The sequence below is a fragment of the Candidatus Thiothrix sulfatifontis genome (assembly GCA_022828425.1).
GTDB lineage: Bacteria > Pseudomonadota > Gammaproteobacteria > Thiotrichales > Thiotrichaceae > Thiothrix > Thiothrix sulfatifontis.
This window is the reverse complement of record CP094685.1, coordinates 1,660,885-1,718,555: the sequence shown is the minus strand read 5'-3', so window position 1 is coordinate 1,718,555 and position 57,671 is coordinate 1,660,885. Positions and strand designations below refer to the sequence as shown.

General features: G+C 51.7%; 50 protein-coding genes (2 of these 50 only partly in view). 10 read left to right on the top strand and 40 right to left on the bottom strand.

Annotated elements, in window-relative coordinates; all coding sequences use genetic code 11:
* From L3K52_08905 to dsrA, 11 genes are all read right to left on the bottom strand, one after another.
* Positions 1 to 360 carry the 5' portion of a 4Fe-4S dicluster domain-containing protein gene (locus L3K52_08905; GenBank protein ID UOG93824.1) on the bottom strand. The gene continues 393 nt to the left of window position 1, outside the view, so only the first 360 of its 753 coding nucleotides appear in the window; it begins with the start codon at positions 358 to 360; the stop codon falls past the left edge of the window.
* Entirely contained in the window at positions 357 to 878 is a 522-nt protein-coding gene (locus L3K52_08900; GenBank protein ID UOG93823.1) for a hypothetical protein, read from the bottom strand. Before L3K52_08900 ends, L3K52_08905 begins: the two co-directional genes overlap by 4 nt.
* A 39-nt stretch (positions 879 to 917) precedes the next feature.
* Positions 918 to 2,879 carry an NAD(P)-binding protein gene (locus L3K52_08895; protein ID UOG93822.1) on the bottom strand — a complete coding sequence of 654 codons (1,962 nt, stop codon included), beginning with the start codon at positions 2,877 to 2,879 and terminating at the stop codon, positions 918 to 920.
* A 61-nt stretch (positions 2,880 to 2,940) separates the two neighbouring features.
* Positions 2,941 to 4,497 (bottom strand): (Fe-S)-binding protein, encoded by a 1,557-nt coding sequence (locus L3K52_08890; protein UOG93821.1) that lies wholly within the window; start codon positions 4,495 to 4,497, stop codon positions 2,941 to 2,943.
* Positions 4,498 to 4,509: 12 nt separating this feature from the next.
* On the bottom strand, positions 4,510 to 5,277 hold the full coding sequence (locus L3K52_08885; protein ID UOG93820.1) for a respiratory nitrate reductase subunit gamma: 768 nt from the start codon (positions 5,275 to 5,277) through the stop codon (positions 4,510 to 4,512).
* 104 nt (positions 5,278 to 5,381) lie between these two features.
* Positions 5,382 to 5,717 (bottom strand): TusE/DsrC/DsvC family sulfur relay protein, encoded by a 336-nt coding sequence (locus tag L3K52_08880; GenBank protein ID UOG93819.1) that lies wholly within the window; start codon positions 5,715 to 5,717, stop codon positions 5,382 to 5,384.
* Between the two features lie 30 nt (positions 5,718 to 5,747).
* Positions 5,748 to 6,053, bottom strand: a complete 306-nt coding sequence (gene tusB / locus L3K52_08875) for a sulfurtransferase complex subunit TusB (GenBank protein ID UOG93818.1) — start codon at positions 6,051 to 6,053, stop codon at positions 5,748 to 5,750.
* Between the two features lie 14 nt (positions 6,054 to 6,067).
* Complete coding sequence (gene tusC, locus L3K52_08870) at positions 6,068 to 6,472, bottom strand: sulfurtransferase complex subunit TusC (GenBank protein UOG93817.1); 405 nt, start codon at positions 6,470 to 6,472, stop codon at positions 6,068 to 6,070.
* A gap of 13 nt (positions 6,473 to 6,485) precedes the next feature.
* Entirely contained in the window at positions 6,486 to 6,878 is a 393-nt protein-coding gene (tusD, locus tag L3K52_08865; protein ID UOG93816.1) for a sulfurtransferase complex subunit TusD, read from the bottom strand.
* 27 nt (positions 6,879 to 6,905) lie between these two features.
* Positions 6,906 to 7,982 carry a dissimilatory-type sulfite reductase subunit beta gene (dsrB, locus tag L3K52_08860; protein ID UOG93815.1) on the bottom strand — a complete coding sequence of 359 codons (1,077 nt, stop codon included), beginning with the start codon at positions 7,980 to 7,982 and terminating at the stop codon, positions 6,906 to 6,908.
* 83 nt (positions 7,983 to 8,065) lie between these two features.
* A complete protein-coding gene (dsrA, locus tag L3K52_08855) occupies positions 8,066 to 9,367 on the bottom strand; it encodes a dissimilatory-type sulfite reductase subunit alpha (GenBank protein UOG93814.1) in 1,302 nt (433 codons plus the stop codon).
* Positions 9,368 to 9,687: 320 nt separating this feature from the next.
* Between dsrA and L3K52_08850 the strand changes: the two genes are divergently transcribed.
* The 5 genes from L3K52_08850 (at position 9,688) to L3K52_08830 (ending at position 12,199) form a co-directional block, all read left to right on the top strand.
* Positions 9,688 to 10,593 (top strand): TauD/TfdA family dioxygenase, encoded by a 906-nt coding sequence (locus L3K52_08850; GenBank protein ID UOG93813.1) that lies wholly within the window; start codon positions 9,688 to 9,690, stop codon positions 10,591 to 10,593.
* A complete protein-coding gene (locus L3K52_08845; protein UOG93812.1) occupies positions 10,581 to 10,778 on the top strand; it encodes a hypothetical protein in 198 nt (65 codons plus the stop codon). The genes L3K52_08850 and L3K52_08845 overlap by 13 nt, the downstream gene beginning before the upstream one ends.
* A gap of 5 nt (positions 10,779 to 10,783) precedes the next feature.
* Entirely contained in the window at positions 10,784 to 11,473 is a 690-nt protein-coding gene (gene cas6, locus L3K52_08840; protein UOG93811.1) for a type I-MYXAN CRISPR-associated protein Cas6/Cmx6, read from the top strand.
* A gap of 102 nt (positions 11,474 to 11,575) precedes the next feature.
* Positions 11,576 to 11,920, top strand: a complete 345-nt coding sequence (locus tag L3K52_08835) for a TusE/DsrC/DsvC family sulfur relay protein (GenBank protein UOG93810.1) — start codon at positions 11,576 to 11,578, stop codon at positions 11,918 to 11,920.
* A gap of 87 nt (positions 11,921 to 12,007) precedes the next feature.
* Complete coding sequence (locus L3K52_08830) at positions 12,008 to 12,199, top strand: hypothetical protein (GenBank protein ID UOG93809.1); 192 nt, start codon at positions 12,008 to 12,010, stop codon at positions 12,197 to 12,199.
* 47 nt (positions 12,200 to 12,246) lie between these two features.
* Here L3K52_08830 and L3K52_08825 read toward each other — a convergent pair whose 3' ends face one another.
* Both L3K52_08825 and L3K52_08820 read right to left on the bottom strand, forming a co-directional pair.
* Positions 12,247 to 13,131, bottom strand: a complete 885-nt coding sequence (locus tag L3K52_08825; GenBank protein UOG93808.1) for a hypothetical protein — start codon at positions 13,129 to 13,131, stop codon at positions 12,247 to 12,249.
* Positions 13,132 to 13,254: 123 nt separating this feature from the next.
* Complete coding sequence (locus L3K52_08820) at positions 13,255 to 13,923, bottom strand: Fe2+-dependent dioxygenase (protein UOG93807.1); 669 nt, start codon at positions 13,921 to 13,923, stop codon at positions 13,255 to 13,257.
* A gap of 66 nt (positions 13,924 to 13,989) precedes the next feature.
* Between L3K52_08820 and L3K52_08815 the strand changes: the two genes are divergently transcribed.
* On the top strand, positions 13,990 to 14,307 hold the full coding sequence (locus L3K52_08815; GenBank protein UOG93806.1) for a hypothetical protein: 318 nt from the start codon (positions 13,990 to 13,992) through the stop codon (positions 14,305 to 14,307).
* A gap of 4 nt (positions 14,308 to 14,311) precedes the next feature.
* On the opposite strand, the gene L3K52_08810 is transcribed toward L3K52_08815, so the two are convergent.
* Entirely contained in the window at positions 14,312 to 14,890 is a 579-nt protein-coding gene (locus tag L3K52_08810) for a 2OG-Fe(II) oxygenase (GenBank protein UOG93805.1), read from the bottom strand.
* Between the two features lie 172 nt (positions 14,891 to 15,062).
* Between L3K52_08810 and L3K52_08805 the strand changes: the two genes are divergently transcribed.
* Both L3K52_08805 and L3K52_08800 read left to right on the top strand, forming a co-directional pair.
* Positions 15,063 to 16,193, top strand: a complete 1,131-nt coding sequence (locus L3K52_08805; protein UOG93804.1) for a molecular chaperone DnaJ — start codon at positions 15,063 to 15,065, stop codon at positions 16,191 to 16,193.
* 16 nt (positions 16,194 to 16,209) lie between these two features.
* On the top strand, positions 16,210 to 16,533 hold the full coding sequence (locus L3K52_08800) for a low molecular weight protein tyrosine phosphatase family protein (GenBank protein UOG93803.1): 324 nt from the start codon (positions 16,210 to 16,212) through the stop codon (positions 16,531 to 16,533).
* A 103-nt stretch (positions 16,534 to 16,636) separates the two neighbouring features.
* Here L3K52_08800 and L3K52_08795 read toward each other — a convergent pair whose 3' ends face one another.
* Positions 16,637 to 17,020 carry a hypothetical protein gene (locus L3K52_08795; GenBank protein ID UOG93802.1) on the bottom strand — a complete coding sequence of 128 codons (384 nt, stop codon included), beginning with the start codon at positions 17,018 to 17,020 and terminating at the stop codon, positions 16,637 to 16,639.
* On the bottom strand, positions 16,981 to 18,831 hold the full coding sequence (locus tag L3K52_08790; protein UOG93801.1) for a site-specific DNA-methyltransferase: 1,851 nt from the start codon (positions 18,829 to 18,831) through the stop codon (positions 16,981 to 16,983). Before L3K52_08790 ends, L3K52_08795 begins: the two co-directional genes overlap by 40 nt.
* A gap of 125 nt (positions 18,832 to 18,956) precedes the next feature.
* Between L3K52_08790 and L3K52_08785 the strand changes: the two genes are divergently transcribed.
* Positions 18,957 to 19,145, top strand: a complete 189-nt coding sequence (locus tag L3K52_08785; protein UOG93800.1) for a type II toxin-antitoxin system VapB family antitoxin — start codon at positions 18,957 to 18,959, stop codon at positions 19,143 to 19,145.
* Here the strand turns inward: L3K52_08785 and L3K52_08780 are convergent.
* Genes L3K52_08780 through L3K52_08770 form a run of 3 tightly spaced genes read right to left on the bottom strand, consistent with a single transcriptional unit; the run spans position 19,118 to position 20,997 of the window.
* The gene (locus tag L3K52_08780) at positions 19,118 to 19,585 is read right to left on the bottom strand and encodes a DUF3368 domain-containing protein (GenBank protein UOG93799.1); all 468 of its coding nucleotides are present in this window, start codon (positions 19,583 to 19,585) and stop codon (positions 19,118 to 19,120) included. The two genes, L3K52_08785 and L3K52_08780, sit on opposite strands and share 28 nt — an antisense overlap.
* A complete protein-coding gene (locus L3K52_08775; protein UOG93798.1) occupies positions 19,573 to 19,908 on the bottom strand; it encodes a UPF0175 family protein in 336 nt (111 codons plus the stop codon). Before L3K52_08775 ends, L3K52_08780 begins: the two co-directional genes overlap by 13 nt.
* A 39-nt stretch (positions 19,909 to 19,947) precedes the next feature.
* Positions 19,948 to 20,997, bottom strand: coding sequence for a hypothetical protein (locus tag L3K52_08770; GenBank protein UOG93797.1), 1,050 nt, complete (start codon positions 20,995 to 20,997; stop codon positions 19,948 to 19,950).
* 114 nt (positions 20,998 to 21,111) lie between these two features.
* On the opposite strand from L3K52_08770, the gene L3K52_08765 reads away from it, so the two are divergent.
* The gene (locus L3K52_08765) at positions 21,112 to 21,684 is read left to right on the top strand and encodes a hypothetical protein (GenBank protein UOG93796.1); all 573 of its coding nucleotides are present in this window, start codon (positions 21,112 to 21,114) and stop codon (positions 21,682 to 21,684) included.
* Here the strand turns inward: L3K52_08765 and L3K52_08760 are convergent, their stop codons facing one another.
* The 21 genes from L3K52_08760 to dnaX all read right to left on the bottom strand — a co-directional run.
* Positions 21,685 to 22,590, bottom strand: a complete 906-nt coding sequence (locus L3K52_08760; GenBank protein UOG93795.1) for an alpha/beta hydrolase — start codon at positions 22,588 to 22,590, stop codon at positions 21,685 to 21,687.
* Between the two features lie 27 nt (positions 22,591 to 22,617).
* Positions 22,618 to 23,787 carry a UbiH/UbiF/VisC/COQ6 family ubiquinone biosynthesis hydroxylase gene (locus tag L3K52_08755; protein UOG93794.1) on the bottom strand — a complete coding sequence of 390 codons (1,170 nt, stop codon included), beginning with the start codon at positions 23,785 to 23,787 and terminating at the stop codon, positions 22,618 to 22,620.
* An 84-nt stretch (positions 23,788 to 23,871) separates the two neighbouring features.
* Positions 23,872 to 24,183, bottom strand: a complete 312-nt coding sequence (locus tag L3K52_08750; protein UOG93793.1) for an RDD family protein — start codon at positions 24,181 to 24,183, stop codon at positions 23,872 to 23,874.
* A gap of 98 nt (positions 24,184 to 24,281) precedes the next feature.
* The gene (gene truA / locus L3K52_08745; protein ID UOG93792.1) at positions 24,282 to 25,064 is read right to left on the bottom strand and encodes a tRNA pseudouridine(38-40) synthase TruA; all 783 of its coding nucleotides are present in this window, start codon (positions 25,062 to 25,064) and stop codon (positions 24,282 to 24,284) included.
* 74 nt (positions 25,065 to 25,138) lie between these two features.
* Complete coding sequence (locus tag L3K52_08740) at positions 25,139 to 28,156, bottom strand: hypothetical protein (GenBank protein ID UOG93791.1); 3,018 nt, start codon at positions 28,154 to 28,156, stop codon at positions 25,139 to 25,141.
* Positions 28,157 to 28,414: 258 nt separating this feature from the next.
* A complete protein-coding gene (locus L3K52_08735; GenBank protein UOG93790.1) occupies positions 28,415 to 29,437 on the bottom strand; it encodes an aspartate-semialdehyde dehydrogenase in 1,023 nt (340 codons plus the stop codon).
* Positions 29,438 to 29,439: 2 nt separating this feature from the next.
* A complete protein-coding gene (gene leuB, locus L3K52_08730) occupies positions 29,440 to 30,519 on the bottom strand; it encodes a 3-isopropylmalate dehydrogenase (GenBank protein ID UOG93789.1) in 1,080 nt (359 codons plus the stop codon).
* Positions 30,520 to 30,542: 23 nt separating this feature from the next.
* Positions 30,543 to 31,178, bottom strand: a complete 636-nt coding sequence (gene leuD, locus L3K52_08725; protein UOG93788.1) for a 3-isopropylmalate dehydratase small subunit — start codon at positions 31,176 to 31,178, stop codon at positions 30,543 to 30,545.
* The gene (gene leuC, locus L3K52_08720; GenBank protein ID UOG93787.1) at positions 31,178 to 32,581 is read right to left on the bottom strand and encodes a 3-isopropylmalate dehydratase large subunit; all 1,404 of its coding nucleotides are present in this window, start codon (positions 32,579 to 32,581) and stop codon (positions 31,178 to 31,180) included. The genes leuD and leuC overlap by 1 nt, the downstream gene beginning before the upstream one ends.
* Before the next feature lie 140 nt (positions 32,582 to 32,721).
* The gene (locus L3K52_08715) at positions 32,722 to 42,777 is read right to left on the bottom strand and encodes an IPTL-CTERM sorting domain-containing protein (protein UOG93786.1); all 10,056 of its coding nucleotides are present in this window, start codon (positions 42,775 to 42,777) and stop codon (positions 32,722 to 32,724) included.
* Between the two features lie 96 nt (positions 42,778 to 42,873).
* Entirely contained in the window at positions 42,874 to 44,379 is a 1,506-nt protein-coding gene (locus tag L3K52_08710; protein ID UOG93785.1) for a DUF11 domain-containing protein, read from the bottom strand.
* Positions 44,380 to 44,414: 35 nt separating this feature from the next.
* A complete protein-coding gene (locus L3K52_08705) occupies positions 44,415 to 47,924 on the bottom strand; it encodes a carboxypeptidase regulatory-like domain-containing protein (protein UOG93784.1) in 3,510 nt (1,169 codons plus the stop codon).
* A 194-nt stretch (positions 47,925 to 48,118) separates the two neighbouring features.
* Positions 48,119 to 50,521 (bottom strand): hypothetical protein, encoded by a 2,403-nt coding sequence (locus L3K52_08700; GenBank protein UOG93986.1) that lies wholly within the window; start codon positions 50,519 to 50,521, stop codon positions 48,119 to 48,121.
* A gap of 104 nt (positions 50,522 to 50,625) precedes the next feature.
* A complete protein-coding gene (locus L3K52_08695; GenBank protein ID UOG93783.1) occupies positions 50,626 to 52,233 on the bottom strand; it encodes a DUF11 domain-containing protein in 1,608 nt (535 codons plus the stop codon).
* A gap of 92 nt (positions 52,234 to 52,325) precedes the next feature.
* Positions 52,326 to 53,258: an SMP-30/gluconolactonase/LRE family protein gene (locus L3K52_08690; GenBank protein ID UOG93782.1), complete on the bottom strand. Its 933-nt coding sequence runs from the start codon at positions 53,256 to 53,258 to the stop codon at positions 52,326 to 52,328.
* The gene (locus L3K52_08685) at positions 53,248 to 53,547 is read right to left on the bottom strand and encodes a helix-turn-helix domain-containing protein (GenBank protein ID UOG93781.1); all 300 of its coding nucleotides are present in this window, start codon (positions 53,545 to 53,547) and stop codon (positions 53,248 to 53,250) included. Before L3K52_08685 ends, L3K52_08690 begins: the two co-directional genes overlap by 11 nt.
* A 199-nt stretch (positions 53,548 to 53,746) precedes the next feature.
* The gene (locus L3K52_08680) at positions 53,747 to 55,525 is read right to left on the bottom strand and encodes a hypothetical protein (protein ID UOG93780.1); all 1,779 of its coding nucleotides are present in this window, start codon (positions 55,523 to 55,525) and stop codon (positions 53,747 to 53,749) included.
* A gap of 49 nt (positions 55,526 to 55,574) precedes the next feature.
* Entirely contained in the window at positions 55,575 to 55,919 is a 345-nt protein-coding gene (locus tag L3K52_08675; GenBank protein UOG93779.1) for a histidine triad nucleotide-binding protein, read from the bottom strand.
* Positions 55,919 to 56,515, bottom strand: a complete 597-nt coding sequence (gene recR / locus L3K52_08670) for a recombination mediator RecR (protein ID UOG93778.1) — start codon at positions 56,513 to 56,515, stop codon at positions 55,919 to 55,921. Before recR ends, L3K52_08675 begins: the two co-directional genes overlap by 1 nt.
* Before the next feature lie 2 nt (positions 56,516 to 56,517).
* Positions 56,518 to 56,844, bottom strand: a complete 327-nt coding sequence (locus tag L3K52_08665; GenBank protein ID UOG93985.1) for a YbaB/EbfC family nucleoid-associated protein — start codon at positions 56,842 to 56,844, stop codon at positions 56,518 to 56,520.
* 48 nt (positions 56,845 to 56,892) lie between these two features.
* Positions 56,893 to 57,671, bottom strand: the 3' portion of a protein-coding gene (dnaX, locus tag L3K52_08660) for a DNA polymerase III subunit gamma/tau (GenBank protein UOG93777.1). 757 nt of this gene lie beyond the right edge of the window; 779 of the gene's 1,536 nt are visible here — the last part of the coding sequence; its start codon lies beyond the right edge, outside the window; it ends in the stop codon at positions 56,893 to 56,895.

Below are 57,671 nucleotides of genomic sequence, written 5' to 3'. Positions count from 1 at the left end.
ACAGTGCTGACACATCACTGGCAAACTAAAACTGTTCTGAGTCAATTTGTCCGTGACTTTCACGACCCGAGACCAATGCGCTTTCTGCGCGTCGGCAGAATGCATTTCGTCGCCCCAGCCGTGTTCTTGTTTACATGCGGCCACCATCGCTGCGCCGCCATCGGTAAGTTTGGTTACATCAATCAACATGCCCCAACGTTTAGCGTTGGTGACAGGCTGATCAGCGGGTTTCGCAGCAATTTCACCAGCAGCGCTCGCAGTTTGTAGCACAAAACCAGAGCCAATCACACCAACGGCTGCAACACCGCCCAAACTCATTATGAAATTGCGCCGGTATTCATACACACGGTTCTGGTTCATTTAGCAGCTCCTTGTTGCGGTTGTGCCACCATTTTAATCTCAGCCACCGTTGGCGCCGCTGCTGCCGTCACACCTTGAGTGAAATGATGACCGGCAGCACTACCAACAGTATGCTGATAATTCGGATCTTGATCAATTTGCGGGCGATCAGCATGACATTGGAAGCAATCAATTTTCTGGCCAACAGCCACATGGCATGTGGTACAAAAATGTTCCTTGTCACCATAATGCAGAGGAGTACCGTCTTGCTTAGTCGTGGAAACGTGGCAATTAATGCATTCTTTCAGACTATGCTGTGTAGTACGAATACCTTCAATCACGGTCGCATCACGCTTGTGCATGAGCAGATCCATATGTTTGGTACGGATAACATTTTCTGGTTCAACACACTGCTCGGACTTCGCCTTCGCCGTGGCAAGGTTGAGGTCAGCCTCCATAGGCGCTTTACCACAACCTGCCAACAGCGTAGCAAAAGCCAACGTTGCTGCCAGAAATACGCTTGATAACTTGCTAGTCATGCTAATTCCTGTCGAGCCATGCACTCATGGAAAAGGTGATTATTCACCCAAACCCATTTCAATATACCCAGTTGGGCAGACGTCTGCGCAAATATGGCAACCAATACATTTGGAATAATCGGTGGCAACATAACGGCCCAGTGTCGCTTGTTTCTTAGGCACGCGATAGACGGCAGTTTGCGGGCAATAAATGACGCAGTTGTCGCACTCGAAACACATACCGCAGCTCATGCAACGTTTAGCTTCACTAACCGCATCAGCTTCTGCTAGTGGATTCATGCGTTCCGCAAAATGTCCCAACACTTCTTCAGCCGTTGGTACATCTTCAGTGCGCAGATTACGTGCTACGCTGTTGAAATGACCCAAAAATAAATCTTTAGAAGGCACGATTACATTTTTAGAACGGTCGTCGTAATTGTGAACGGCATATTGCGCACCATCTGTACCACGCATATCTTCCGCACGACTGGTTTCGTAACTCAACGGGTCTAAACCAGCTTCATGTAGCTTTTCCATCAAGTCAAAGTGATGTTTATCAACTTTTGGACGCTTTTTAAACTCTTCAGCACGCAAATACTGGTTGATCGTTTCAGATGCAATTGATGCTTGGCCAATGGCAGTGGTCAACAAATGCGGACGTACTGCATCACCAGCAGCAAAATGCCCCGGTTTGCCCGGTACCTGATACAGTGCATCGGCATTGATTTGATTACGCCCATTATTGAGACCTTCAATACCGTCCAATTTACCGAATTGACCGATAGCCGCAACAATAAGATCTGCTTCAATAATGGTTTCTTTGCCGCCCTCTTTCGCTTGCGGCATATTACCTTTCATAACGCACTCAACCACTTTCAAGCCGATCGCACGCCCATCCGCTCCAAAAACAATCTCAGTTGGCATCACTTCTGTCAGGATGTTAACACCCTCTTTCAGAGCATCCTGTACTTCATGCTCCGCAGCAGTCATTTGATCGAGAGGAAACAAAGTAGTCAAAGTAACAGCAGCAGGTGCTTTTGCGCCTACGTCACCATGAATTACTTTGCCAGTCGCGGCATCTTCAGCGTTTTCAGCGTAGTTAGCCAAAGTACCAATACGACGAGAAACAGAAACAACATCGATGGAGGTATCACCACCGCCGACACACACTACGCGGGGTGCAGTGTATTTCATCGTGCCTTTGTTGTACGCTTCAAGGTAGTCGACAGCAGATATGCAGTTTGGTGTTTCGGCAAATTTGTCAACAAACAAACCGCGACCACTCCAGCAACCAACTGTCCACAAAATTGCGTCAAAATCGCCTTCCAACTGTTCGACAGTGACGTCTTTACCAACAGTGGTGTTGCACTTAATCGTGATTTCACCCATATCGATGATACGTTGCATCTCTGCGCTCAATTTGTCACGTGGCACGCGGTAGCCCGGAATACCGTAGCGCATCATGCCGCCCAGTTCAGGGTGCTGTTCAAAAACAGTGGATGCATGACCCATACGACGCAATTGGTAAGCAGCCGCCATACCAGCGGGGCCGCCCCCGACGATCGCAATTTTCTTACCACTCAATTCTGCGGGTGCTTCAAATTTGAAGCCAGCCGCGATTGCACTGTCACCTATGTATTGTTCGACAGCGTTAATACCAACGAAATCATCAACATCGTTACGGTTACAACCCGTTTGACAAGGTGCTGGACAAACGCGACCCATCATTGATGGAAATGGGTTAGCGTTGGTAGAGCGGCGGAAAGCGTATTCCTGCATGGTCATACCAACGGGTGGCTTTTCAATACCACGCACAATTTGCAACCAACCACGAATATCTTCGCCAGATGGACAGCTACCTTGGCAAGGTGGCGTTTTATGAATGTAGGTAGGGCATTTGTGGCTAGTATCGGCGACAAAAATGCTGTCGTGCATACTGCCCCACTCATTATCACCGTCTTTATAACGGCGGTATGTAAGACCATTACCTTTAAGTTTGCTATCGTGAGCTGCGGTTGCCATGCCTATCTCCTGTTGATTTCAATCCACTCGCGGCGATGCCGCGAGGAAATAAATGCTTTAATTAGTCTTCGTCGCCGTCTTCATCGTCGGGACGTGCCTGCACAGATACTTGCCGTTGCAGGACAAGCGCGTTGCTCACCAATTGGTGAACGCTAACAATTTGATCCATCGTAAAACCGTAGTACGGTAATACCTTGGTGAACTGCGATTTACAAATAGCGCAAATTGCTGCCATGTGTGTGACACCGTTATGCGTGGTCACGTGCTTAAGGGCTTCCGCACGCGGCTGGATACCTTTGACACGAATCTCCATCAAGTCGTCTGTCAACAAACCGCCACCACCACCACAACAGAAAGTTGCGTCGTTAATGGTATCAGCGGGCATGTCCACAAAGTTATTACACACCGCACGAATGACATTGCGGGGAATGTCAAACTGACCACCGGGGTAATCACCCATACGACTGCCGCGTGCAACGTTACACGAATCGTGGAAAGTTAATACTTTGTCGTCATTCTCTGTCTTATCAATTTGCAAGTTGCCAGCTTGGATATGGCTCCAAGTAAATTCCAAAATGTGTTGTGGAACAGGGTAGCGTTGATCCAAGAAATCAAATGGTCCCGCCAAAGTATTCAGGAAACTGTATGCCACACGCCATGCGTGCCCACATTCGCCAAACACAATGCGCTTTACCTTGTGCTTGATAGCAGCTTCGCGAACTCGCAAAGAAACCCGACGCATGGTCTCGTAAGAACCGATGAACATGCCAAAGTTACCAGCTTCTGAAGCGATGGTACTCATCGTCCATGTCACGCCGGTTTCATGGAACACTTTCGCGTAACCAATCAAACCATCGATATGCGGCTCAGCGAAGAAGTCCGCTGAGGGTGTTACCAGCAATACTTCCGCACCGTCTTCATCGAGTGGGAAACGGACTTTAATACCCGTATCCATTTCAACGTCTTCTTCCAAACCTTCTACTGTGTCGAAGAGCGCCGGACCGGGCAGACCGAGGTTGTTACCGATCTTAAAAACTTTACCGATGATTTCGTTACAATACTTTTGACCGTAGCCAACGTGATCAAGAATCTCACGAGCAGCCATTGAAATTTCAGCCGTATCAATACCGTAAGGACAAAATACAGAACAGCGACGACACTGTGAGCATTGATGGTAATAATTGTACCAATCAGCCAATACCTCTTCAGTCAAATCAGTTGCACCGACCAACTTGGGGAAGTATTTGCCCGCAAATGTGAAGTAACGACGGTAAACCTTACGCAACAAATCTTGACGCGCCACCGGCATATTTTTCGCATCAGACGTGCCGATAAAATAATGGCATTTATCAGTACATGCACCGCATTTAACGCAAATATCCAAAAACACTTGCAACGAGCGATAGCGACTTTTCAAATCAGCCATTTTATCAAGGGCGCGTTCTTTCCAATTAGGAACTAACGAACCTGCCGCATCAAAATCAGCCGGAAAGTTTAATGCTGATTGGAAATCTGGCTTAGCAATGAAAGGCCCCTTGCTCTCCATTACGCCTTCGCGTACAGCAGGAACTTCGCAATAGCCTTCACCTGTCAATTTTGGAACTTCGTAATCAGCCATGGTATTTACCTCTTATTTCTTCAGCTCGCCTAGGTAATTTTTACCCTGACGCTCCAATTCTAATGCCCAGCCGGATACATGACGTTTCTCACGTGGATTGTCCACTTGATTACGGGTCGGGCTAAAAAATATGCCCGGTGCGTGTAACAGTTTGCTGATCGGAAAAATAATCATCAATAACGCAACCAATAACAAGTGCACTAACACAATTGGATCAGCTGGCAAACCTGCCTCTCCAAAGAAACCAAAAGTTAACATGCCACCAAAAAATACTTTAACCTGAGTAACATCTGCGTGAGCCACAAAACTCATCATCAAACCACTAGCGCCGATCGCAATCAACAAAGCTAACATTAGATGGTCAGAAGGCGCTGAAATGTAACGCACCCGATCCACTAAGAAACGACGCGCCCACAAACCGGCTAAACCCAATACCATGGTAATACCTGCGTAGCGACCAAATGGCTGCATAAACACCAGAAATTCATTCATATCCACAAAATAGCGACTGTGACGAACCAGCACTAACCATAATGAAATGTGGAACAGAAACGCAAACAACCACAAAATTTTATTTGCACGAAACAAACTTTGAAAAAATACCACTTCACGGAACATGCGCCATACAACACCGCTCTGCGTAATCGGTGCAGGTGTGGTTGGAATTTTCAATGGGGCCGGGGTATTCCAATATTGACGAACTTTTGCAGCCACACCGCCAATTAAAATTAACGTTGCGACCCAAAACAACAGTCCGTAAAAAATACTTACGAAAGTCACTGCGTACTCCTGAAGTCATTAGTCTCTCTTCTGAAAACCTGTCAACAACAGGGCTTAAGAAGAGGCTCCGGCGAACCGGAGCAACTCTTATAGCGGTTAAGCTATTACACGCAACCAGTAGGTTTAGGCAGACCGCCGTACTTACACGCTTGCTTGCCAGGACCGTATGGGAACAGGCTGTACAGGTACTTGGAGTTACCTTTGTCAGCGCCCAAACGCTTGCCTACTGCTTTAGTCAGAACGCGAACCGCTGGAGCGATTTGGTATTCTTCATAGTATTCACGCAGGAAATTCAGGATTTCCCAATGTTCAGAAGTCAGGGTTACGTCTTCGCCTTTAGCCAGAATTTCTGCAACTTCTGGAGTCCAGTCGGACAAGTTTTCCAAGTAGCCTTCTTCGTCCAGCGGAATATCTTTACCGCCAACGTTAATTGATGCCATGAGATGGCCTCCTATCAAAAATGTTAAAACTTACAGCCAGCTTTGGGTAGTGTCGTTATTTGCTGTCAGGTCTACAAAACCCGCGTAATCAACGCTCACAATCCCATCTATTGCTTTGCCTTCCAAACCACGTGCGGCTAAATCAGCACCTAGCACGTACACAGTTTTATCAGACATAGCAGCTTTCACCTTATCAGCAAAGCTTGACCCGTCGACTGCACCAACCACGGCATCTTCGATCATCAGAATCGAATCGCCTGCCTTGGCATGAGCCAAGCAGCTTGCAAAAGCCACACGTTCAAACGGGGACTTGTTGACAATATGTAACATAGACATGTTCAAATCCTCCGTTAGAAGCTCAAAATTACTTCTTGCTCTGCCATCATTGCAGCCATTTCCTCACGGTTGACCAGAATAATAGAGGGCTTTTCAGCATAATCGTCATCAGCGTCTTCGTAAGTGAGCTCCATCAGGTCATCAACCGTCAGGCCTCGTTCTGTCAAAGACTCAGTAGAGACGTATAACTTAGTAATGTCGTAGTCACCCAAAGCACGGAAAGTCGGAGAAAAATTCTTCATGCCGGTTTCCCTGCTGTTTTGACCTTTAGTAATCTGGTAAACACCGTCGTCGATGAATGCCAAACTAACATTTTGCTCAAACGCTGCGGAAATCAGTACGACTTCCAAGGCTTCCAGTGCGTAGACCGTGCCGTAAGGAGCTTTGCGGTTTACAAACAAAAAATTCTTTGTAGACATCTTTATCAGCTCCTTAATCGCCAAACACGACTAAACGATCAGACTGGGTACCGCCTTCAACCAACTGACCCAAGCCCGAAATACGGAAACCGGGGGCAATGTTGTTAGCATCCAAACCTTGACGCTTCGCTTCATCGGCATCCATCAAACCGCGACGTTGAGCCGCTGCAATACAGATAACCAAGTCCAAACCATGCTTTTCAGCCAATTCTGACCAAGATTTCTGGATCAGGCGGTCGTCAGCCGGTGGGACGCTCAGACGTGTACCGTTGTTTACGCCGTCATGGTAGAAGAACACACGAAAAATCTTGTGTCCCTTCTCCAATGCAGCACGGGCGAACTGAAGTGCAGTATCAGCAGACTGGTGCTGATAAGGGCCTTCGTTGACCAGAATTGTGTATTTCATTCCGTTCTATTCCTCGTGCCGCTTCGATCAGAAACGGATATGCGTTGAAGAGTTCAGGTTGGCACGCGCACCACGCCAGTTGTCGATGTGGTACTTCGTGAATGGCAGACCCGTCACTTCAAAGAAACGCGGCCAGCCGATACGCTCAACCCACTCGTTGATACGCTCCCAATCTTTCGCACCTGCTTTGTAGCACTCCAGAATCTTTTTAACGATTGCGGTCGCTTCAGGCCAACGTGGTGGGTTGTTCGGGATACCCGCTGCCACCAAACGTTGGAAAGTAGGCTTGCCACGTGCGTTGGAGTGATTACCACCGATCCAAACAGCTAACTGAGTCGCTTCGTGGTCATTGATTTGCATTGGCGGGCATGGTGGGTAACAAGCACCACAACAAATACACTTCTTCTCATCAACTTCCAAGGAAGGCTTGCCGTCAACCATCGCCGGACGAATCGCCGCAACCGGGCAACGCGCTACAACAGAAGGACGCTCACACACATTACCAACCAACGCGTGGTTGATTTTAGGTGGTTTAGTGTGTTGCACGTTAATTGCGATGTCACCTTGACCGCCGCAATTAATCTGGCAACAAGACGTCGTGATGTGTACGCGGTTCGGCATGTTCCATGCTTTGAACTCAGGCAGTAACTCATCCATCATCGCTTTCACAACACCGGAAGCATCAGTTCCCGGAATGTCGCAATGCAACCAACCTTGAGTGTGGGACAGTGAAGTAACCGAGTTACGTGTACCACCAACAGGGAAACCAGCGTCTTCTAATGCTTTCACCAACGGCTCTACTTTATCGCCGTCAGCCAATTGGAATTCGATATTGGAGCGAATGGTAAAATGAACATAACCTTCGCCGTAAGTATCACCAATATCCATCAGCTTGCGCAGGGTAAATACGTCAAGAATACGTTGAGTACCCGCACGAACAGTCCAAACCTTCTCACCTGTTTTGGATACATGAACCAAAACGCCTGGGCGTGGGTCTTCGTGATATGCCCACAGGCCGAAATTACGGCGCATAACTGGGTGCATGTACTGGAAACCGTCCGGGCATCCAGATTCAATAGGATCGCGCATTTCTGGTGCGGCCATGTGAAGCCTCCGTCAAACTCAAATTTATCAATAATCTGGGCAACAAGGCAGGGTTAAACACTGCCCTGTTGCAAAGTGCCGTCTTAGGCAGCAGCAGCCATTTTCTCTTCGCGCTTGCGGTTGAACCAAGCTTCAGCAGCTTCGTCCCAACCGTCAGTACGCACGTAAGAAACGTTACGTGGTTGCTTGATCATGTTTGGATCTGGGTCGATACCGATACCTTCGAGGAAATTCACCAGACCGATACGCTCAATCATTTCGCCGCAACGCTCGTGTTCCAGACCATTTTCAGCCCAGAAGTCAATGATGGAAGCAGCCAGTTCAACGATGCGCTCGTAATCTTCTTCGGTATCAAGCTTCATGAAAGGAATGACTACTGTTCCCATCAAGTCGCCAATTTTCAGAGTACGCTTACCGCCGATCAGAATGGTTACACCCTTATCATCACCAACTTGCAGTGCTTTTGGCATAACGTTCAAGCAATGCATACAACGTACACAATTGCTGTTATCCACAGTGAGGGTATCATCGTCATTCAGCTTCAGTGCTTGTGTTGGGCAGCGGCTGATAACGTTGTCAAACATGTATTGACGACCCGCAGAACGATCACCTTCTTTGCCAATTTCTTTGGCTTTCTTCATGATCATTTCTTTAACGGCTTCTTGGTCGACTTTCATGTCATCGCGCCAAGTACCAATTACCGCAAAGTCGGAACGCTCAATCGCGTTTTGGCAATCGTTCGGGCAGCCGGAAACTTTGAACTTGAACTTGTAAGGCAGTGCTGGGCGATGCACGTCATCCGTGAAGTTATTCATCAGACGGCGATGAATCGCGTGTTCGTTACAGTTGGACATTTCGCAACGTGCCGCACCCACGCAAGACATACCAGTACGCACGCAAGGACCTGCACCGCCCAAATCCCAACCGTATTCGTTGATTTCATCAAAGAAATGTTGGAAATTAACGCTGTTCGCGCCGATGAACATGATATTGCCGGTTTGACCGTGGAAAGTCTGCAAACCAGAACCCCACTTCTCCCAGCTATCCGCCAATTGGCGTAACATGTCGGTGGTGTAGTAGTTGCCAGCCGGTGGCTGTACACGCAAGGTGTGGAATTCTTTGGATTCCGGGAACATATGACCGACTTCAGAGAAGCGCGGGATAATGCCGCCGCCGTAACCGAAAACAGAAATGGTACCGCCTTTCCAGTAGCCCATTTTGGTTTCGTAAGAATGTTCCAACTGCCCCATCAGGCCGTTGATAGTGTTGCGGATGCGCTCATCTGGATGCTCATCACGCAGTTTCTTGAAACCGCTGATAAAGCTAGGCCATGGGCCTTCTTCCAGTACATCCAGCATCGGCGTTGGATAATTATTCGTTGCCATACCTGCCTCCTCAGTAAACGATTGCAATGGCGCTTTCTCTTAACCAGCTCTACAACTCAAATGGTCAAGTGAAAGATCAAATCAAAAACGGGTCACGTAACGGTGTTCGCGCTATTTGCGAGTGGGCTAAGTGTATGCGTCATGCCTGCATCATAGAATCTCACCCATGGGGTGTTAGCTGATTCCATGCTGTATCCCTAAGGGGATAGGCACCTCACATAATCAAAAATAGTCCAGCACCGGAGGTACAATAGCATATTCAGATTTTTTAATATTGCAAATAGCTATACGAACTATCCGTCTTTGCCGAGGTCTGCAACATGCACAACTCTCCTTTCAATATCAAGGCGTTAACGCACTATCAAGCATGGCGCGATAAAAAATTAGCGGCTTACCCATTGCGGCCGGAAGCGTTGATGACGACGATTGAAGACCCTGAAAACCCTAGCGAGACCGAAATAGCGCAACTTCAACAGATTTGCCGTGAGCACAATCTCGCGCTGTACCATTTTGTGCAAGGCGACGGGCGCAGCAAGCGTCACGTCCACCGTTTAGGGCAAAAAGTGGGCTTGTTGCGGCTGGATAGCAATTTGTGCGCGGATGAAGATAGCCTCACGTCACTGCACGTTACCGCACACGCGGGGCAACACGATTACATTCCCTACACCAATAAACCACTGAGCTGGCATACCGATGGTTACTACAACTTGCCCGAAGCACAAATTCACGGCATGTTGCTGCATTGTGTCCAACCTGCACTCGAAGGCGGTGAAAGCTGGTTGCTGGATCATGAAATTGCCTACATTTTATTGCGCGATGCTAACCCTGATTACATTCACGCCTTGATGCACCCGAATGCCTTCACGATTCCTGCCAATGTATTGAACGGGGAAAGCATTCGCCCCGAACAATCCGGCCCCGTGTTTAGCGTCACCGCTGCGGGGCATTTGCACATGCGCTATTCTGCCCGCCAGCGCAATGTGATCTGGCGCGATGACCCGATGACACGCGAAGCCGCCGATTTCCTATTGAATTTATGGCAACAGGACTCACCTTACAAAATAAGGTACACATTGCAGGCGGGCGAAGGCTTGTTGTGCAACAACGTGTTGCACTGCCGCACCGCATTTAAAGACAGCGACGACCCGACACAAACCCGCTTGCTATACCGTGGGCGTTATTTTAATCGGGTCGCAGAACCCAAGGAGACCCTATGCTCAGTTTAAGCCAAATTTTGATGGTAGACGGCGACAAGATCAGCAACTTCGAGGAACTAAAGCAAATCGTGCAGCAACGCGCGTTGGAAACCGGCTCGATCTTTTTCCAGATTGATATTGAGCCACCCGGCTACAAAGACCGTCCTGACGATTGGTACGACCAGTTGGAAATCACTTTTTCGTCGGCGAGGTGAGCGATATGTTTTGGCAGGAAGACGAGGATAAAACCCTCCCCTATCAAGCACCCGATGACGTGCTGGACGTGAGTTTCGCCATTGCGTGCAAGCAATTGCCGTTGGATCATGCGTGGGATCTGGCACAAGCCGTTCAGCAAGCCCTGCCGTGGTTTGCCGATGAAATCGTCGCGGGAGTTCACCCGATTCACGTTGCCGAAAGTGGCAATGGCTGGGAACGCCCGGATGATGCCGCCAACCAATTCCTGCTACCGTCGCGGCGCACGCGAATGTTTTTACGCATTCCCAAATCACGCATCTTCGCAACGCAGGCACTGTCCGGCACAACGCTGGATGTGAACGGCTACGCGATCGACTTACGGGATATGAAAGAAAAGCCGTTCGTACACACCTCGGTCATTTTTGCGCGGTATGTGTTATCGGATGAGGCGGAAGACGAAAATAGCTTTTTGCAGCGCATGGCGACAGAAGTGAAACGGGTTGCTGATTTCAAAGTAAAAAAGATGTTATGCGGCAAAAGTCATACATTACGCACGCCAGATAAGGTATTGCATACTCGGCATTTAATGATCGCTGACTTGGATAGCGCCCCCTCAATCCGCTTGCAACAATACGGTCTGGGTGAAGGACGCAAACTGGGTTGCGGGCTGTTTATGCCGCACAAAGGCATCAAAACCCTAAAACCAACGGAATAGTAATGCACCTTTTACCCTATCCCTTTTGAGGAATAGGAGATGCACCGCTTTTTCGTATAATTTTGCGGTCAAGAATTTCATCGAATGCATGAGGAACAAAACATGGCTTACGAAGTAAATGGTACAACCATCGAAACCACCGAAGCAGGCTATTTGGTAGACCTGAACGATTGGAACGAAGAAGTTGCCAAAGTAATTGCTGCTGAAGAAGGCATTGGCGAGTTGACTGAACGTCACTGGGATGTTCTGAATTACCTGCGTGACCAATACATTAATAATGGCGGTACACAGCCAATGGAACGCATTATTCAAAAGGCGATGGCTGAGCAATGGGGCGATAAAAAATTAACCAGTAAAGACATGTACACCCTGTTTCCACGCGCCCCTAGCAAGCAAGGTTTGAAAGTGGCAGGTCTGCCAGCAACTAACCGCAAAGGCGGCTATTGATTATTACCCGAAAGGGGGTATTCCCCCTTTTAGGTGAATCCGTTTATCCTGTTGTCAGGAATTGATTAATTTAGAGAGGCATCGGACATGAGCACTAAGCAAGAGCTGATCAGCGAAATGATTGAAATGCAGGCAAAATTCACGGCTTACGAACAGTCGGGCGCATTCAGTGCTGAAGAATACTACGTTGGTGAGTGGAAATCTTACCGTGAGCGTTATCAAGAATTGGCTAACGAAGTCCGTGAAATGGCTTCTAAAGAAGCAAATTTCTGGAAGTAAGCTGTTACAGCTTTTGACATGTAAAAGCCGCTACTCAGCGGCTTTTTTTATTGAGTGCACTCAAGACATCCGGGCTTGCCTACCGAACGCACCTTGCGTACTTGAGCCCATACGCCAAAATTTGATTCGTGACGCACCTCTAAAATACTGACGAGATCACCTTTTTGAAAGCCTCCCATTGTACGGCTGCCATAAGGTTGATCGTAGATGCCGTGGATTTTTTGAGTGCGATATTGTTCGCCCACAATAGGTAAACCACTGTTGGATGCCAGATGTAAACGCTGACCATGCCAGCCTTGTTCACGCAACTCTCCTATGTAAACCCACACAACGATGCCTACCGGCAGCGGTTTGCCGCGTTGTATCTCCTCAGGCATTGCCACAGGTTCTGCCACTGCCGCATTGTGTTGAACTTGTGTCACAAACAGAGGGTTATTATTGCTCGATACCTGCTCATTGAAAACATTGTCGCGGTTAGCTTGCGCAACGCGCTCAGCGTCACTGAGTTTGGCAACCTTAACGGTCTTAACCACCTGCTTCGGTTTCAATACTGCTTTGCGCTTTGCTACAACCGAACGCGGCACTGATGCCGTGGAAAAATCTTGCCCCACCCGTGAAGAAGCGGCGATAGTTGAACGATTCAATACAACAGGAGCAGGCATTATCGAAGCAGATGCAATCACGGGCGGCGGCGGCAAAGGGATACGACGGGTGCGCAGCACACGCTGAGTCTTAACGTCTTGCAAAGTGCTGGCTAAAACAGAGGGAGCAGGTGGCAGCATTTCAGTTGCTTCCAATGCATTAAGGCGCTGATAGAAATAACCCAAACCTGCCAAAGTGCTGGCTTGCACAGCAGCGATTGGCCCCCATATCACCAGATGTTTAGCGTGACTTCTCCACCACGGCACTCTTTTAATCACTAATTGCCCCATGCAAAACTCCTTGTAAACGCATCTACTTTACTTCCCCTTTTTCCGCTAAAAAAACCAGGAGGCAAACTGCGTCCCGGATAAAGAATGAAATTTTCCTGCTTAGCGGTAGGGTAGCGTCAGCCGTTACACTTCGCTCCACATCCGTAGCAAATTAATATGCACGGTGCTAATGCTGGCGGCCTCATCGGACTGAGGCAACTTTGCAATCACGCTTGCGCGAGCTTTGGCTAATTGATAGAGCAACTCACGTTGCTGCGGGTCTTTCACCAAACTTTGCGCCCACGTCACCGCCACTAAGCGGATGCCTTTGGTCACTTCCGCGACTTTGTGCCAACTGCCAGAATCATACACCACCGCATCACCGGCTTCCCCGCGTATTTTTTCTTCCCCATAAGCGGTACGGATGACGATCTCACCACCCTCGTAATCGTCGTTGAGAAAGACGGTGGTGGACACATCGGTACGGTAACGCCCCGACATGGGCCCCATGACCGGATCATCCACGTGAAAACCATACGTCATTCCCGGCAAATAACGTGCATAAAACGCCGTCGCCACCCGTAACGGCATTACCGCCGCCTGATATTCCGCGTGTTGTACCAACGGCGACATCACCATCGCATTCAAACGCCGGTGCAACGGGCTATTCGGGGAAAGCTCTTGGTTGTATTTCACTTTTGCCGCCTCCATCCCCGCCGAAAAGCGCCCATCCACGAATTCACCCGTGGCAAGCAACTCCTGCACTTCTTTCACACGTTGCGCATCAAGGACATTTTTAATCAGTAGGAGCATGGCATTTCCTTTCAAAGCTAGAATCGGGTAATCTGCCCGCAAGACAGAAGCATAGGTTAAAGAGTGATGCAATTACGGATACAAATCAACGACACCACCCGCGATATTGACGTGCCGGATTTTATGTTGGCGGAAGGCGAAGATTTTTTCGCGCAGATGGATCAGGACATGAGTAAAGGCTACCAAATGAGCCGCAAGTGGGTAGATAAGCCGGATCAAGAACAGCGCTGCCAGATCGTAGCCGATAAAATTCTTACCGCTCTTTCCAACGGCAACCAAAAAAGCGGCACACTCATGGCGGCTTACATCCTCAAACGGATGCCGCAAATACGCGAAGTTCACATGAATACCGAAGGTGACATGCAAGGGCATGAATTGCTCTAAAGTTTCACGCGAAAATGACCCAAGTCGTCGCAATGTATTTTGCCCCCGATTTCATCAACCCGGCACGGTGCTCGTGTGTCCAGAATGGCGGAAACAATACCAATTTGCCTTTTTCCGGCTGCACGCTCAGTTGCTGAAACAAGAAATCGGTCGCGCCACCTGCCGCCACCGGCACATCGTTTAAATACCACAAAGCCACCAATTGGCGCATTGCGAATTGGTGGCTGCCACCGTCAATGTGCCAATGGTAATACTCGCCCGGCTGATAACGTTGTAAATTGTAGCCCATGTCCTTAAACGAGCCTTGGAAATACGGAAAAGTCTCGCGAAATTCACGTAACGCCAATGCCAGAGAACGGTGCAAATTATTATCCACATCTTTCCAATGCGGTTTATCGTCGCCACTAACGAAAATATCAGTGGTTTTTTTCACACTTTGGTTACTGCCCATGTCTTGACCGATGCGTCCGGCGTATTGGTCGGCTAGATTCTGCTCAAAACGTGCTACCATGTTGTCGCACAAAAACCCCGGCAACGCATCGCGCTTTTCAAAAACAAACGAATTCGGCGCTAATTCACGCATCACACAACCCACGCATACATTTAGAAATCATTTTTAAATTTTACGCGACTCCGCCTATACCTGCCATATTCACCACAGTGCGGACGCAAAATCTCCGCATTGGTCAGTTTTTTGCTGGAACAAAGCCACCCCTAATGCCACACTTACCGCAAAACCTTGTCAGGAAGACCTCATGCCCATGAAGAAAGTTGTCCACATTAAAACCGCGCCCACTCAAGCGTCGCTATCGCCCGCGCAAAAGAAATTCAACACCCTGATTAAAAAAATTGACGCGCAGAAACAACTACTCGCGGAATGGCAAGAAACCTTCGAGCGCTGCCGCACCGATGCCATCGACAAGCTAGAACCATTAAAACAAACCATGCGTGAACAACAAACCGCAATGGCACACCTGCTGGATCAGCAATTTACGGCGAATAAGTTCAATAAACTGCAACAAGAAAAACTCACGCACTTGATTACAGAGCTCTGCGAAGCATTGCTCAGAGAGGCCGACAGTGCTGAGCTGAAAGCCATGTACAATAAGTACACTGCCAGTGACTACGATACCGAAGCAGCGGAAGAACAAGCGCAGGCAAACGCCTTCATGAAATCCATGCTCGAAAACGAGTTTGGTGTTGAGTTAGACCCTGACGAATTCGACCCCAATAATCCACAAGCCACCGCAGAACGCCTATTTGAAAAAGTCAAACAACGCGAAGCCGAAGCCGCTGCTACTGAGCAACCTCAGCGCAAAAAGTCCGCCAAACAATTAGCCAAAGAAGCGCAGGAAGCAGAAGAAGCCGCCAATGTCAGCAAATCCATTCAAGCTGTTTACCGCCAACTCACCAGTGCTCTGCACCCCGACCGCGAACAAGACCCGGTAGAACGCGAGCGCAAAACCGAACTCATGCAGGAAGTCACGGTCGCTTACGCGGGTAAAGATTTGCTGAAACTGCTGGAACTCCAACTTGCGGTTGAGCAAATCGACCAAAGCAAACTCAGCAGCCTAAGTGCCGAGCGCCTCAAGCATTACAACAAAGTCCTCAGTGACCAACTGGCTGAATTACAAGAAGAAGTCATGCTGAAAGAAGACCAAATCCGCATGATGCTGCACCTGCCACCGTTTGAACCCCTGTCACCCAAGCGTTTGGTGATGATGATTAAAGAAGATGTCCGAACGTTGCAGACGGAAATCAAGCGTATTCAGCAAGATTTGCGGCTACTTAAAGACGTGAAAAACCTAAAGTCATGGCTGAAAGGTTTCCGGCTGCCACAGCCAGAATTTGACCCCTTTTTTGATGGATTTCCGCCGTTTCGTTAATCATGAGTAACCTGCAATGATCCGCGCCCTCTTCATCTGTACCCAAAACCGCTTGCGCAGCCCGACTGCTGAACAGGTTTTTTCTAGCTGGGCAAATGTGGAAACGGATTCTGCGGGGCTGGGCAATGATGCCGACGTGCGCTTATCTGTCGAACAAATCGAATGGGCAACACTGATTTTCGTGATGGAAAAAGCCCACCGCAACAAGCTATCGAAGCAGTTTAAGGCTCACCTGAATGGCAAGCGGGTTATTTGTTTGGATATTCCTGATGATTACGACTATATGCAGCCGGAATTGGTCAGGCTGCTGGAAGCGAAAGTGGGTGCGTTTCTCAGATAAATGACTGCTAACATTTCAATCTCCCTCAAACTTGAGAAATCAGTACCTTTCCATCATTTCAAAATCCAGAACCTGCCCTAAAATATTCTTCTCCCGCTTGCTGTCATATACCTGCCAGCTTTTTGAACGTTTCAATATCGCGGTCTTTAGGAGTAGCGGTACAAAGGATAGTGGCATCCGGTTTCAGGTGATCATTATAAAAAGCAAAGGCTTGGGTTTGTGACTTAAACCCATGATGGGCTTCATCAATCACACAACCGATAAAATAACCATCCGCACGGACGGCTTGCAGCAATTCATCCAATCCCAATTGGGTTTCGGTGGTTGTCCGACTTTTGCGACTTTCCTTGTTGGAAACCGCAACGCTACCCCATGTGCCAACAAAGGCATCCCCAGAACGCAAGTTTTCGATAAAACGCTCATTAGCAAGGGCTTTGAGACGCAAATTCAGAAACTCGGTACGGATAACGCTGCTGGTTTGCGCCACGACCCCGGAAAAAGGCGCAAACCCTGCCCCTTGGCAAACCGCTCAATCAAATAATCCGGGATTTGCTCAACCGTCACATACTCAAAAGGGATGCGCTGCATCACGCCGTTGCGTTGCCATGTGTAAAGTGTGGTGGGTTTAGTATCACCTTGCAATAAGGTATTGGCTTGCTCAATGATGTCCGGCGTGGATTGCTGCAAGTACAACATTCGGTGTTGATCTGTTTCGACGCAATGGATTGTTTTATCCGCATCAAAAGGTTCAACCGCATCAAACGTGAGCAATTGCAGGGCAAACCAAATTTGGTCATGCCGAATGTCGGTTTGGAGGTGACTTTGCGCAATCTTGACCGCCTGTAAATACGCAAACGAACCACCTAACCCAGTCACGTTTTGTTTACCGACGCTGTAACCTTCAATCACGCGGCGCAACCGTTGGGCACACACATCCCGACACACATTTTTCTCTGGCTCTTTATCCGTTTTTTCCGTGCTGGAAACCAAAATGAACTGTCTGTTACCATTGTCTATGTGGTTTTGTTCTAAAACCGCTTGCGCGGTTGTGCCAGAGCCAGCAAAAAAATCTAATACAATGTCAGAGCCATTGTTGGATGTGCATTGTTCAATTAGCAATCGAATAAGACTTGGCGGCTTGGGATAAGAAAATACATTTTTACCCATGATAGAGCGCAAAGCTCTAGCACCCTCATCGGCCCCTCCAACGGATATTTCATCTTCAATAATCTCCGAGTTTGGCAGAATAAAGCTATTAAATGGTGTGCGGCTGTCACCGAATTCACTGGCATATTTTTTACGTTGCGGCTTACCAATGCCAATTTTCTTCCCAACCCAAAAATCCAAGTCAGGCATATCCTCAAATAGGAATGATGTCCCGTTGGTACTGGATGGAACACGTTTTTCTCGTATGGCCGCAATAAGCTCATTTTTGTTATCAAACGCCATCCAACCGCGACAGGGGAAAGTAATTTCACCTGCTTTAATTGCCGCATGAGTACGCTCAAGACTCCAGCGCCAAACTTGATCAGGGTTTGCCGGATACCACACATCATTCGCGGCATCGTGGATAGGGTAGTAAAGATTAGGGCGCTCAACGAATGTTTTGTTGCACTCCATTGGGAACATGCGCCATGCACCGTCAGGGTCTTTGTCGGGGTTTTTATAGGCTGCAAAAGTACGATCTAATCCATTCATGCTGAATTTTGGATTAGCGTAAACCAATACGTATTCTTGATTGATAGAAACACCAGCGCCTTTAATATCGTTTGAACCCGCTCGGCTGCGCCAAACCAACGACCCAACCCGCATTCCTTCCGTGAAAACTTGGCGCATCAACATGTCGAGCAAAGCTTGGTTATCGTCGTTAATCGAAACAAGGATAACGCCATCATCACGCAGCAAATCCTTAACAAGAGTCAGTCGTACAAACAAATATTCTAACCACACAGAATGCCGATAAATGTCGTCCTGATCCACGAAGCGGTCATTATAAATAAAATCTTTGTTACCCGTATTGTACGGTGGATCGATGTAAATGCACTTAACGCGCCCCTGAAACGTCATGCGCAAGTAGCGCAACGCATCAAAGTTATCGCCCTCAATCAGCAAGTTGCGGTAAGGCGTTTGCCCACACGACCATTCTGGGAGCAAATCCATCAGCACAAAATCGTCGTTTAGCGCATTTTCGACTTCCAATTCGTTATGTTCCCACACCAAACCCAATTTGCGGGTACGGTCACGCTTTTCCAACAAGGCAATCAGTTGTTCTTTGCTCAGGTGGTCGTATTTGCTCATGCGAATTCATTATCTTGTGTAAGTCAGGACAGCTAGAGTGTACCAAAGTCTGATACATGCGTGTTAAGCAAGCTGTTCACGCATCAAATAAGGCATAGGCTAATGCTGATAGAAGGAAGACTGCTATGCGTACCACGCTAAATCTTGATGATGACTTGCTCCGCCAAGCCTCTGAACTGACAGGAATCACCGAAACAACCGCCCTGCTACGTGAAAGCAAGCGAATCGCCAGCAGAGCTGGCTCCTACAAAGATTGGGAATCTATTTCATGCACGTTCCTAACCTCTCACCTACTGATTTTCTCCAATAATTGACGCGACAAGTAATAGCCATTTGCCGCCATCGCATCTAACAGCACGGCTGCATCACTTATCAAATGCCGCTGCTCTGCTATCCATAACACTTTCACCGTACCGACAAATGCCAACTTGCGTTGCAAAGCTTCGCGTCGTGCCAGCCGATCATCCATAATAAGCAAGGCACTAGGGTTGGTGATAGCAAGCTGCATAGCTTCTTGCTCCCCTTCACCGAGACTCACCGGAAAATCCTGTGGCGGGGGTACTGTCATCACTTGCAGCCATCCTTGTTGCAAAGCGGTAGCAATTTGTTGAGCAGCGTCGTCGCTGTGCGCTTGAGATTCCTGCCAAACCGCCTGCGGTATCCACACCGTTTTAAACAGTTGTTGCAGAATCGTTAGCTGATGAATGCCCGCAAATGCCAATAACGGGCTGGTATCGCTAATTATGACAGCCATGCAGACAAATCTTGGGTTTCGTGGGCGGTAGTTTCATCAGGTCGAGCAATCTCAATCCCCAGACTTCCCAAATGCTTGATGAAAGCACCCATGTTTAAGCCGCTGATCCGAGTTGCTTTGCCTAATGACATCAAACCATCACGAAACAAACTGGCAGCGAGTGCCGGGCGCAAACCGGTCGTAGTGTCACTGAGAGTTTTATCCAGATGTATCAACAGTGCGTCAGGCTCATCCCCTTTTAACACCAACACGGGGGCTTCACGGGCATGGCGTAATGCCAGTGAAGGATTTTTTTTGAGTTCACGGACATTGGTAGCGTACATAGCGGCATTCCTAAAGTATTTGACCCAGTGTAGTCCACGCTATGAGTCCACGCAAGATACCATCGCCTCAATCTCCGCCAACGCCGCCACACCCTTAGCCTGAAACACCGCCAACGCCTCACGCCCAACCGTTGCCCAATGCTCGCGCCCCCACTTGGCATACGCCGCAATCTGCTCCGCATCGCCCGTCTCATGCCAATGCTGATACGCCGCCACTAACTGCGGCGCGAGTTTCTTACGCATCGCCGACAAATTGCCGAAGTAGAAATGGATGGAAGCCGCATTCCCCCGCGCCAGCAATTCCGGCAAAGTATGCAAACAATCCGCCAACAAATCGCGCACCGCCCGCAACATAATGTCAGCGTGCGACGGCGGCAGCGCAAACAACATCGTTTGCCATTCCGCATCACCCAATGCTTGCCCCGCTTTCACTTCGCCGATTTCGTGCGCAATCACCGTTTGGATTTCAGCCGCCGCCATCGCATCCAACGCCGTTTCCACATCCGCATCGAAATCGTAGTGCGCCAGCGCCCGCCCCATTGGGTTATCCAAACCGCTCCAACGCCATTCATCGACCTTTTCCCACAACATGCGGCGCAAGGATTCCCGGCGGATAAAAACGTGCTTGCCTTGATTCATCGCAGGTGGCGCTTCCACATCCCGCGCCAGTTCGCGCCCCGCTACCAACAAGGTGTAATCGTCTTGCTCGATCACTTGCTCCAATTCCGCCAAGAAAAACAGCGGGCGGCAACGCCGACCATAACCTGCGCTGTAGACCAAGCCCGCACTATTCAACGCAGCATTGATTGTTTCATTGGCAAACGGATCGTGTTCGCCGCTGCCATTCAGCGATAACGGCGCGTAATCTTGCTCATCCAACGCATCCCATACCGCTTCACGCTGGGTAAGCCATTCGCCCACGTCATCGCTAATCACCACATCGCTGAGACGAATGCCTTTTTCCCAGCGGTAAAATTCGCGCATTTTCAACAGGTACACGCACAAGGTATAATCACCCGCGTGGCGTGCGTCGGCAATGTGGCAATTGCGTTGGATGGTTTGAATCAAATCATGATGCTGTGTGTGCATAAACCTACCTCGTTCGTTTTACCCGATAATAGCAAGATTCACCCCACCATTCGCATTCCCGCATCCGCTACCCTTATAATGCTCCACTGTTTTAGCTTTGAGAGAGGAATCCCTGTGCGCATACGTCTGAAAACCAAGTGGAATAAGCAGGAACGTGAAGTTTCGCTGGAAGATACCGTCAGTGTGCTGGCGTTTAATACCTGGAAAATCGGGATGCAAACCCTGGTAGAAATCGAAAACGAGAATTTCCAGACCGACACCCAAATGCAGCGCGTGATGATCATGGAAGAAATTATGGCCTTCATGATTCACGTCCTCGACCGCATCGCCCACGACATCTTAAATGACGAAGACCGTGCTGCCCTGATCACGATGTTCGCGCTGAAAATTGCCGATCATGTGCAAGACAACGCCCGCGACTTCGGCGGCCCCGGCGATTACCGCAACCCGTTCATCAACAAATTAAACCAGCGCATGGAAGATTACGCCGCTACGACGTGGGGAAAAGTCGGGCAAGAACCCGGCTTTTCGATGAGCCTAGCGTTCGGCAACTTCATCGCCGAAGCCGTAGGGCCACGTGACCGCAAGTGGGTGCTGGACTATATCCAGCGCACCCTGATGCCCGAAATGCTCGGCACCTACAAAAAAGTCCTCACCCGCTTGGGGATGTTGGAAAGCCACAAATAACTACTTCCAATCAACGAAAGTAGCAACCTTGTCTGCCAACTCATCGGCGTACAAATCCATAAAGAAATGGTCGGCGCCGTCGACCGTTTCCACGGTCAGATTATCCTGCTTAACGCTTTCCAGCTTAGCAGGTAAATCTGCCACCACTTCATCCGCCGAACCCATCACAATCAGCATCGGCTTTTTGATTTTGGGTAACAGGCTGGGGGTATTCTTGCGCTCGTCATCTTTGTAGTAAGACACCACGCTATCCGCCGCTGCTTTGGCGTTTTCGCAATACACGAAACCGGGCAGCGCCATCATGTCTGCGCCCTTACCGTCGCCCGCCAGTTTAGTCGCTTCAGTCATAATGTCAGCCAAGGGCTTTTTGTAGCGCTCCTCGTACTCTTTGCTGCTTTTATCCGCATCAGCCGTGGCAGGCGCAACCGCAATCACTTTTTCCAGCAAGTCGGAATCTTTTTCAGACGCATACCACGCCACCTGGTTGCCACCGCGTGAATGCCCTAACACCGCAACCTTGCTTGCGCCCTGCGCTTTCAGCCAATTCATCCAGGTATCGAGTTCCGCCACCGCATCTTCATGCTTGTGCTTGTGTTCGATGGTGCAATCCAACATTTCGGAGGGACGTTTATCCAGCGCATAACTCAAGTTGACGTTCAGGGTGTTGTAACCTTTTTCTTGCAGCAAATCGCTCAGGGACTGCATGATTTCCATTTTATTGTGTGCCAGTGTGCCATGCAGCAGCATAATCACGCCGTCTTTCGCGGTTTTGCCTTCTGCCAAGGTCAGGTCAGCACGCAATTCAAGATCACCTTGCTTAACGGTCACTTCATCCGCTTGCAACGTTGCCACCGCAGCCAACAACGAAAAGGCTACCGTACTGGTAACGCGAGTCAGTAATTTCATGTCATCCTCCAAGGTTATGTAGTATTTTCAAATGCCCATGGCACGTTTTGCCATTTCGTATTTTAGAAAGCCCATGCGATTCACGACAGTCAACCCTGAATTTCGCAGGATTTTCCAAGGGGTCAAGGTATTGCCAAACAGCAGCCGGAAACCTTCCATCGCTTTTTGCGTCAGGATATTGTCACCGCGCCGCGCCCGTTCGTAAGCCCGCAAAACCTTGGGGCTGCCGCAATCGCCCGTAGCGTGACGAATTTGCGCCACCAATTCCAGCGCATCTTTGATGCCCAAATTCACGCCCTGCCCCGCTAATGGATGAATTGTGTGCGCCGCATCGCCCACCAACACTACCCGTTCTTGGCTGTAACAATCCGCATGACGCCCCCGCAACGACACCGCCGCGCGTTCGCCCACGGCAGTCACTTCACCCAAACGGTAATCCAGCGCTTGGCTTAATTCACGGCAAAAATCACTGTCTGACAAGCGCAACATCGCATCCGCCTGATCCGCCGGTAATGTCCACACAATCGAACAAAAACCTTCCGCCAAGGGTAGGAATGCGACCGGGCCACTCGGCATAAAACGTTGCCAAGCGGTAAATTGATGCGGCAAGTCGGTTTGCGCCACACACACCAAACCTTTTTGCCCGTAGTCTTGGGTGGAGATGCCAATGCCCGCCAGTTCGCGAACTTTGGATTGCGCCCCATCCGCCCCCACCAGCAATGGCGCTTGCAAGATTTGACCGCTCTGCAAGGTGGCGGTCACGCGTTGCTCATCCACCACCAGCGTTGCGAGCTTATCGGGGCAATACCAATCCACGCTCTCCAAGGTTTGCAGCGTATCCAGCAACGCCAGTTGGATCACCCGATTTTCCACGATATGCCCAAGATCGGGTTCGCCCAGATCTGCCGCATCGAAACGAATTTCGCCGGTTCCGGTAGCATCCCACACGCACATGACTTCGTAAGGAAACGCACGGCGGGCAGCAATACCCTCCCATGCACCTGCATCAAGCAACGCCCGCTGCGATGCACGGCTCAGCGCCGAGACACGCAAATCATAAGGGTCTTCGGGGGAAAATACGGTGGGAGAATGCGCTTCAAGTACGGCAACACGCTTGCCCGCCTTGCCCAATAAACAGGCCAGTATTGCACCGACCATACCGCCACCCGCAATGATGACATCGTATTGCACCTGCATCGCCTTCATCCTTCTAAGTTTATTCAACCACAAGACTACAGCAAAGCAGGGGCAGGAAATACAGATTCAGGGCAAATTGGCGGGTTATTCCACCAACCAAGGCCACAGCAATAATTTGCCGGGGGTAGCTCCCACTAATCCCCAAAACCCAAGGAAATACGTCAACGGTACGACGACCAATGCGCCGTGCAAAGCACTGCTATCATAAGAAGCGTGATACAACAGCCAGGTTTGCCCAAACACAAATAACAATACAAACATCAGTAAGATGCTGATCAACAGCAAATCAAACGCCAATGCCAACACGCGCATTCCCCAGTGTTGATAACCGGGTTGGCGCACATGCGACATGAAGTAACCTTTGGCAGGTGGGGTAAGTTGATGGCTAATTTTCATAAATGACACTCCTTGTCACCTCGCAATACTACAACCATTAAGTATAGCGGTTGCATTTCAACCTGCTGACGAAAATGCTAATCCATTGATCAATTTATTTAAAAGATGAAACGGGGCAAGCAATAATCCGAGGCTAAGCCAAAGCGTTCAGGATAATCCACATGCACAAAATATAAGCCAGACGCAGGTGCTGTCATCCCCGCCAAAGCACGATTGCGTTGCGCCAGTAATTCCGCCATCCACGCTACCGGGCGCTCTCCCGCCCCCACCATCAGCAAGGAACCCGCGATATTGCGTACCATGTGATGCAAAAACGCATTTGCCACCAAATCGAGGTAAATGAACTCACCGTCACGCTGCACACTGATTTCCAGCATCTCACGCATGGGGTGGTTCGCTTGACAACCCGCCGCGCGGAAACTGGAAAAATCCTGTTCCCCCAACAACGCTTGCGCCGCTTCATGCATCAGTTCAGCATCCAACGCGCCATGCTGCCAACACACCCGTTGCTGCAACAGCGCAGGACGCGCCTGCCGATTGAGAATAATGTAACGGTAACGCCGCGAACGTGCCGAAAACCGCGCGTGAAAATCATCCGCGACCGGCTGAATCCAACGCATCGCCACCCCATCCGGCAAATGCGCATTCGTGCCAAACACCCAACCGCGCAAAGGGCGCTGCGCGTTGGTTTCAAAGTGAATGATTTGCCCAATGCCGTGGACACCCGAATCAGTACGCCCCGCACACACCACCGCAATCGGTTCCGCCGCTACCGTAGACAGCGCTTTTTCAACATTGCCTTGTACTGTCGGCCCGTGGCTCAAGCGCTGCCAGCCGAAAAAAGGGCTTCCATCGTATTCAATACAGGCTGCAAATTTCATGACACTCATCTCAAGGCAGTAAAAACACAAAAGGCCGGATTAACCGGCCTTTATAACGTGAATGTGAGGATTCCTCAACCCGTCTGGTGCAGCAAGACTTCGGCTTCGCGGCGTTGATCGTCGTTGCCTTCGACCATGACTTCTTCCAAGGTACTGCGAGCGCCTTCAATGTCGCCCATATCCAGATAAGCGCGGGCAAGATCCAGCTTGGTGCTGATATGCGCTTCGTGCAGGTCGATTTCCTCATCCGGGAAGTCGAGGAATGACAGCGCATCATCAATATCGCCTAACCAATCCTTGTCTTCGTCGCTGATGGGCGCGTAGAAAGTGTCTTTCGGCAAAATGCGCCCGATGCCGGTTTCATTGTCCAGATGCAGGTTCAAATGCGTGGCGCTCGACGCCGCTACGGTTGGCGTTTCAGTCACAGCCGCTGCGGGCGGTGTTGCCAGCGTCGTGTTGCTGTCAAACTCATCAAGATCAAAATCCAACAGATCGTCTAAATCATCATCTGATTGAATTGCGTGCGGCTGAGGCTTAACCGTTGGCGAAGTAGCTTCTGTATCCAAGTCGAAATCCAGATCGAAGTTATCATCTAAATCTTCCAACTCAAAATCGTCTTGTTCAGGCAGTGCATCCTGAACTTCATGCGTCACATTGTCGGTTACATCCGGCAATTCAAGGGCAGGTAAAGGCTGCACTGGCGTCTCGGTATCGCCATCGTCAGTGTCGTGCAACAGCTTATCAAGATCAATGTCATCGAAATCCAGTTCGCCCAAATCCAGATCGCTAAAGTCATCTTCCGGCAATTCAGGTGGCGCGGCATGATCCAACGCTTGGGGCAGCTCTACCGCTGGAAGGTTAATCGCCTCATCCGATTTTGCTAACGCCACGCCAGCCGTTGCCGCCGCAACCCCGCCTAATGCCGTCGCTACGGTTGCCGCCACCGAAGGCATATCAGCCGCATGACCATTGCCCTGATACAAACGGTTGTCCGGGCTAATCTTGCGCCCCCATTCGGCAACCGATTGCCACAAGGCATCCCGACCAGCACCTTGCATCAGTGCGAACTGTTGCGCGTGATTGTCAAAGGAATCGCGATTATTCGCCACGAAATAGCATTCCAACAACTTGTGGCGGTATTCCAACTTTTCAGGGAAACGCTCAATGCATTTTTTCAGCTCACTTTCGGCTTGTTGGTACAGGCCGTAAGCAATGTAAACATTCGCTTCGGTCAGGCAATCGTCTTCGCCTTGCTCAGCGGACGCGGAGGAAGCCACCGCACCGTGCATTTCATCATCGCCCATGTCCAACCCAAACGGGTCGTGCGCATGTTGTGTGCTGACATTGCCCATTTTGGTGTTGGAACTTTTCTCAGCGCGTTCCAGTTCACGTTCCAGCGAACCGAGAGTTAATGCTTCGTTTTCCACCGGCGGGTCGAAATCATCATCCAAATTAGCCACGCGATTATTCGTTTGATTCGCATTATCCGGTTTACGCCGACGCCCTAACAACCAGAGTAATAACAACAAGGCAAGCGAGCCTGCACCAATTTTTAACGCCAGCGGCGAAGTCAACAAACTCAATAAATCACTGCTGTCACTGGTTTGATCTGCAAACACCGGCGCGACTTTGGGCGCCGGTTTCGGCACTGGTGTGACCGGGACAACGGCAGGTTTCAACGGTACCGGATTTGCATTGCCATTCGCTGGCGGTGTTGGGCGCGTCTCGGTTGCAGGCGGCGTGGCGGTATTAACCACAGGAGGCACCGCTGCCGGTGGTTCAGTTCTCAATACCGTGTTGTTGTCTTGACCGGCAGCATTCGCCATGTGTGTCTGAATGTCTTTGCCTTGGTCTGGCGTCATCGCAACGGGTTGCCCTTCGGTCGGCGCAACGGTATCGGTGATAGGCGCGACTTGCACACCATTCGCTGATAATTGTTTTTGCAAATCCGCAAGCTGTGTATCACGCAATGCCAGCAAGCGATTTTTCTTGCTCAGCATGGATTCAAGGTCAGTTACCCGCGATTTGAGTTCATTGTTCTCATTTTGGCGAGCTGCCAATGATTCGTTTGCCAATGACAATTGCTTTTCGATTTCTGCCAGTTTAGCGCTGCCCGCCGCTACCGCCGCGTTATTGGCTGCCGTTTGCCCGGCTTTTGCGCCCAATACTTCCAAACGCGCTTTATCGGTGGCGTTATTGGCTGGCTTATTGGAGGTTTCAGCAGGCGCTGCTTTTTGGTCTGGCTGCTTTGCGGTGGGTTTAGCCGAAGCTTGTTGCGGCAAGGTATTGCCTGCCAGCGATTTTCTCAATTCGCGCCATTCGGCGTTTTGTTGGCGAATCTGGCGACGCGCTTCCGCTTGCGACACGGCTTTAATATCACCATTGCTGGGGGCCTTCATGACGGCACCGGCGCGGAGGTTGTTGATGTTTTTATCAACAAATGCCCCCGGATTGGCACGGAATAAAGCCATCATCATCTGGTCATTGCTTACCCCAGAACGCTGGAGACGCGAAGCAACCCGGAATAATGTGTCACCCGATTTAACCCGGTAAGTACGGTTTCGCGCTGGAGCCGCTGCCTGTTGCTGCGGCGCGGCTTGACTAACGCTGGGCGCAGGCGCTTGACGATTCACCGTGCCCGCTGCTTTAGGCTCTGCTCGCACCGCCGCTTCACCTGCCAGGGTATTACCCGGCTGCATCACTACGGGTGGATCCAGTGCAATCGTGTACTCTTTAAGCAACTGGCCTTGTGGCCAACTGACTTCCAACAGGAAATTAACGAAGGGTTCCTGAATCGGCGCATCGGATGACACCAGAATGACCGGCTTACCGCCTTGCACCGTCGGCGTAAAACGCAAACTGCCCAGAAAGTCAGGACGCGCGACACCCACCCGGTTGAATACTTCAGGTGGGGCTAAACGAACTTGAATTTGACTGGCATCTGCCGGGGCAGCAGACAATAAGTCAATTTTTGCGCGTAGCGGCTGATTCATGTGAGAGTTGGATTCAATGTCTCCAAGCCCCAAAGCGCTGGAAGCCGCAGGATAAGCTCCGGCGATGAATATAGCTAAGCTCAAGGCTTGTTTATTCACTGCAATTCCCCTTCAATTGATTCTTTATCTGTATAAGAATATGGCATCCCTGATTCATCGCCCGCATAACCTTTTTTGGCCTTTAATTATTGTAGATGAATAGCGATTCTGGTTGTTGTTGCTTAACGCTGAAACTTTATATTAGTACATTATGCTCAGCAATGTTGCCCCGATACAAGCCTTTAGGAAGATGCTAACATCAAACCGTATCTGCCAGTCATTGTGGGCAACAGTGAATTAATTCCCGCTTAACCACACCTATATATAATCGCGTACTAATATTTCGGCAATTTGCACACTATTTAACGCAGCACCTTTACGGACATTATCAGCAACCACCCACAAATCTAAACCAGACGTGCACGAAATGTCTTCACGGATACGGCTAACATAAACCACATCGCTATTAACGGCCTCGGTGACAGGGGTTGGATACCCACCATCTTGACGTTCATCCAACACTTCAACGCCAGCCGCTTGACTGAGCAACGCGGTTGCTTCAGCCGCCGTCAGCTTGCGCTGCGTTTCAATATGAATAGCCGCTGCATGACCAAAAAACACGGGTACACGCACCGCTGTTGGATTCACCCCAAGCTCCGGCAAATCCATGATTTTACGGGTTTCCTGCACCATCTTCATTTCTTCCCAGGTATAGCCGTTTTCCTGAAACGCGCCAATATGTGGAAAGAGATTGAAGGCAATTTGTTTGGCATACAGCTCCGGTTCGACCGGACGGGCATTGAGTAATTGCGCGGTTTGATGCGCCAACTCATTAATACCCGCGCGCCCCGTGCCAGAAACAGCCTGATACGTCGCCACGTTAATGCGGGTAATTTCCGCAGCATCATGCAAGGGTTTTAACGCCACCAGCATTTGGCTCACCATACTGCCGGGGTTCGCAATAATCCCACGTTGCTTATACCCCGCAAGCGCGGCTGGATTCACCTCTGGTACGACCAACGGTATATCCGCATCAAAGCGAAAATAGGCGCTGTCATCAATAACAATGCAACCAGCAGCCACCGCTTTTGGCACATAATCTGCCGCCACCGTTTCAGTGCTGGCAAATAAAACCAATTGCACGCTGGAAAAATCGAAATCTTCGACCGATTCAATATCCAGCGTTTTATTGCCGAAATCGACGTATTGTTCGCCATCGGTGGCAAATTCCAGCGCGTATATTTTGCCAATTGGAAATTTACGTTTTGCCAGCAAGTCCAGTATGGCTTCACCAACCAGACTGCCGGTTCCGACAACTGCTACATTATAAGTCTTAGCCATGATTACCCTTGTAAAGCCGCAACAACCACGTCACCCATTGCCGCCGTGCCAATGTTTTGGCAACCCTCGGTATAAATGTCGCCGGTGCGCACGCCTGATGCCAGCACTGTTTTCACTGCCCGCTCAATGCGCTCAGCCAGTTCTGGACGATTGAGGCTGTAACGCAGCAACATTGCCACGGACAGAATGGTTGCCAACGGATTGGCGATGCCTTTGCCTGCGATATCGGGTGCAGAACCGTGGATCGGTTCGTACAAGCCGCACGCAGAAGAATTCAGGGAAGCAGACGGCAACATGCCGATAGAGCCGGTCAGCATTGCCGCCGCGTCTGACAGCACGTCACCGAACAGGTTGCTGGTCACAATTACGTCAAACTGCTTGGGCGCACGTACCAATTGCATCGCCGCGTTATCGACGTACATGTGGCTGAGTTCAACTTCGGGGTATTCCTTGCCAACCTTTTCGACGATTTCGCGCCACAGTTCGCAGACTTCCAGGACGTTGGCTTTGTCAACGGAACACAGGCGTTTGTTACGTTTCATCGCGGTTTCAAAGCCGACGCGGGCAATGCGCTCGATTTCGGATTCGGTGTAAGTGGCGGAGTTGAAGCCTTGGCGTTCACCGTTTTCCAACACCCGAATGCCGCGTGGTTGACCGAAGTAGATGCCGCCGGTCAGTTCGCGCACGATCATAATATCCAGACCTGCCACCACTTCCGGTTTCAGGGTGGACGCGGATGCGAGTTCTTCGTACAGAATTGCAGGGCGCAGGTTGGCAAACAAACCTAAGTCAGCACGAATTGCCAGCAAACCGCGTTCAGGGCGCAATGGGCGATCCAATGCGTCGTATTGGGGGCCGCCGACTGCACCGAGCAAAATCGCATCGGCTTTTTGTGCCAATGCACGGGTGGAATCGGGGTACGGTTGCCCTTCTTTATCATAAGCGATACCGCCGATATTGGCGTATTCCAACTCTACCGACAGATTGCCTTCAGCGGTGAAAACGTTGAGGACTTTAACCGCTTCTGCCACGATTTCCGGGCCAATGCCGTCACCGGGCAATACTAAAATTTTGTGTATCATAACCATCTAACCCAAATCAAATCTTAAAATAACCAAGGCGCGACTTGCTTACGCTTTGCCTCATACGCCCGAATATCATCAGCGTGTTGCAGCGTCAGCCCAATATCATCCAACCCGTTCAGCAGGCAATACTTGCGGAACTCGTCAATGCTGAACGCGAACGCTGCCCCGCTTGGCGTGACCACTTGCTGCGCTTCCAGATTCACAGTGAGCTGATAGCCTTCGCTGGCTTGCGCCTCAACGAACAACTGATCAATCACCTCAGCAGGCAAGGTCAACGGCAACAAGCCATTCTTGAAACTGTTGTTGAAGAAAATATCCGCGTAACTCGGCGCAATCACCGCCCGAATGCCGTAATCGGTCAACGCCCATACCGCGTGTTCCCGCGACGAACCACAGCCGAAGTTTTCACGCGCCAACAGCACGGAAGCACCCGCATAACGCGGCGCATTCAGCACAAAATCGGGATTTGGGGTGCGTTTGCTGTGATCCATGCCCGGTTCGCCCGGCTCAAGGTAACGCCAGTCGTCAAACAGCGTGGGGCCAAAGCCAGTGCGCTGGATGGATTTCAAATATTGCTTGGGAATAATCGCATCGGTATCGACGTTGGAACGATCCAACGGGATAACCAAGCCAGTGTGTACAGTAAATTTTTCCATTAGAGCGTCCTCACATCCGCGAAATGACCTGTCACTGCCGCCGCCGCTGCCATTGCGGGGCTGACCAGATGGGTACGTCCGCCCTGCCCTTGCCGCCCTTCAAAATTGCGGTTGGAGGTGGAAGCGCAGCGTTCGCCCGGTTCGAGGCGATCGGCATTCATCGCAAGGCACATGGAACAGCCCGGCGCACGCCATTCAAACCCTGCTTCGATGAAGATTTTGTCCAAGCCTTCGCTTTCCGCCTGCTGTTTGACCAAGCCAGAGCCGGGAACAACCATTGCCAGTTTCACATTCGCAGCGACTTTGCGGCCTTTGGCGACTTCCGCCGCAGCGCGTAAATCTTCAATGCGCGAATTGGTGCATGAGCCGATGAATACTTTGTCGATTTGCACGTCAGTAATCGGCATATTCGCTTCCAAGCCCATGTATTTGAGCGCGGCGCGGATGCCACTGGCTTTGACGGGATCGGTTTCGTTGGCGGGATCAGGCGTTTTGCCATCGACTGGCAATACCATTTCGGGGGATGTTCCCCATGTGACTTGCGGCTGGATGCTGGCTGCATCCAGACGAATCACGCGATCAAATACTGCGTCCGCATCGGAATGCAGGTCTTGCCATGCGGCAACGGCAGCTTCCCAATCTTCAGCTTTCGGGGAATACGGGCGACCTTTGACGTAATTGATGGTGGTGTCATCGACCGCAATCATGCCAGCGCGTGCGCCGCCTTCGATAGCCATATTGCACACGGTCATGCGCCCTTCCATCGACAAATCGCGGATGGCTTCGCCGCCGAATTCGATGGCGTAACCTGTGCCGCCCGCCGTGCCGATTTCACCGATGATAGCCAGCACGATGTCTTTGGCGGTCACGCCTGCACCGACTTTGCCATCCACGCTGATCAGCATGTTTTTCATCTTTTTCTGGATGAGGCATTGGGTTGCCATAACGTGTTCGACTTCGGATGTGCCGATGCCGTGCGCCAATGCGCCGAATGCGCCGTGGGTGGAGGTGTGCGAATCGCCGCAAACCACGGTCATGCCGGGCAAGGTTGCGCCTTGCTCAGGGCCGATAACGTGGACAATGCCACGGCGGATGTCGCCAATCGCGAATTCGGTAATGCCAAAAGCGCGGCAATTCGCGTCCAGCGTTTCGACTTGCAAACGCGCAACGGGGTCAGTGATCCCTTTGTCCAGATCAATCGTGGGTGTATTGTGGTCGGGTACAGCAACCATCGAAGCAATGCGCCAGGGTTGGCGGTTAGCCAGACGCAGCCCTTCAAAGGCTTGCGGTGAGGTGACTTCGTGAACCAAGTGACGGTCGATGTAGAGTAAGCCCGTGCCGTCGGCTTCTTGCCGCACCACGTGCGCATCCCAGACCTTATCGTAGAGCGTTTTGCCTGCCATAAATCCCCAAAACTGCCGTTGGAAAAGGGCAACATACTACACTTTTTTGCTATGCATCATCCACAAAAAAAGGCCAGCACGCGGCTGACCTTTTGGTTGGTGATGTTCCCTTCGACTGCGCTCAGGGAACGAGGGGGGTCTTAATCTTCGCGACGGCGGCGGAAGAAAGCTGCCGTTGCCAGCAACATGCTCATGATCGCCACACCCCATTGGCTCAGGGTCGGCACGGCCACGGACAAGTTGGCAACCAAACCAAAACCGATGGTGGTGTTGGTCATACCGCCATCCTCAGGTTCTGCACCAGGTGTGAGCCTGATCACGCCACTGGAAATACTGCCATCCGACGCCGGAATGCCATTGCTATCCGTTGGATTATCGTCATTCGGATCAGCATTAGGAACCGTAGCCGTATAGCCCGCTGGCGGGATAACTTTCACGATGTAATCGCCTTCACGCAAATTGCCGAAGAAGTACTTACCGTCACCGTCCGTGGTTTGCGGTTGCAGCACATCACCGAAAATATTGCTCACGGGCTTGCCATCGACAGTGAGCAAGGTGACAGTCGCCCCCGGAATACCCGGTTCACCGCCGTCTTGTTTGCCATCATTATTCAGGTCGAGCCACAAACGGCTGCCTAAATTCAGCGGGCGGAACAAACCGCAGTCGACACTGACATTGCTGAAGCTATTACCGTCTGACGTTACACTCGGCATCAAGCTAAACGTTGGGGTCTGGAAGCGTCCGTCCACCGCTTTGCAATTGCTATCGGTGTTGGATGGATCAGCATCCGGGTCAACACCACCTTTGGTAGCGCTGTAACCAGAATTGGCAGCCGGACTCATGACCACAATGTAATTACCCGGTTTCAAGTTTTGGAACAGGTAATTGCCATTGTCATCCGTCAGCACCGCAGCAACGGGTTTGCCGTCGATGTCCGTCGCGGGCGTAATGCCATCGGCTTCCAGCAAACTGACGCTCACGCCACGGATACCCGGTTCTGCATTATCTTGCTGACCGTTGGCATTGTTATCCAACCAAACCTTGTCACCTAAGGACATACCGCTGTAGAAACCACAGTCGATCGTCATATTGCCATTGGCATCATCGCCATCGGCATCGGGTTCCGCACCCGCTGTCAATTTGAATGGATGCGTTTCAATGGTCGTATTGATTGGATTAACACGGCAGTTGCTGTCCATGTCATTGGCGTCGTCATCCGCATCAATCCCGCCGATGGTAGGAGAGAAGCCTGCGGGCGGCTCAACCGTCACGATGTACTCACCTTCTGGCAAATTGTCGAACAGGTAAAGGCCATCCGCACCCGTGGTATGTGGCGCAACGGTATTGCCATCCAGATCCGCCACGGCACGCCCCGAAGCATCGGTCAGGGTCACAACCGCATTTTCCAAGAAGCCTTCATTTGCTTCTCGCACGCCGTTAGCGTTGCTATCCACCCAGATTTGATTACCCACGGCTACGGGCGTACCCGGTGTCACCGTTTGTACCGGCACGACAGCGAAGTCAACCGTGAGGTTGGAACGGTTATCGTCCGTCTTCATACCATCATTGCCAGCAATGCCGCTGGCGGTTGGTTGCTCGCCCTTGGGTTCCTTGTCATCCAACACAATCAGGTTAGAACACAAGCCGTCAGACGCAGTGCTGTCACCGTTGTCGTTGTTGTCACCGTTGGCGTTTGCATCGGCTTCTTTCTCGGCAGTGCTGGCGGTGAAACCATCCAGCGCCGCGCCGTCATTGAAGTTGCTACCCGCCACACAGACCTTGTACTCACCGGCTTCCAACTCGCTGAACAGGTAGAAACCTTTGTCGGTTTGGGTGCTGCGAATCAGTGCACCAGCGGCATCCCGCAATTCGACTTGTACCCCGCTTGGCAAGGTTTCGCCTTGATCGAATTGACCATTGTTGGCAGCACTGCCTTCACCGTTATCGACCCACACCGTATTACCGATACTGTGCAGCGGCTTTTTAGGCAAGTAGAAACCGCAATCCACCGTCATATTGCCGTCAGTGCTGTCACCGTCTGCTGCTACATCCGGCTCATTGCCCGCTGTCAATGTAAACAGGCTGGTTTTGCCGGTATCCACTGAACAGTTGCTGTCGGTGTTGGACGCATCGTTATCCACTTTTGCGCCGCCCTGTGTCGGCAAATAGGCGCTGCCTTGTGGCGCAGTCACGCGGATGCTGTATTCACCTTCAGGCAAATTGCCGAACACGTATTTGCCGTCTGCCGCCGTCACAATCGGCGCAACCGCTGTGCCATCCAGCACCACGGGATTGCCGTCTTTGTTCATCAAGGTAACGGTCGCGCCCGCCAAACCAATGTCGTCTTTATCCTGCTGACCGTTTTCGTTGGCATCAATCCAGATAAAGTCACCGACGGAAACCGTGTTCGGTTTGACCGGGGCGCGTTCCACAAAGTCATTGCGATCATCGGTTTCACCCGCGATCACCGTTACTGGAATGCGGTCATCGGTGGTGTCGGTATTGGTGGCATCGTCTTCCGGTGAGGTGGTGTCGCCGTCAGTGACCGAGTTGTAATCGGCGGGCTGGGTTTGCACCACCAGATAATCGCCAGCGTCGAGATTCGCAAACAGGTATTCGCCGTTGGCATTGGTCAAGGTGGTAACAGGCTTGCCGTCGGTATCCAAAACTGGTGTGCCATCGGGTTTCAACAGCGACAGGGTGATACCCGCCAGCGGTGTTTCGCCACTGCTATCGCCGGTCGTATCCACAGAAACGGTACCGCTGATCGTGGCTTTTTCTGCTGCTGGCAGGTAGAAGCCGCAATCCACCGTCATATTGCTGTCAGTGCCATCACCGTCTGCCGCTGCATCCGGTTCAGCGCCTGCGGTTAGGGTGAACAGGCTGGTTTTGCCGGTATCCACATCACAATTGCTATCGGTATTGGACGCATCGTTGTCAACATCGGCACCGCCTTTGGTAGGCATGTAATCGCTGTCTGCGGGTGCCGCCACGCTAATGCTGTATTGGCCTTCGGGCAGATTGCTGAATACGTATTTGCCATCCGCCCCGGTAATGATTGGCGCAATCACCATATCGCCGCCCAGCACCACGGCATTGCCGTCTTTGTCCAGCAAGGTAACGGTAGCACCGGCTAATGGCGTATCGCCTGCGTCTTGCTGACCGTTTTCATTGACGTCCACCCAGATGTAATCACCCACCGATACGGTTTTCGCAGGAGCAACCACCCCGAAGTCAATGGTGAGGTTGGAACGGTTATCGTCCGTACTCATGCCATCATCACCGGCTTTACCACTAGCAGTTGGCAACTCACCCGTTGGGCTTTGGTCATCCAAAATAATCATCTCGGAACACAAGCCGTCTTGGGTGTCATTGTCACCGTTGTCGGCATTATCGGTTCCGGCGTTCACATCGGCTTCGTCGCCCATGGTGCTGGCGGTGTAACCTTTCAACACACCTTGGTCGAAGTTGCCGTGTGCCACGCAAACGCTGTATTCACCCGTTTCCAAACCGCTGAACAAGTAGTAACCGTCCTTGGTTTCGGTGTAAGCCATGACCGCGCCGTTTTTATCCAACAATTCCATGACCACGCCGTCAACCACTGGCTGCTCGTCTTTATCGAATAAGCCGTTGTTGTTAGCGTCGACCCACACGGTATTACCCACGCTGTGCATTGGCACTTTTGGCACGTAGAAACCGCAATCCACCGTCAGATTATCGGTGGTCAAGTTGAAAACGCCGGTTTGTGTTTGCCCATCAACCGCTTGGCAATTGCTGTCGATATTGGACGGATCATCGTTGACCGCTGCTCCGCCTTGGGTATTGATATAACCGTCTGGCGCTACAACCCGGATCAGGTATTCGCCCGCTGGCAGATTTTCAAACAGGTAAAGGCCATCCGCCGCTGTTGTTACCGCAGCAACGGGTTTACCGTCGAGGTCATTGACCGGGTTGCCCGATTTATCCAACAAGGTAACGGTGGCATTTTCCAGACCGCTTTCATTCTCGTCCTGCTGACCGTTTTCGTTGGCATCCAGCCAGATTTTGTCACCCACGGAAACCACTTGCGGCGGCACTGCCGGGGGCACAATCCCGAAGTCGACCGTGAGGTTGGAGCGGTTGTCGTCGGTACCCATGCCATCAACGCCGTCTGCGCCCGTTGCGGTGATTTCACCCGTCGGTTCTTGGTCATCCAGCACCACGAGGTTGGAGCACAAACCGGCCTTGATGTCGTCGGAGCCGTTGTCGTCACCGTCCACATTGGTGTTCGCATCGGCGATCGTGCCGCCGGTGCTGGCGGTGTAGCCTTCCAACAGCTTGCCCGTCGCAAAGTTATCCGCGACCACACACACTTGGTAATCGCCCGCTGCTAAGCCGCTGAACAGGTAGCGCCCGGTGGCATCGGTAGTCGTGGCCTTAATGACCGCGCCGCTGGCATCTTTCAGCTCCAAGCCCACACCGGCGCTGGCGGGCAGTTCGTCGTTGTCCGCCATGCCGTTGTTGTTTGTGTCAATCCACACGCGGTTGCCGAGGCTATGCGTTGGTACTTTTGGTTGGTAGAAACCGCAGTCCACGGTCAGATTGTCAGTGGTGAGATTGAAGGCGCCGGTTTGTGTTTGCCCGTCGACCACTTGGCAATTGCTGTCGGTGTTGGATGGATCATCGTTGACCGCTGCTCCGCCTTGGGTGGTGATGTAGCCTGCGGGTGCTGCAACCCGCACCACGTATTCACCTTGCGGCAGATTTTCAAACAGGTAAAGGCCATCCGCCGCTGTTGTTAGCGCTGCAACGGGTTTGCCGTCGAGGTCATTGACCGGGTTGCCCGATTTATCCAGCAACGTAACGGTGGCATTTTCCAGACCAATTTCGTTCTCATCTTGCTGGCCATCTTCATCGGTATCAATCCAGATTCTGTCACCCACCGTTACAGGGGTGGGCGCAACTGCCGGTGGCAGTACCGCGAAGTCGACGGTGAGGTTGGAGCGGTTATCGTCCGTGCCCATGCCGTCATCGCCTGCAATGCCCACGCCGGTTGGCAATTCGCCGGTTGGCTCTTGGTCGTCCAACACAATGACGTTGGAGCAGAGGCCGTTAGCGGTCATGGTACCGCTGTTGTCATTGCTGTCGCCGTTGGTGTTCGCGTCGGCTTCTTTGCCGTTCACACCAGCGGTATGACCCACCAGTTTGCCCATGCCGGTGAAGTTAGCCGCTGCCACGCAAACTTGATAGTCACCCGCATTCAAGCCGGTAAACACGTAGTAGCCGCCAGCCGTCATGGTGCTATCAATGACCGCACCCGTGGTATCGCGCAATTCCAATTTGATGCCGTTCAGCAAACCCTCACCTTCATCAAATTGACCGTTGGCGGCTTTGGTGGCATCGCCTGCACCATTGTCGACCCACACCATATTGCCGATGCTGTGTACCGCTGTGGTAGGCTGGTAGAAACCGCAATCCACGGTTAGGTTGCTAGTGTCGCCATCGCCATCGAGTGCGGATGCCGGTTCAGTGCCTGCCATCAGGGTGAACGGTGCGCTTTGCACGTTGTCGCCCATGACCGCACAGTTGCTGTCGTCATTGGCAACCACGTCATCCGCATCACCGGCATTGGTGGTTGGTAAGTAACCTTCAGGCGCTTGTACCCGAATGCTGTAATCGCCTTCCGGCAATTTGGTAAAGCCGTACAAGCCGTCCGCGCCGGTAGTGACCGGAGCAATGGCATTGCCATCCTGATCGGTTGCCGGGTTGCCGTCTTTGTCCAGCAGGGTGACAACCGCGCCAGCCAGTGGTTGTTCGCCGCTGTCTTGCTTGCCGTTTTTATCCGCATCAATCCAGAGGTAATCGCCCACGGCAACCAGTTTCGGCGGCACTACTGGTGGCACAATGCCGAAGTCGACCGTGAGGTTGGAGCGGTTGTCGTCGGTACCCATGCCATCAACGCCGTCTGCGCCCGTTGCGGTGATTTCACCCGTCGGTTCTTGGTCATCCAGCACCACGAGGTTGGAACACAAACCGGCCTTGATGTCGTCGGAGCCGTTGTCGTCGCCGTCAATGTTGGTGTTTGCATCGGCGATCGTGCCGCCGGTGCTAGCGGTGTAGCCTTCCAACAGATTGCCCGCCGCGAAGTTATCCGCGACTATGCACACTTGGTAATCGCCCGCTGCTAAGCCGCTGAACAGGTAACGTCCGGTGGCATCGGTAGTGGTGGCCTTGATGACCGCGCCGCTGGCATCTTTCAGTTCCAAGCCGACACCGGCACTGGCTGGCAGTTCGTCGTTGTCCGCCATGCCGTTGTTGTTTGTGTCAATCCACACGCGGTTGCCGAGGCTATGCGTTGGTACTTTTGGTTGGTAGAAACCGCAGTCCACGGTCAGATTGTCAGTGGTGAGATTGAAGGCGCCGGTTTGCGTCTGTCCGTCGACCACTTGGCAATTGCTGTCGGTGTTGGATGGATCATCGTTGACCGCTGCCCCGCCTTGGGTGGTGATATAGCCTGCGGGTGCTGCAATCCGCACCACGTATTCACCTTGCGGCAGATTTTCAAACAGGTAAAGGCCATCCGCCGCTGTTGTTAGCGCTGCAACGGGTTTGCCGTCGAGGTCATTGACCGGGTTGCCAGACTTATCCAGCAAGGTCACGGTGGCATTTGCTAAACCGGGTTCATCGGGGTCTTGCTGACCGTTTTCGTTGGTATCGATCCAGATTCTGTCACCCACCGCTACAGGGGTAGGCGCAACTGCCGGTGGCAGTACCGCGAAGTCGACGGTGAGGTTGGAGCGGTTATCGTCCGTGCCCATGCCGTCATCGCCTGCAATGCCCACGCCGGTTGGCAATTCGCCGGTTGGCTCTTGGTCATCCAACACAATGATGTTGGAGCAGAGGCCGTTAGCGGTCATGGTACCGCTGTTGTCATTGCTGTCGCCGTTGGCGTTCGCGTCGGCTTCTTTGCCGTTCACACCAGCGGTATGACCCACCAGTTTGCCCATGCCGGTGAAGTTAGCCGCTGCCACGCAAACTTGATACTCGCCTGCATTCAAACCGGGGAACAAATAGTAACCGCCAGCCGTCATGGTGCTGTCAATCACTGCACCCGTGGTATCGCGCAATTCCAATTTGATGCCGTTCAGTAAACCTTCGCCTTCATCAAACTGACCGTTGGCGGCTTTGGTGGCATCGCCTGCGCCATTGTCGACCCACACCATATTGCCGATGCTGTGCACCGCTGTGGTAGGCTGGTAGAAACCGCAATCCACGGTTAGGTTGCTGGTGTCGCCATCGCCATCGAGTGCGGATGCCGGTTCAGTGCCTGCCATCAGGGTGAACGGTGCGCTTTGCACGTTGTCGCCCATGACCGCACAGTTGCTGTCGTCATTGGCAACCACGTCATCCGCATCACCGGCATTGGTGGTTGGTAAGTAACCTTCAGGCGCTTGTACCCGAATGCTGTAATCGCCTTCCGGCAATTTGGTAAAGCCGTACAAGCCGTCCGCGCCGGTAGTGACCGGAGCAATGGCATTGCCATCCTGATCGGTTGCCGGGTTGCCGTCTTTGTCCAGCAGGGTGACAATCGCGCCAGCCAGTGGTTGTTCGCTGCTGTCTTGCTTGCCGTTTTTATCCGCATCAATCCAGAGGTAATCGCCCACGGCAACCAGTTTCGGCGGCACTACTGGTGGCACAATCCCGAAGTCGACGCTTAAGTTGGAACGGTTATCGTCCGTGCCCACGCCATCAACACCGGGTTGATCGTTGATACCCGCTTCGCCCGTGAGTTCCTTGTCATCCAATACGATCAGGTTAGAACACAAACCGGTCGCGATGTCGTCGGAGCCGTTGTCGTCACCGTCAATATCGGTATTCGCATCTGCCGCTTGGCTGCTGCCGGTGCTCGCGGTGAAACCTTCCAGAATATTGCCTGCCACAAAATTGTCCGCGACCACGCACACCTGATAGCTGCCTGCTGACAGATTGCTGAACAGGTAGCGTCCTTCGACATCCGTAGTGGTGGCGGTGAGTACCGCACCATTAACATCTTTCAATTCTAGTGCAATGCCAGCCACCGCTGGGGTTTCACCCACATCTGCCGCACCGTTGTTATTGGCATCAACCCATACACGGTTGCCCAAACTGTGCGTTGGCACTTTCGGCACGTAGAAACCGCAGTCGACGCTCAAATCGGTGTTGGCATCGGTATCGCCATCGGTGATGGATTCAGCGCCTGCGCTCAGCAGGAATGGCAAAGTTTGCACATTGCCGCCCGTGACTGCACAGTTGCTGTCAGTGTTGGATGGATCAGTATCCACCGCCGCACCGCCTTGTGTTACCGCATAGCCATCCGGCGCTTGCACGCGCACGATGTATTCGCCTTCGGGTAAATTGCTAAACAAGTATTTGCCGGATGCGTCTGTTTGCATGTAGTCGACGGTGTTACCCGCTAAATCTTTGACCGGGTTGCCGTCTTTATCCAGCAAAGTCACGACCACGCCAACCAGCGGCAATTCGTCTTTGCCTTGCAAGCCGTTTTCGTCGGCATCAATCCAAACCGTGTCACCGACACTCATCGGAGTGGGTGGTGTTGGCGGGATCACTGCAAAGTCAACCGTCAAATCTGACAAAGCATCTGGCGTATTCATGCCATCATCACCGGCGGTGCCGCTGGCAGTGTCGGTTTCACCTGTTGGCGCATTCGCATCCAACGTAATGACGTTGGAACACAAGCCATCAGCCAGCACATCGCTGCCATTGTCATTGCTATCCACGCCCGCGTTAGCATCGGCTTCGTTACCGCTGGTGCTCGCGCTGAAGCCCTTCAGAATCGCAGTATCAGCAAAATTGCTGGCAGCGACACACACTTTATAATCGCCTGCGGTCAAGCCGCTGAACAAATAAAAACCTTTGCTGGTCGTGGTACTGGTCAGCAGTGCACCCGCCGCATCACGCAATTCAACCACGACCCCATCGGCAACGGCGGCTTCGCCTGCATCCAAAGTGCCGTTGTTCGCGTTCGCGGCAGTGCCTGCGCCATCATCGACCCAGACTTTATTGCCCAAGCTGTGCACGGATTCAGTCGGTTTATAGAAACCACAGTCAACGCTTAAATTGCTGTTCGCGTCAGTGTCACCGTCGTCAATCGGTTCGCCGCCAGCGCTCAGGCTGAACAAGGCTGTGGTAATGCTGCCATCGCCTTGCACGGCGCAATTGCTGTCGTCATTCGCGGGAACATCGTCCACATCACCCGCGCTTGGGCTGACAATATAATCGGTAGGTGGCGTCACTTTAACGCTGTAATCGCCTTCGGGCAGATTGCCGAAAACGTATTTGCCGGTTGCATCGGTGGTAACGTCAGCCACGATGGTGCCGGTCAAATCTTTAGCCGGAGCACCTTTGCTATCCAATAAACTAACGGTAGCGCCCGCCAAAGGATTTTCACCGGCGGTTTGTTTACCGTCTTTATCGGTGTCTTCCCAGATGGTGTCGCCGACGGAAACGGGCGTTTTCGGAATGGCTGGTAGAACATTCAGCACGTAGTCTTCCACTTCACCATCCGCTGCTTCCCCCCCGATACCATCACCACCCGCCGTGGAACAACGGAAGCGGGTATAAATCGTGCCTTCAGCAGCGAAGGCGGGAACGTCCATCGTCAGGTCATTTCTGCCTGCGGCAAGCACTTGATCAATGAAAACTTGCTCGCCTGTACCGCCCCAACTGCCGTCTTGATTCCAGTCGACCCAAGCGTTCAATTTACATGCACTGCTGGCAGTCACTTGCAGAGTATTTTGGGTATCGCCAACGTGCAACTCAGCAAGTGCCACACCGTCTTCATCGTCCAGCTTGCCGAACTTGTCGGTTTCACAGACACCGTAAACCGGCTGGCCTTCGGTAGCGTCATCGACGCTGGCATCCCCTTGCACATTACCCGAATCGCCGTCCACGCATTTACCCAAATACACATCAGTACCGAGCTGATGGCGTGCGCCATCATTGGCAAGCAATACGGGGAAACTGGGGTCTGGTGCGTCGCCAAGGTCGAACGGGATCGTCACGGCAGCACACGATTCATTATTATTGGTATTGCTATCGCTGCCACCCATATCGGTAACTTGCGTGCAGTTCGTGACAACTTCATTCGCATAGGCAGGCGGTAATGTCGCAAATGCCCCAACCATGGAGATGCACAAGGAGAGCTTTATTATTTTCATCTATAGTGCCCTGATCAATTAATTTTCGTATCCGTGTTAGTAATATGGCAGCAGCGACCGGAAATAGTCCCGATGCACTGCTACTCAACACGCTGCTTATTTTACGGTGGCGGTGATCTTCAGCACTTTGCTCGTACCGTTTGTCAAATCGCCAACTGTCCACAAACCTGTTGCGGACACGTAATTACCCGTGCTGTCATCTTCCACATACACCAGCGTGCCCGGCAACTGGTCAGTAACCGTAATGCCTGTCGCGTTATCCGGGCCTTTGTTGGTTGCAGTCAACACGTAGATAACCTTATCGCCACGACGCACGGTGGTTAGCGCAGTACCCGCTTCATCAGTGACCGTTTTGACCAGTTCAATATCCACTTTCGGATCAACCGTGATGGTGATTGCCTCAATGTCGTGGTCATCTTCGTCGCCACCGCTGCTGTCGAGCGTGTCATTAATCACGACTGACTCATTGGATGGATTGGTATCCGGCGTCGAGTCCACATCAGTGACTGGATTGCCTTTATCATCGGTCACAGCACTGATTTCAGCCGTGTTCTGCACAGTGCCAGCCGTCGCATCGGCATTCACGGTTAAGCTGATCTCGACCGTTGTTTTATCACCCGCTGCCAGTGCTGGAACCGGCGTAGTCAGGGTCGCAACACCAGCGGCGGCAGTCCAGTTAGCATCCGCCAAGGTGAAACCTGTCGGGATGTAGTCGGTAATCACAATGTCTTTCGCGGCAATGTTGCCTTGGTTGGTGACTTCGATGGTAAATTTGACGGTATCACCCGGCTTGGCACTGGTGGCTTGTCCAACGGCTAAGCGCTTGACCAACGCCAAGTCAAAGACAGGTTGGGCAGTAAAGGTCACTTGCGTGTCTTCTACTTCACCATCAATCAATGCGCCGGTGGCTTTGGTGCCATCAATGGTATCCGTACTCAAGCGGCAGCGAGCGTAAGTAGTGCCATCTTTTAAAGCAGTGCTGGCATTCGCCGGAGCCGCAGGCATCAACACGTCAATGATGGAAGCTGCTGCACCAATCGCCACGGGCACACCACCGTATTCGGTATCTTCAAACGTGCCACTGCCATCGTAGTCGATCCAACAACCCAAGGTAGCGGCTTTGTCAGTGGTATTGGTGGCAGTCACTTTCAAAGTCACCGCTTGACCATCGGTCAGTACCGGAACGCTGTAGCCGTCTTCATCCGCGCCGTCGCCATCAGCCGCAGGGGTGGGTTGACCGGCGGCTTCGTCATCCACTGTGCCACCGAGCATTAAGCCCGGAATAATTTCGTGGGTAGCAGCGGTTGTGCCTGTCGTGCCGTAAGTATCTGGCGCATCACCAAAGTCGAAAACGGATTGAACCGTTAATGCGGCGCAAGCTTCATCATCTTCCAGTGTAGAGGGAGTTGCTGTAAAAGCAGCCAGCAATTCGGCTTCGCTGGTTTTGCTGGCGGGTGTAGAGTCCGTGTCTTTCTCGACAGTGGCGGATACTTGCGCACAGTTGGTGACGGTTGAATCCGCCCATGATTGGTTAGCCGCCATCAAGACACCGACGGCACAGAAAGAAATCAACAAGGTTTTAGCATTAGTAAATTTTTTCATTTTTATCACTCTCTTTAAATTTGCGTTATTGTTTGTTATTTAACTGTTACGGTAATTATCAAAGTTTTTGATTCGTTCTTGGCGAGATCGCCGACATTCCACACTCCGGTGTTGTGGTCGTAAGCACTGGGGTCACTGTTATCACTGACATACGTAACACCTGCTGGCAACTGATCCGTGACTTTGATAGCAGTGGCGTTATCCCTGCCTTCGTTGGTGGCGGTCAGTGTGTAAATCACGGTTTCTCCGCGTTTAACAGCGGTTTTATCCGCAATCTTAACAAGCTTGATGTCCACTTCAGGCACAGTGAAGAACCCAAAATCGACCGTTACATTGGATGCAATATCCGGCCAAGCGTCATTATCATCATCCGTGTTATCGGTACGCTGCTGTTCATTCTCAGGTTCGCCGGGAGATTCCTCCAACGTAATATTGCCAGAAATCAACCCCAATAATGGATCCAACGTCACACCGTTGTCATTATTGTCCAGATCAGCATCAGGGGAAGCCTCTTCACCATTTTCAGACGATTTAAGACCATTCAGCGCAGCTTGCGTTGTTGGGGTTGGAATGGCTACACGGTACGTACCTGCCGCTAACCCCTCGAACACGTAATAACCATTGGCATCCGTTTTGGTAGTCGCGATCACCGCATTGCTACTATCCAGCAAATTCACATCAACCTCGGCAATACCGGCTTCGCTGGCATCCGCAATACCGTTGTTGTTAGCGTCTTTCCACACCAAGTTACCGATACGGTATTTGATGGTTGGCACAATAATCCCCACTTGACGCGGTTCTGCGGTATCCAAACGCTGGCTGTTGGATTGTTGTGTCACACGGTGTGCCAAAGAATTCCATGCTGGACTGAAGTATTTACTGTTACCAACAATGCTAGGGGGCGCATTTTCCGGCGCAAGCATCGGTACATTAAAAGTCAATGCTTTCAGCGGCTCCCAATACGGCGCAGTGGCGAAAGCAGCTTTAATACGGAACGCCGTCACTTTAGAGAAATCAGCCGGAGCAGCCGTCCAATCATCGGTACAATCAGCTTGCCAATGGTTAGCAGGGCTTTCTGTGGCGGAGGAAGACACTTCCGGGCGACACGGATTCGCCGCTATGGAATATTCAAACACAGCGTTGGCTGAGGTTGTATAAGCGTCGGCGGCGGTAATCGCTCCTGCTAACACGGGTTGCCATTGGCTACCACGCTGCAAAGTAGACACTGGCTGACCAACACCCGTATCCCCCTTCATTGGCAATACGTCGTACAAAATGTAGTTAGTCAGCGGTTCATTACCTTTATTGCTGACAATTAGCTTGTAATCAAAGGCACCCGCGTGCTGGACTTGCGCCACACACGGAAAACGGGTGTAGCCACTGCCATCATTCGGGCATTGCTCATTGGTCACAGCGGGGAGAGTCAGCGGATCATCCACGTTGGGGTATGTTGGGAATTCGCCTTTTACCCACTTTTCAGCGGCAATGACAGCGGCGGAAACCACATTGAAACCGATCGGTTTGGTACAAGCGTTTTCAGTGGTATTCGCATCGCCATCCATGTCGTTACTATCCACTACCTCGGTTGACCACATGCAGCTAAAACGCGGACTATGATCAAAGAAAGCCATTTCGTTGGTGTAAGTACCCACCAGCGTACCGGGTTTGACCTTCGCAGTTAATTCCAGCGTCATGCCGCTATCCACCCCAAAATTGACAGGATTCGCAACACCGGCTGAACCATCACGCTTTACTGAATCGGCGGGCGGCGTATCAGACCATGAGAAACGCACCAAGGTACGACCTGTTCCGTTGTAATCTTTAATCACTTCCAGATTAGGTTCGACCATACCCGTCGCAGGACCCTCACCGGCAAAGGTATCCCAACTGACAAAATCCAATTCGGGCGGTAATAAATCAGACACGATCGGATTAACCGCAGCAGCCGTTGAACTGTTCCACGCGTGTCCGGCGTACAGTTTAAATTTCACCTCGCTATCCGGCGCAAACGCCGAACCATTGGTGACAGACTTATCCAGCCAAATCGCAGGCGTTGCCTCTTCCACAAAAGCTTGGGGGCAACTCGCATCCGATGCACCTGTTGAGCCGTCAAAATTGGTAAACGTACCGACTACACAGTTTTTCACTTCGACCGGATACGGCCCGGCAATAGCAGACGTATCCGCCTTAATCGTTGTCGCCCACCACGGATTGAACTGCCAACCACGCGGCACAGCAGGGCCATCTGCACCCAAATCCTTGAATTTCCAACGCAAGCACGTCGTATTCGCTGGCAAAGCATGACTAGCAGGCGAACTATCACTCGCCACATCCACCACTAAATCGGTGTACGTCGCCGCTTTACAATCGCCCGCATCAGCAGAATGACTCAGAGTCAAACGTACATCACTACCCGTCGGTGCATTCGTGGTCGGTGGCGAAGTCCACGTCCCCACAAAGACTTCCGTGGGCACTAGCCCCGCAGGTGTGGCAGGCAACGTGTCGTACAACGTTAAATCCGGCACAGGCGCATTCGAGGCAAACGTATCCGCACGGATACCCCAATTGAAACCAGTAGAAGGCGGCATTGACCCTGCCAACACGTCTTGCGACCACTTGTTCATGGTCACGCCCGGTGTTGGCTTACCGATGTCTTCCGTAATCACAACGTTAGTACCGACCGTGCCTTCATTACTGGTGGCACTCAGCGTATTGGTGATGCTAGTACCAATCGGGAACGTCGCTTCTGGGTAACGCAATGTGTATGTTTTCGTGATGCACACTGGGGAGTTGTAATCTTTACCTGTATACAACGTAGCCAGATCCTGATCGCCGAGAGTCCAGATTAATTCACTACCGCTCTCAGTCGCACCACCGTTATTCACCACCGTTGCTCCGGCAGGGAAGGCATCCTTGAGGGAAACACCCGTCAAGTTCACATTGCCTACCGCAGAATTTGAGCAGAAGTCTACCTGATAACCCACGTCCGTATTCGGTGCAGGTTTGAGGTTAGTCGCAGGGGAAACCCGCGCTTTTTTCAATGTCCAGTTGGGTGCTGTTCCACCCACCGTCACCGTGTTTGCCGTGGACAGCACACTGGCATTTTCCGGCACATCGGGCGCAGTAATCACCGCCGTGGCAGTATTTGCCAACGCCGTGCCTTGCGCCGTGCCTAATTTGACACGGGTAGTCACATCAATAATGAAACTATCGCCACCATTAAAAGTATCATTTTTGGTGATACTGATGTCGGAATTAGCAGACGTGCAAGATACTACTGTGAAACCAGTGGGCACTTCACAACTCACGGCCTCCAATCCATCGGGTAAAGTATCACTGATCGTTAAATTGCCACAGTCCGACGTTAGGCTAGAACAAGCTAACTTGAAACGGTAGCTAATGACTTCGCCGGTTTTAGCCGTGGTAGCTGAGAGCAGTTCTTTGCTGAATGTTTGTGTGCCGGAAGCGTGAACCAGCGGCGAAGACAGTAGTAAAATACTTGCACTGCATACCCCCAGACCCCAGAAAGGTATTTTTTTATACATTAATCCGTATCCATTATTCTCATTATTCGGATAGCTAAGCTTTAGCCAATTATTGTTTTAATCCACAAAATAATACCACTTATCTGCATATTTCCTGAAACAGAAACCGAAGAACGGTACAGTTAATGACAAAATAAAAATTTAAGTGAGAAATCGTTATATTAATCAACGACTCCCCACCACGATTTACTCGCTTATTTAACGGTAACGGTGATATTCAAGGTTTTAGCGTTAGCCACGCCTGGCAACAGCTCCCCAACATCCCACTCAGCGGTTCCCGCGTTATAAACCCCAGCCGCCGCCCCATCGTGAGACACAAACACTACGCCATCAGGTAATTTATCCGCCACGGTTACGCCGGTTGCAGCAACATCACTTTCATTGGTTACGGTCAGGGTATAAACCACCGTATCACCGCGCTTAGCCGTCACCGGGTTCACTTCTTTAGTAAGCTTAATATCGGTTTGCGCCGGGGCTGATTTGTAGCCAATATCCAGCGCGTGGTTATTTTCACCCGCACCACCTACCGTGAACGCCAGCTCGCCCGTCGCGATCGCATCGGAGTCGCGCACGTCGGTCAGCGGATTATTATCGGTAACGGTATCCGCATTCTGGGCGGTCACGCTCAAGCCAGCCAACGGCGTTTGCACACTGGCAACCGTGATTTTACAGCTTTCACCCGCTGTCATGAAGGCAGCATTGCTGGCGGTGGAAAACAGGAATTGCCCACCGTTTGCGGTCTTGACCGTTGCCGTATCCGTGCCGCACGTCAGCACCACGTCTACCCCGTCAATGCCCGCTTCGCCTGCATCCTGAATACCGTCGTTGTCGGTATCTTTCCAAACACGGTTGCCGACTTCGACCGGGGCGGGGGCTGCTAAAACTTCAAGATCTCCCAAACCCGCAACTTTTCCAAAGGGATAACTTAATTTTGAAATCTCTCGTGGTGTCTGATTAAGCGCAAAATACTTTAACTTTTGCATAGTATCGCCATTGATTTGTGAGAGATCAGGGCTTGAGTCATACGTCCGCACCCCCTGAATCAAATTACCAATATGCGCTATGCTCATGAGCGTATTTATACCAGGAATAACTGCCAACAATCCCATGTCATTTTCAGCATGACCATCAGTATTATCTGCAATAAACTCCGCTGTAGCAGGAATCAGTGCATAAGTACCATCGGTATTAGGCGCTAACGTTACCGTGTCACCATACTCCATTATAAAATCATTACCGTCATGCCCCGGACGCATATCACCCGAACGGTTACGAATACCAAGGTGCATACGCCCTTTGCCATCAAACTCAATGTCCAATAACCAAGGTTGCGCATACTTTTCCCCAGGGCGGTCAACGTCATTTATCCAAGAATGCCATTCTTCGCCTGCGCGTGGATACTTAGCAAAATCTGCCACCTTAGTAAACGTAGGTGTCACTTCACCGATGGTAAACTTATAGACATAAAAATGCGCGTAATCACCTTGAACACTTTCTCCGGTGCAAGTTATGCCTGCATACACCGAACCTTGCGCTACTTTCACTGCACCAGGCACCCAATCACCACCAGAACACCTATCGGTGGTTATACTTGCAGGAAAGCTGATTAATGAAGCAGTACCTGCTGTCACATTTCCATTAACCATAGAAACGGGGATGGCATACAATTTTTTATCAAATAAATTGACTGCATAAAGCAGTCCACCATCCGGGGTTAAATCAATATCTCCCCAGCCTGACTTACCAACTTGTGTCGCGGCATCTTTATCACCGCTGGGAACACCCAAGTCAGGTGTTGTGTATTCGTGTACATCACTGCCAGCGTTTGCTGTATAGAAAGGCGTTACACTATTAGGATTAGTGTTTCTGTTAATAGCATAAATTGTACCAAGCGCCGCATCATCTTTTTGATTAAAACCCGCAAAACGCTTCATAAAGGAAGCTGCCAACAGTTGATTGCTAGAACGGTGGTAAGCCATACCCAGAACAGGGCCAAGACTACTTATTTTAACCGTATCGGTACGTGAACGCCCTGACATATCGGGCGGCATAGCATTGAATGTTCCCGTGGAGCTGGGTGCTGATGAAATAGCAATGCTATCAACTTCACGGTCTAACGTATCGAAAACATCACCATTTGTTGCAAAATCTCCTGAATTTGTACCGAACTCTACGATGCGTGGCTGATTTTCCATCTCAGACGCAGAAGCTGCGCCTATCAAAAAATTACTGGTCGCTAACTGTGGATTTTCTTGACTGAAATCTTCGGGTGCATTCAATGAGAAATTTAATTCAGTAGCGCCATCTTTAGCAAACTGCACGGAAGTACCGCCACTAGCCCCCGGTTTTAACCAACTTTCTGCCCACAAAAATTCTACGCGGTAATCGGCACCTGCCGTTAAACCATTAAGCGTATAAGCGCCATCAGCCCCAGACGTGGCACTGGCTTTTTCCGCTCCCGTCGCATCAAATGCCTTGACGGTAACACCTGCCATACCGACTTCATTGAAACTTGCGCCAGTATCGAATGTAGCGTTGGCGTTGAAATCGCGGAAAACTTTGCCGGAAATATCCGCCAGCACCGCATGGGAAGACATCAATAAGATACCAGCCCCCAGCGCCCGCCCCAGAAAAGATGATCGTTTATACATCGCTATAACCCATTATTTTTTATTAAAAAGAAGCAATCTCTGGCTAATATTTAATTCACCGTTACCGTGATCTTCAGCGCTTTGTTTACACCTTTGGGAAGGCTGCCAACATCCCACACGCCACTGGTTTTATCGTAGCTGCCCGCACCATCGTCGCTGCTATGCGTCACGCCTGCTGGTAGCTTATCCACCAATTTCACGCCTGTCGCATCGGTGGTGCTTTCGTTGGTGACGGTGAGGGTGTAAACCACGGTTTCGCCGCGTTTAGTGCTGGTGGGATTAGCGGATTTTTCCAGTTTCAGGTCAGTGTTGACAGGTGCTGACTCACCAGAGCAAATATACTCCACATCGCCCGTACTACCTTTACTCAAGCTACTGAAATTCTCACCGAAGGAGTTATACAGTGCAGTGGTAGCGTCGGGCGTGCTGAGATCAATATTGCTCCCGCCTGTTCCTGTCTGGGCAATATTAGCGAAACCGTATGCTTTGCCATTCTGGATGTTGTATTCCCCCCCCACCAACACACGCTCGGCAAACGCATCCAAGCCACTATTGCCCTCTTCACCAGAAACATTGGCGTAAGGTTCATACACAGTATACGTACCAGCGCCCCCTTTAGTCAGGGCAAACAGCCCGCCGTTGTGTTGCCCCATGCTGCCCGAATAGTTGAAGGGGGCAGTACCTACCAGCAACTTACCTGCTTTATTAATGGTTAAGTCACCAATCGGCTTATCGTCTTTACCGTCAGTGTTTGCGGACTGGTCATACAGCAACTTGGCAGAACTCGCGACCGGATTACCCGATGCATCCAAATCGACCGACCACACCTCACCGGATAATGCCCAGTTGGATGCCGTGGACTTGGCATCGAATGCCGTTTTCGCCGCCGTGCCATCCTTAAACCATGATGCCTGAATATCCGAGTTATCGCGCCACATCACGCCGTAATACAAAATAGCGCCATCCACGTACAACGCTGTAACGCGCCGACCACCCAACGTGCCGATGAAGCTCCAACCATTGCCCTTATCGGCATCCACAATCGCAGACAACCCCATCGCCACCCGCCCATCCTTACCGTGGTCATACACCGGGGTAAAGCTACTGGCAGGATCAGCCACCGTTGGGTCAATCTTATAAACCTGACCGTCACCTAGGTTAGAGACATACACATAACCCTTGGCAAAATACACGTCACCAAATCCCGCACCGAAAGTATCCAACGTTGCCAGCACCGTGACCGCACCCGTTGGGCTAACCTTAATGACATTATTCCCCCCCACGCCAATCCCCATATCCGGCGCTGCCGCCATGTAGGTTGTCCCGTCAGATGCCACATCGAACGTTCCCATGCCAGCCAGCAATGCCGGTTTATCGACAGCCGTTGCCAAATCCACCTTGCGCACCCCTACCGGAAATTGCGGTGTCCCGGTATTGACCTTCGCCGCCCCCATATCCATCAGCAACACACCGGAATCCTTATTAACTGACCACGCAAAATCCTTACCGATGGCTGTGGTGCCGTCATCGAGCTTGGCGGTGGATAACCATGATGCGCAACCGGCTTGATCAATGGCGTACACAGGCGGGGATACGGACACAATGGCAATGGAAGCCAGTGCAGCAGCAATGCTGAAGGAATGGAGAATCTTTTTCATTATTGAAGCCCAACTGTTGTGATATTTTTATAAATAGCTTCTATTTTAAGAAAACAACCTGACCAGTAGCAATGAAAAGCAGATAAAAGGACTTAACCCCCCTCTTCCAGCGCCGCCCCCACGAACTGCCAGTTATCCCCCCCCGCCTGATACACAAACCGAAACACCCGCTTGTAGGGATTATTCTCCGCAGGCAAGCGGAAACCAAATTCCAGCTCCTTCGCCTGCATCACATACTGCCCCTGCTTGTTCTGCGTAAACTCGATTTTGCGCACACTCGTGCTATTCCCATCCGGCAAGGTTGCCAGCGCAAACTCGTGACGCACATCCTGAGCAAAATCCCCCTGTGCATCCAACGCCACCGAATAGACATCGGAGGTACGCGCCGCCCCAAAATACAAACGCTTATGCTGCACGCCATTGAACACGCCAACGCCCAACGCATCCACACTGTCCAGTTGGCTCTTTACTGCTTTTGTGGCAATGTCGATGCGGTAAATCCGCCCATTGGCTTGCTTGGGTGCAGAACCCGCTAACGATGACACGTACAAACTGTGGGTATCACAATCGAAAAAAAGCCCCATCGTGCCAAACGGATTCGCGGTAGAGGGTGGCGCAAATGCAGGCAATTCCAACCACAACGCCATTTCCCCGGTTGCGCCATCAATGCGGTAAATACGGTTTTGCAAGGCAGGCGGATTTTCCGCAAGGCTCACTTCCGGCGCAGGCGTAACGTAAATATTGCCCGCGTGATCACGCACAAATGCCCCCACATGCCCGGCATCATCCCACGACGGATGTTGCCATGTCTGTCCGCTTTGCCCATTCAATAAGCGCAAGCCTGTGTAACCCCGCTGGCGGGTATCAATCGCCACCTGCGCCCCAATCCCTGTTTTGCTGATGAACGCAGGCATTGCTTGGCAAGCGTTCGCCACACCCGGCTTGAAATTGCCCATATCCGGCTTACCACAAGCGACCAATGTGAGCATCAACCCCAACACCACACTGATTCTTTTACCCGTCATGCTCATTCCCCTGTTGTTTAACGACCCCCAGCACTAACCCGAACGGCAACAATAACTTGTTGGCGGTCAGCAGCGAAGGGTTTGCCCGCCCTGCCTCAATTTCGTGGATAGTACGCACTGCCACGCCGGTCAATTTCGCATATTCCGGCACAGTCAGGCGTATCCCCGTGCGTAGCGCTCGTACCGCTTGTGGCAACGGCATTCCCGGCTGCATGGCAATATCTTCCAGCAACCCGACGCGCTGCCTGACCTGTTCCGCCACGGGCAACGGCTTGTAACGCTTATCCATCGGCACACTCCCGCAGTTTAAGAATTGACCTGAAATAACCTCCCGAAGAGGGCGTATGCAATACGCCCCTACAAGGGGATGATCTCTAGGTAGGGGCGTATTGCATACGCCCTCTTCATGGCGGTGCAAATGCCATTCCTGCATTATAGTAGCAATAGTAAAAGAAAAATAACGCCCATTCCTGCTATATTTTGCCGAATCACTTCACCGGCACAAACATCGGCCCCGACCAGCAAGGCCACACTTCCACATTTGCCACCCCGTCTTTGACCCGCGTATCTGCCCAGCAATATTCGCTACCCGGATTACCGTCATTCTTCATCTGCGGCACATACCACAGCACGGTATCCTTGCCCTGCAACGGCTCGGCTGGCTCGATGAAATGCTCCGGCCCTTGCTGATAATCCTTATTGCAGCACGTCCCCAACGTCACCGTATCTTGCTCACCCTCTTCCGGCTTATACGCGCTGAAATACGTAAACGCCTTATCGCCACGCCCGCCATCGCCAAACTGCCCACGCCCCGGCTCAACGTAGAACCCCGCACCATCCTGCCCCGTCACCCGATACTGATAACCTTCGTTGGTAAACTTAGCATCATCCTGCAAACGCCATTGTTCCTTGTCCCACGCGCTCCAATCAGCACCATTCCATTCCGCAATCGTATCTGCACTACCCGCACCCGCTGCATCCAAATCAATCCGCACCACCGGACGGTACGTGCCATCCGTCCCACACCCCCGCCCGAAATCGGCTTGCGCCACCCGAAAACGCCCATCCTTATAAAATTCAAAGCGTTGCACGTAACGGTAATTGCACGGCGTAGGCCAGGGCGGTTGACGAAAATCCTGCACCACCGCAAACCCCACTTCCTGCCCATCTTTCACAATCGGCTCAACCTTGGGCCCATTGTACGCAATCACCACCGCCGCACTGAACAGCGGGCAACCAATCGCATCGCTATACCCGAAGCCTTCCCGCGTCGAATAACTCACATGCCAATCCAACACCTTAGCGTTTTTCAACACCTGCTTACCGTTGAATTTCACATTGGAAAGCTGCAAACCGTCCGAGCCAGTGATCACATAATCCATGTCCCAACCCGATTGCGACAGGCTATTCACCTTTTCACAGAAGTTGCGGAAGGTGGTTTCATTTTCCAAACTGCGCTCTGTCACCACCGTTTTCGGGCCACTTGCGCCCAAATCCGTCCAGCGCGTCCCCACCAGTTTGCCGTCGGTCAAATCCACGATTGCCCACAGTGCATCATTTTCAAACACGTAGGTCGGGGCAACACACAAATGGTGCGAACGTTCGCACATCGAATCCTGCAACGCGGTTTTGAAATCCTTCTTATCCGGCTGGCGATTCCTATCCTGCAAAATCGCCTGCACTTCCGGTGCTGCCCCCGCAATCGCCGAGGCTAATTCCACCAAACGCGGCGACAAATCCGGCTGTGCGTAATTCTGGCGACTCACCCCCAACACTTGCTGCTTACTCACATCGGCAAACGCAATCGTGGACGCATTGTGGAAATGGTCATACATCTCCACCCGCCAGCATTCCGCCTGCGCACACGGCCCCGCATTGCCATTGAAATCCGCAGGCAGGGCTTTGCGCACCGTCATGATTTCATTGCGCAACGGCGCGTTAGTTTTTTCATCACGGGTAAATTTGAGGAATTCGGGGTTGGCGACCGCCAGCTTTTGCGCCAGTTGCGCACTGGCTTCCGGCAATTCTTTGTCGTTTAACACCAAGATCGGCGGATCGGCTTGTAACGCCGCTTGCACCCGCTGCCAATAATCCGCCAGTTGCGGCACGTTGGAATGCCGTTGTTCACGCGGCACGGCTTGCGCCAAGGTGCTGGTATCCGCGAATTTATCAACGGTGGGTAAGGTGACAGATGACGGTTTATCTTTCCCACAGCCCCCAAGCCACAGGGAAAAAAGGCACAAAACAATGCCTGAATGAATTTTCATGGTTAGCCCTTCTGTAGGTCGGGCTTCAGCCCGACATCTTCTCTAATGTCTAGCCCGGCGGCCAGCTCAACGCTCGCCCTGCCAACAAATGCAAATGAATGTGGAACACGCTTTGCCCCGCGTCCGCCCCGCAATTCATCACCACGCGGTAGCCTTCATCCGCGTAACCCGCATCCGCCGCAATTTTCTTCGCCGCCAAATATAACTTGCCGACCAATGCCGCGTCTTCGGGCTGAATGTCGTTGATCATCGCAATGTGTTTGCGCGGAATAATCAGCACATGCAGCGGCGCTTGCGGGTTAATGTCATAAAACGCGATGACATCCTCATCTTCATACGCCAGCTTTGCCGGAATGTCACCCGCGACAATGCGGCAGAATAAACAGTTGCTCATCAGTATTTTCTCCGTCCTTCAAAGGCGTGGGACAGCGTGCCGCTATCGACGTATTCGAGTTCGCTGCCCATCGGTACGCCGTGCGCAATGCGTGACGCGGGAATGCCGCGTTTCACCGCCAGTTCGCTGATGTAATGTGCGGTGACTTCGCCCTCCACCGTCGGGTTGGTGGCAAGGATCAGCTCTTGCACTTCGCATTCATCCAACCGCGCTTCCAACACATCCAGCCCGATGTCTTCAGGACCGATGCCATCCAACGGCGACAAGCGCCCGCCCAACACGAAATAGTAGCCGCGATAGCCGGTTGCTTGTTCCACCGCCACCACATCAGAGGGGTGCTCCACCACGCACAACAATTGCGGTTGCCGCGCCGGATTCGCGCAAATGCGGCAGGTGTCGTGTTCGGTGAGGGTGCGGCAACGCGAACAATGCTTGATGTCACGCATTGCCCGCCCCATCACATCCGCCAGCCGTTCACCGCTGCGACGATCATTTTCCAACAAATGGAACGCCATGCGCTGCGCGGTGCGCGAACCGATACCGGGCAGGCAGCGCAACGCATCCACCAATTCTTTCAGCAGCGAGGATTCGCTCATGCTTAAAACGGCATCTTAAAGCCGGGAGGCATCGGCATCCCCGCCGTCACTCCAGCCATGCGCTCGCTCGATACTTCTTCGAGTTTGTGGACAGCATCGTTGAAAGCAGCAGTGATCAAATCTTCGATCATGTCTTTGTCATCTGCAAACAGGCTAGGGTCAATGTTGACGCGCTTGCATTCGTGCTTGCCGGTAATCACCACGGAAACCAAGCCGCCACCGGATTGCCCCGTGACTTCCATCGCCGCAATTTCAGCCTGCGCTTTCTGCATGTTTTCCTGCATTTTTTGCGCCTGCTTCATCAGGCCGCCAATTCCAGCTTTACCCATCATGGTGTGTATGTCCTCATTGTGTTCAATAGGTAGCAGTTTACTACACTAAGGGGCATTTGTGCGCGGGCGGATGCTGCCCGGTACGATAACTGCGCCAAAGGCTTCCTGTAATTGCTGCACGAACGGATCGTTGTTAATCGCTGCTTCGGCTGCCTGCTGCTGTTCCGCCGCTTCGCGCAGAGTACGTTTTTCCGGGGTTTCTTCGCTTACGGCACTAACGTGAAAATTTAACTTGAGCGAACGCCCGTAATGTTTTGCCAACGCCGCTGCCAATTGCGCTTCGGCAGATTCACTTTGCAGGGTTGCGCCACTTTCATCCAGCAACAACGTAATTTGATCGTCGGTAACGCTCTCCAGCAAACAATGTTGCGCTAGAGGCAGCGCCATGCCGGAAAGGTTGAGTTGGGGGTAGATTGTGTGCCAATCGTCATTCCCCGCTTCAACTACAATTTTTTTTTTCTCGACCTGTGTCGAGTTTACCGAATCCTGTGTTTTGCCATCATCCAGCCGGAACGCCAACATTCGCAACAGCAGCATTTCAAACCCGCCACGCGGATCGGGCGCTAACGGCAAGTCACGCCGCCCATACAACGCCATCTGGTAATACAGTTGCACATCCGCCGGAGACAGCAATTTCGCCATCTGCGCAATGTCCGCATCCGCTGCATCGGCTGGCACCACTTGCTGCACTGCTATGCTATGCAACAACGCAATGAAACCATCTGCCGCCGCCGTAAAATCGGTGGTGAGTTGCGCCATTTGCTCCACCGTTGCCAACATCCGCGCACCATCATCATCGGCGACGGCTTGTAACAAGGCGAGTA

Excerpts from the sequence above, each read along its gene's own strand:
- L3K52_08815 (UOG93806.1), top strand. The coding sequence starts at position 13,990 with ATGCAATTACGGATACAAATCAACGACACCACCCGCGATATTGACGTG.
- L3K52_08820 (UOG93807.1), bottom strand. The coding sequence starts at position 13,923 with ATGCTCCTACTGATTAAAAATGTCCTTGATGCGCAACGTGTGAAAGAA.
- L3K52_08890 (UOG93821.1), bottom strand. The coding sequence starts at position 4,497 with ATGGCTGATTACGAAGTTCCAAAATTGACAGGTGAAGGCTATTGCGAA.
- recR (UOG93778.1), bottom strand. The coding sequence starts at position 56,515 with ATGAGCGAATCCTCGCTGCTGAAAGAATTGGTGGATGCGTTGCGCTGC.
- L3K52_08680 (UOG93780.1), bottom strand. The coding sequence starts at position 55,525 with ATGAAAATTCATTCAGGCATTGTTTTGTGCCTTTTTTCCCTGTGGCTT.
- L3K52_08755 (UOG93794.1), bottom strand. The coding sequence starts at position 23,787 with ATGCAGGTGCAATACGATGTCATCATTGCGGGTGGCGGTATGGTCGGT.
- L3K52_08895 (UOG93822.1), bottom strand. The coding sequence starts at position 2,879 with ATGGCAACCGCAGCTCACGATAGCAAACTTAAAGGTAATGGTCTTACA.
- tusD (UOG93816.1), bottom strand. The coding sequence starts at position 6,878 with ATGAAATACACAATTCTGGTCAACGAAGGCCCTTATCAGCACCAGTCT.
- tusC (UOG93817.1), bottom strand. The coding sequence starts at position 6,472 with ATGTCTACAAAGAATTTTTTGTTTGTAAACCGCAAAGCTCCTTACGGC.
- L3K52_08835 (UOG93810.1), top strand. The coding sequence starts at position 11,576 with ATGGCTTACGAAGTAAATGGTACAACCATCGAAACCACCGAAGCAGGC.
- leuC (UOG93787.1), bottom strand. The coding sequence starts at position 32,581 with ATGGCAGGCAAAACGCTCTACGATAAGGTCTGGGATGCGCACGTGGTG.
- leuD (UOG93788.1), bottom strand. The coding sequence starts at position 31,178 with ATGGAAAAATTTACTGTACACACTGGCTTGGTTATCCCGTTGGATCGT.
- cas6 (UOG93811.1), top strand. The coding sequence starts at position 10,784 with ATGTTTTGGCAGGAAGACGAGGATAAAACCCTCCCCTATCAAGCACCC.
- L3K52_08825 (UOG93808.1), bottom strand. The coding sequence starts at position 13,131 with ATGGGGCAATTAGTGATTAAAAGAGTGCCGTGGTGGAGAAGTCACGCT.
- L3K52_08690 (UOG93782.1), bottom strand. The coding sequence starts at position 53,258 with ATGACGGGTAAAAGAATCAGTGTGGTGTTGGGGTTGATGCTCACATTG.
- L3K52_08775 (UOG93798.1), bottom strand. The coding sequence starts at position 19,908 with ATGTACGCTACCAATGTCCGTGAACTCAAAAAAAATCCTTCACTGGCA.
- L3K52_08830 (UOG93809.1), top strand. The coding sequence starts at position 12,008 with ATGAGCACTAAGCAAGAGCTGATCAGCGAAATGATTGAAATGCAGGCA.
- L3K52_08760 (UOG93795.1), bottom strand. The coding sequence starts at position 22,590 with ATGAAATTACTGACTCGCGTTACCAGTACGGTAGCCTTTTCGTTGTTG.
- L3K52_08900 (UOG93823.1), bottom strand. The coding sequence starts at position 878 with ATGACTAGCAAGTTATCAAGCGTATTTCTGGCAGCAACGTTGGCTTTT.
- L3K52_08675 (UOG93779.1), bottom strand. The coding sequence starts at position 55,919 with ATGAGCAACTGTTTATTCTGCCGCATTGTCGCGGGTGACATTCCGGCA.
- dsrB (UOG93815.1), bottom strand. The coding sequence starts at position 7,982 with ATGGCCGCACCAGAAATGCGCGATCCTATTGAATCTGGATGCCCGGAC.
- truA (UOG93792.1), bottom strand. The coding sequence starts at position 25,064 with ATGAAATTTGCAGCCTGTATTGAATACGATGGAAGCCCTTTTTTCGGC.
- L3K52_08845 (UOG93812.1), top strand. The coding sequence starts at position 10,581 with ATGCTCAGTTTAAGCCAAATTTTGATGGTAGACGGCGACAAGATCAGC.
- L3K52_08810 (UOG93805.1), bottom strand. The coding sequence starts at position 14,890 with ATGCGTGAATTAGCGCCGAATTCGTTTGTTTTTGAAAAGCGCGATGCG.
- L3K52_08880 (UOG93819.1), bottom strand. The coding sequence starts at position 5,717 with ATGGCATCAATTAACGTTGGCGGTAAAGATATTCCGCTGGACGAAGAA.
- L3K52_08705 (UOG93784.1), bottom strand. The coding sequence starts at position 47,924 with ATGTATAAAAAAATACCTTTCTGGGGTCTGGGGGTATGCAGTGCAAGT.
- L3K52_08715 (UOG93786.1), bottom strand. The coding sequence starts at position 42,777 with ATGAAAATAATAAAGCTCTCCTTGTGCATCTCCATGGTTGGGGCATTT.
- L3K52_08780 (UOG93799.1), bottom strand. The coding sequence starts at position 19,585 with ATGGCTGTCATAATTAGCGATACCAGCCCGTTATTGGCATTTGCGGGC.
- L3K52_08850 (UOG93813.1), top strand. The coding sequence starts at position 9,688 with ATGCACAACTCTCCTTTCAATATCAAGGCGTTAACGCACTATCAAGCA.
- L3K52_08770 (UOG93797.1), bottom strand. The coding sequence starts at position 20,997 with ATGCACACACAGCATCATGATTTGATTCAAACCATCCAACGCAATTGC.
- dsrA (UOG93814.1), bottom strand. The coding sequence starts at position 9,367 with ATGGCAACGAATAATTATCCAACGCCGATGCTGGATGTACTGGAAGAA.
- L3K52_08710 (UOG93785.1), bottom strand. The coding sequence starts at position 44,379 with ATGAAAAAATTTACTAATGCTAAAACCTTGTTGATTTCTTTCTGTGCC.
- L3K52_08700 (UOG93986.1), bottom strand. The coding sequence starts at position 50,521 with ATGTCTTCCCATGCGGTGCTGGCGGATATTTCCGGCAAAGTTTTCCGC.
- tusB (UOG93818.1), bottom strand. The coding sequence starts at position 6,053 with ATGTCTATGTTACATATTGTCAACAAGTCCCCGTTTGAACGTGTGGCT.
- L3K52_08750 (UOG93793.1), bottom strand. The coding sequence starts at position 24,183 with ATGAAAATTAGCCATCAACTTACCCCACCTGCCAAAGGTTACTTCATG.
- L3K52_08790 (UOG93801.1), bottom strand. The coding sequence starts at position 18,831 with ATGAGCAAATACGACCACCTGAGCAAAGAACAACTGATTGCCTTGTTG.
- L3K52_08685 (UOG93781.1), bottom strand. The coding sequence starts at position 53,547 with ATGGATAAGCGTTACAAGCCGTTGCCCGTGGCGGAACAGGTCAGGCAG.
- L3K52_08665 (UOG93985.1), bottom strand. The coding sequence starts at position 56,844 with ATGGGTAAAGCTGGAATTGGCGGCCTGATGAAGCAGGCGCAAAAAATG.
- leuB (UOG93789.1), bottom strand. The coding sequence starts at position 30,519 with ATGATACACAAAATTTTAGTATTGCCCGGTGACGGCATTGGCCCGGAA.
- L3K52_08785 (UOG93800.1), top strand. The coding sequence starts at position 18,957 with ATGCGTACCACGCTAAATCTTGATGATGACTTGCTCCGCCAAGCCTCT.
- L3K52_08695 (UOG93783.1), bottom strand. The coding sequence starts at position 52,233 with ATGAAAAAGATTCTCCATTCCTTCAGCATTGCTGCTGCACTGGCTTCC.
- L3K52_08735 (UOG93790.1), bottom strand. The coding sequence starts at position 29,437 with ATGGCTAAGACTTATAATGTAGCAGTTGTCGGAACCGGCAGTCTGGTT.
- L3K52_08805 (UOG93804.1), top strand. The coding sequence starts at position 15,063 with ATGCCCATGAAGAAAGTTGTCCACATTAAAACCGCGCCCACTCAAGCG.
- L3K52_08800 (UOG93803.1), top strand. The coding sequence starts at position 16,210 with ATGATCCGCGCCCTCTTCATCTGTACCCAAAACCGCTTGCGCAGCCCG.